This is a genomic window from Rhizobacter sp. OV335 (genome assembly GCF_900142965.1).
Classification (GTDB): Bacteria; Pseudomonadota; Gammaproteobacteria; order Burkholderiales; family Burkholderiaceae_C; genus Rhizobacter.
Genome location: NZ_FRCQ01000009.1, coordinates 168,307 through 213,985 on the forward strand (window position 1 = coordinate 168,307; position 45,679 = coordinate 213,985).

Genomic DNA, 45,679 nt, shown 5'->3' on the forward strand with positions numbered 1-45,679 from the left:
CGTCGGCGTGGTAGATGCGCAGCAGGCCTTCGTCGCGCCGCTCCAGCGTCGTGCGCTCGATCATCGCGAGCGTGCGCAGCGTGGTGTGTTCGCGCAGGTGCAGCCGCTCGATCGGCCGGCCGCTGGCGTCCGACAGCGCCTTCACGACGGCACTTGCCCAGACGCCGGTCGGGTCGTGCAGCGCGATGTGGCGGGTGGCGGTTTCCAGGTCGGCGCGGGTGGCGGCGAAGTGCTCGCGGATCGCCTGGGCCGACGAGCCGGTGACGACCAGGTCGCGCAGGTGGCGGTCGACCATCTGCCCCTGGTCGTTCACCTCGGTGGCGATGCTCTCCATGATCGAGGTGGCGGCGAAACCTGGCTTGCGATCCCCGGGTTGATCGCCGCGCAGGTCTCCGAACAGCGATGACAACATGGGGTGCTCCCGGCAGTTGATGCCGTCCAGTCTAGGGGGAGGGGCGCATCCGGCCATCCCCAAATTGACTACCCCCTTGCGGGGGAAGGGGTTGCCCTAGCTGAAGAATCGGCTCGGCGGCGCGCCGACCGAGCGGCGCACCATCGCGCTGAAGGCGCTCGCGCTCGCGTAGCCCAGCTCGGCGGCGATCACGCCCATCGGCTGCTTGCGCGCCGCCATCGACAAGGCCTTGGCCAGCAGCACCTGCTGGCGCCATTGCACGAAGGTGGTGCCGAGTTCCTGGCGGAACAGCCGCGCGACGGTGCGCGGGCTGGCGCCGGTGTCGCGCGCCCAGCCGTCGAGCGTGGCATGGCGTGTCGGATCGTCGAGCACCGCCTCGCAGAGCGTGCGCAGCCGCTTGTCGGTGGGCAGGTCGACGCCCAGCCGCACCGGGCGTGCACGGCGCAGTTCGTCGAGGATCAGCGCGCTCAGCCGCTGCTCGCGCTGCAGCGTGTCGTGGTCGAGCGGCGGGCCGCCGTCGGGCAGCACGTTCATCTCGAGCACCAGCGCGCGCAGCAGCTCCGAGACCTCGAGCACCCGGCACTGCCGCCACGGCGCCTGCCCGGCCGGCGCAACGCCCGGGCCGCTGCGCCCGCGCGGCTGCAGCAGGTACAGCGTGCGCAGGTCGGCGTCTTCGACGACGCTGACGGCGTGCTCCATGCCGGCCGGGATCCACAGCGCACGCGACGGCGGCACGAGGTAGGTGCCGTGCTCCATCGTCAGCCGCACGACGCCGGTCGACGACAGCGCGACCTGCGCCCACGGGTGGTCGTGCGGCACGACCCGGGTGTCGGTGCTCAGGTGGTGCTTCTTCGCACGCAGCGGGCGCTGCGGCGTCGGCGTGTAGAGGTGCGGCGTCAGCGGGCCGATCGGTGGGGTAAGCATGGTTGGCAGGATCTCGACAAGGATTGACAGGCTATCGCAATCCGGCCGCGCCGTCACTGCCTACCATCGGGGCTCGATTTCACCTGCAGAACCCGCATGAACACCCTGGCCGCCCCGGCACCCGCATTGCGCAAGGACGCCACCGTCATCGGCCTCGTCGGCCTGGCGCACAGCATCAGTCACTTCAGCCAGCTGCTGCTGGCGCCGCTGTTCCCGTGGCTGAAGGATGCCTTCAACGTCGGCTATGCCGAGCTCGGGCTGCTGATGTCGATCTTCTTCGTCGTCTCGTGCATCACGCAGGCGTTGTCGGGCTTCGTGGTCGACCGCTTCGGGCCGCGGCCGATCCTGTTCGGCGGGCTGGCGCTGCTCGGGCTGGCGGCGTTCGGGTTCTCAATCAGCACCAGTTGGTGGATGCTGGCGGCGTTCTCGGTGCTGGCCGGCATCGGCAACGGGGTGTTCCACCCGGTCGATTTCACGCTGCTGAACCGCAAGGTGCACCCGTCGCGGCTCGGCCACGCCTTCAGCGTGCACGGCATCACCGGCAGCCTGGGCTGGGCGCTGGCCCCGGCCATGCTGGTGCCGCTGACGCTGGCGTACTCGTGGCGAGTGGCGCTGGCCTGTGCCGGCGTGCTGGCGTTCACGGTGCTGGTGGTGCTGTGGTTCAACCGCGAGAAGCTGGCGCTCGACACGGGGGTGCCGGCGAAGGCGTCTGCCGCGCAGCCGGGCGGCGGCAGCCTCGACTTCCTGCAGATCCCGGCGGTCTGGATGTGCTTCGCGTTCTTCTTTTTCTATGCAATGGCGCTGAGCGGCGTGCAGGCCTTCGCGCCCGAGGCGGCCCGCCTGCTGCATGACGTGCCGACGCAGCTGGCTGCGATCTGCCTGACGGTCTACATGGTGTGCAGTGCCGGCGGCATGGTGGTCGGCGGCTTCCTGGTGACCGACCCGGCGCGCTGCGAGCGCATTGTCGGGGCCGGCTTCGGCGTGGCCGCGGCGATCGCGCTGGTGCTCGGCTTCGCGGCGATCCCGGCGCTGGCGGTGCCGGTGCTGTTCGGTGCGATGGGGTTCGCGGCGGGCATCGCCGGGCCGTCGCGCGACCTGATCGTCAAGCGCTCGGCGCCCGACAACGCGACCGGCCGCGTCTACGGCGTCGTCTACTCGGGGCTGGACATCGGCCAGGCGATCGCGCCACTGCTGTTCGGCACGCTGATGGATTTGCACCGGCCGGCGCAGGTGTGGCTCGGGATCGCGGTGGTGCAGGGCGTGCTGATCGCCAGTGCGTTCAATGTGCGGCGGGTTCGCCGGACGGTACTGGTGGCGGCCTGAGCACCAACGCTGACCCGTCGCCAACGCTCGACATGATTGGCAAGATTTGACACCACCCGACCGGTGCGGCTCAGAATGGCCCGCCTGTCAGAGGCCGACCTGGGGTTGAAGCGCCCGAACGTCGTGTCAAGTCTCGGTCGATGTCGAGGAGCGTCATGCCAGAGGAGCCGCCAGCAGTCCTACAGATCGTCGAAGTTCTCGGGCCCAGTGACCAGGGCAGAACCATCCCCTTCAGATGTCGGGCTGAAGACGGGGCTCTCTACTATGTCAAGGGTCAGCAAACCGATCGAGCCAGCCTCTGGCGAGAGTGGATCGCAGCACACCTTGCCAGTGCATTGGGACTACCGTTGCCCCCGTTCAGCCTGGTGCAGATCGACGAAGCGCTGCTGGCAGAGCTGCCTCGATCGTGGCAATGCGTCGGCTGCCTGCCGGCCTTCGGATCGAGACATCACGATGCTTCGATCTGGTTCGAGGTGGCATTGCTGGATCAGGTCCCTCCCGCCCTGCAGCAACGGGTGCTGTGGTTCGACTGGTGGATCCGCAACATGGATCGCCTCGCGGCAAACACCAACCTGCTTTGGGATGCGAATCACAAGAAGCTCGTGATGATCGATCACAACCTGGCGTTTGATCGGGACTTCGACGCGGCCAAGTTCCTGGACCTTCACATCTTCGCGTCCCAGTGGCCCGTCATTGCCAACGACTTGTTTCTGCGAGACGCGTTGCGGCAGCAGATGAACGAGGTCATGCCTGTCGCACGATGGGCCTGCAATAATGCGCCTCCAGAGTGGAGTTGGGCGAACGCCGAGATGGACGTTCCGTCCAACTTCGATCCCGAGGATGCCTTGGCCACTTTGGCCCGATGTGCCACCCCTGAGCTATGGAGGACTGAATGACGAAGTTTGCGTGTCGCTACGCCGTTGTTCAATTCATGCCCTACAGCCAGACGGGTGAGTTTGCCAACATCGGCGTCGTGCTGGCCTGCCCGGTGACCGGGTATTTCGGGTTCTCGTTGCAGACTCGCAAGTACGCTCGCGTCACGGCCTTCTTCGATGACCTGCCACGAAACGTCTACCTGACGGCAGTTCAGGCCATCCAAGGGGAACTGAACCGGATTCGCACGCTGATCGAAGGCGCCTCAGGCCGGCAGCGGGCCGAGCACGTCCGAGAGGTCTTCGATGCATTGGTTCATCCGCGAGAGGCCATCATTCGGTTTGGCACGGCACGAGCCGTGCTTGCAAGCTCGCCTGAAGCGGAGCTGAAACGCTTGTTCGACGACTATGTCGATCACGCATTCGTCACGCCGGAGTACGCGGAACGGACGCTCACCAGGCAACTGACCGACTTGCTGGGCAGCCTGAATTTGCCGGAGCCGTTCCGTGAAGAGCGAATTGGCAACGATGAGGTTCATGCGCGATTCCCCTTCGTCCAGCGTCGGGGACAGGTGCTGCACAAGGTGATCAAGCCGTTCAATCTGGCGCAGGGTGAACCGAACAGCATCTACGATCACGGTGATTCGTGGGTGACCAAGGTCAAGCGCCTTCGAGAGAGGGATCTGTTGCCCCAGGACGTTCTGTTCGCGGTGGCGGGGCCTCCTGAAACCGACGTGAAGCGGTACCTGGCGTTCCAGGAAATCTGTTCGGAACTCACTCAGTTGGGCGTCGAACCGGTTGATGAAAGATCACGAGAGCAGATCGTTCAGTTCGCCTTGAACTGAGCATCAAATGGCGCTGCGGTGCCGCACGATGCAGGTGTCCAGCACCTCCCCGCCCGGCCGCTTCCACCAATCCTCGCTGGAGAAGATCTCCACCTCGCTGTAGCCCGCGTAGCCGGCGTCTTCGACCCAGCCGCGGATGCGCGGGATGTCGATCACGCCGTCGCCCATCATCGCGCGGTCGTTCAGCAGGTCGCGCGTCGGCACGCGCCAGTCGCACACATGAAAGGCCAGCAGCCGCTCGCGGCCGGCACGTTCGATCTGCGACTGCAGCTTCGGATCCCACCACACGTGGTACACGTCGAGCGCCACGCCGAGCGCGCCGCTGCGGCCGGGGTCGAGCGCATCGCACAGGTCCAGCGCCTGCTCCATCGTGTTGACGCAGGCGCGGTCGGCCGCGTACATCGGGTGCAGCGGCTCGATCGCGAGCGGCATGCCGGCGCGGCGCGAATGCTCCAGCGTCGCCGCGATGCCGTCGTGCACCTCGGCCCGCGCTGCGCCGAGGTCCTTGTGCGCGGCCTGGCCCGACAGCGCGCCCGGCAGCCCGCCCACCACCAGCACCAGGCAGCGCGCGTTCAGCGCCACGGCCTCGTCGACGGCGCGCCGGTTGTCGTCGAGCGCGCGCTGCCGACCCACGGCATCGGCCGCCGGGAACATGCCGCCGCGGCAATAGCCCGACAGCTCGATGCCGGTGTCGCGCACCAGCCCGGCGATCTTGTCGAGCCCGGCCGCGGCCACCTGGTCGCGCCACGGCGAGATCGCGCGAATGCCCCGGGTCGCGCACTCCAGCACGATGCGGTCGAGCGGCCATTGCGCCCGCACCGTCGCGGTGTTGATCGACAGCCAGCGGTGGTCGGCGCTGAAGTCCCTCATGTCAAGTCTCGTCAGGCGTCCACGCCATGCAGGCCCAGCAGATGCCGCATGCGCCGGGCCGCCAGCTCCGGCTGCTCGATCAGCCCGGCCTGGTCCGCCAGCCGCAGCAACTCGGCCAGGTGCGGCAGCGAACGCGTACTCTGCTGCCCGCCGACCATCGCGAAATGGTCCTGGTGCCCGTTGATCCACGCCATGAAGACCACGCCGGTCTTGTAGAAGCGCGTCGGCGCCTTGAAGATGTGGCGCGACAGCGGCACCGTCGGCGCGAGGATCGCGTGGAAGCGGCTGCGGTCGTTCAGCGCCAGCGCCGCCAGCGCCGCGCTCGCGGCCGGCGCGATCGCGTCGAAGATGCCGAGCAGCGCGTCGCTCTGCCGCTGCGACGGCGCGCTGCCGACCTCATCGCCGGCGATCAGCTCCGCGTAGTTGAAATCGTCGCCGGTGTACATGCGCACGCCGGGCGGCAGGCGGCGCCGCATCGCGATCTCGCGGTCCTTGTCGAGCAGCGAGATCTTGATGCCGTCGACCTGCGCCGGGTTCGCTTCGATCACTGCCAGCGCGGTGTCCATCGCGCGGTCCACGTCGGCGCTGCCCCAGTAGCCGGCCAGCGCCGGGTCGAACATGTCGCCCAGCCAGTGCAGGATCACCGGCTCGCGGGCCTGGCGCAGCAGGCGGCCGTAGGCGTGCAGGTAGTCGTCCGGGCCGCGCGCCACGCGGGCCAGCGCGCGGCTGGCCATCAGGATCAGCCGGCCGCCCAGCTTCTCGATCGCGGCCATCTGCTCCTCGTAGGCACGGATCACGTCGTCGACGTTGCGCGCCGCGTCGGGCGCGAGCTGGTCGGTGCCGCAACCGCTCGCGATGCGCGCGCCGGGCACGTCGCGTGCCGCATCGAGCGAGCGCGCGACCAGCTCGAGCGAGGTCGGCCAGTCCAGCCCCATGCCGCGCTGCGCGGTGTCCATCGCCTCGGCCACGCCCAGGCCCATGCGCCACAGGCGCTGGCGACAGGCGATGGTGCGGTCCCAGTCGATCGCGCACTGCAGCCACGGGTCGATCGGCGCGAGCGGATCGGCCACCACGTGCGCCGCCGAGTACGCGATGCGGTTGAAGGCCGGCTCGGCCGGTGCGCGCCAGGCCTCGCGCGCCGACAGCGTGTAGCGCGCGAGGCGGCCGTCGGGTTGCGGCAGGTTCAGTGTCAGGCTCATCGCAGTCCCCCGCGTCGTCATCGTCAGAGCGCCAGCGCCGGCACGTCGACCCAGCGCCGTTCCTTCCAGCTTTTCAGCGCCGCCTCCACCAGCTGCACGCCCTTGGCCCCTTCGGGCAGCGTGAAGCGGTACGGCGCGTCCTCGGCCACGTGGCGCAGGAACTGCTCCCACTGCAGCTTGAAGCCGTTGTCGTAGGGCTGGGTGTCGGGCACCTCCTGCCACTGCTCGATGAACGGCATGGTCTGGCGCGTGTCGGGGTTCCACACCGGGCGCGGCGTGTTCACGCGCGCCTGGCTGCGGCAGTCGGTCAGACCGGCCACCGCCGAGCCGTGCGTGCCGTCGACGTGGAAGGTGACCAGGTCGTCGCGCCGCACGCGCGTCACCCACGAGCTGTTGACCTGTGCGATCACGCCGCCGGCCAGCTGGAAGGTCGCGTAGGCGGCATCGTCGGCGGTCGCGCGGTACGGCTTGCCGGCTTCGTCGAAGCGCTCCGGGATGTGCGTGGTGCCCAGGCACGACACGGCCTGCACCTCGCCGAACAGGTTGTCCAGCACGTAGCGCCAGTGGCAGACCATGTCGAGGATGATGCCGCCGCCGTCTTCCTGCCGGTAGTTCCACGACGGCCGCTGGATCGGCTGCAGGTCGCCCTCGAACACCCAGTAGCCGAACTCGATGCGCACCGACAGGATGCGGCCGAAGAAGCCGGCGCGCTTCAACATGTCGAGCTTGCGCAGCCCGGGCAGGAACAGCTTGTCCTGCACCGCGCCGTGCTTCACGCCGGCCTGCTGCGCGAGGCGGCACACCTCCAGCGCCTCCGAAAGGTTGGTCGCGATCGGCTTCTCGCAGTAGACGTGCTTGCCGGCGCGGATCGCCTGCGCCAGCAGCGTCGGGCGCATCTGCGTCGTGCCGGCATCGAAGAACACCGTGTCGTTGCGGTCGGCCATCGCGCTGTCGAGGTTGGTGCCCCAGCGCGCGATGCCGTGCGCCTTCGCGAGCGTCTCGATCTTGCCGGCGTCGCGGCCGATCAGCACCGGGTCGGGCATCAGCCGGTCGCCGTTGGCGAGCACCACACCGCCCTGGTTGCGGATCGCGACGATCGAGCGGATCAGGTGCTGGTTCATGCCCATGCGGCCGGTGACGCCGTGCATGATCAGACCGAGTCGTTGGGTGGCCATGGGGGTCCTTGCGTCAGACGAAAGTGGTCGCCTGCGACAGCGGCTGCATCGCCAACCAGTCCGGCGTGGCCGCGTGGGCGTAGCCGGGGCCGGCCAGCGAATGGAGATCGAGGCGGCCGCCGGCGATGCGCAGGCGGCCGTCGGCGTCGTACAGGTCGGGATGGGCCTGCACGAAGGCCTGGCGTTCGGCCGCTGGCGCGGCGCCGAAGCCGTCGGCGTAGTGGTGGCCGTTGCGCTCTGCATGCGCCAGGCCGAGCAGCGCGGCCAGCGCCAGGTCCTGCTGCACTGAGAGGCCGGCCTGGCAGGTCAGGTCCTCGGCCGACATGAACCACGCGGGCGGCTGGCCGTCGCGCTGCGCGGCCTGGTTCCAGCGTTCGCAGCGCGCGCGGTTGACCAGCGATTTGTAGAAGCCCTTGCAGCCCTTGCTCGACACGCCGTGCCAGCCGGCGTCGCGGCCGCGCACGAAGGCGTCCAGCGTGCCGTCGGCCTCGTCCATCAGCAAGGGGCAGGGGAGCGCCGGCAGTGCGCCGTCGAACGAGCGGTCGCGCGGCAGCGGCTGTTCGAGGTACAGCAGCGCATCGGGCCGCGCGGCGTACGCGGGCAGGGCGGCCAGCCGCGCGAACAGGTCGAGCAGCGCGGCGGTGTCGCCGTACTGCTCGTTGCCGTCCAGCGTGTAGCGGTGGCCGGGCGCATCGCGGCCGAGCACCGCCAGCACCTCGCCGAGGCGTTGCGCATCGGCTTGCGGATCGCCGCCGAGCTTGATCTTGAACACCCGGTGCCCGTAGCGCGCGATCACCGCCGGCAGGCTCACCGGCAGCGGGCCGGCGTCTTCGGGCAGCGCCTGCAGCGCATCGAGCATGCCGACGGTGTGACGGGCCTCGATGTGGGGCCGCGGCACCAGCGTTGGCAGCCAGCCGTTCCAGTCGAAGCCGCGCAGGTCGGGCAGCAACGCGCTCGGCTGCAGGCCGATCGCATTGCGCGCGACCGCATCGAACACCGACAGGCCGAGCGCCTGGCACAGCGCGTCGATCACCGCGCGGTCGACCACGGCCTGGCCGAAGGCGCTCGACAGCTCGGTCGCCCCGGCGTGGCGGCCGGCGTCGGCCAGCGCGGCCGCATGGCGCTGGAACAGCTCGAACGCGCTGGCCGATGCGTCGCCGGCATAGGCCTGCACCGTGCGTTCGACCGCGCCGGCCAGGTGCTCGACGTTCTGCGCATGCGAGAAGCCGGCGCGCTTGTCGAACCACTTCGGCACCATCAGTTCGGCCGCATGGCCCTGCCAGCTGCCGCGGCCGGCCACTTCGACGGTGACGCGCACGAAGAGCTGCGGGCAGCGGTACAGCGTGACCGCGCCGAAGCGGAACGGCAGGCGCAGCGCCACCGGCCGCACGCCGCAGTCGACCGCGCGCACGACCAGCAGGATGCCTTCAATGCGCATCGAGCGACCCCTGCGCGTAGAAGTGCGCGCGCAGCGTCTTCGCGTACGCGGCGAAGGCCTCGCTGCCCATCACGTCGAGCGAGCGCGGCCGCGGCAGCGCGATGTCGTACACCGCGGCGATGGCGCCCGGCCGCTCGGTCATCACGAACACCCTGTCGGACAGGAAGATCGCCTCCGGGATGCTGTGCGTGATCAGCAGCACCGTCTTGCCGGAGGCGCCCCAGATGCGCTGCAGCTCGAGGTTCATGCGCTCGCGCGTCATCGCGTCGAGCGCGCCGAAGGGCTCGTCCATCAGCAGCACCGGCGGGTCGTGCAGCAGCGCGCGCAGGATCGCCACGCGCTGCTGCATGCCGCCCGACAGCTGCCACGGGTACTTGTTCTCGAAGCCGCGCAGCCCGGCCATCTCGATCAGCTGCTGCGCGCGCTCGCGGGCCGCCGCCATCGGCAGGCCGCGGATCTCGGCCTGCAGCAGGATGTTGTCGATGACGCGCCGCCACGGCAGCAGCAGCGCGTTCTGGAACACGATGCCGACGTCGGTCTGCGGGCCGTGCACCGCGCGGCCGGACAGCGTCAACTCGCCGCCGCTGGCCGGCAGCAGCCCTGCCACCAGCTTCATCAACGTGCTCTTGCCGCAGCCCGACGGCCCGACCACCGAGACGAACTCGCCGGCGCGGATCGACAGGTCGAGCGGGCGCAGCGTCTCGACGTCGCCGTCCTGCGTGCGGTAGGTCTTGTGCAGCCCGCGCGCCTCGATCAGCACAGGCGCCGGCGCGGCCGACTCGACGGGTTTCAGCACGGCGCTCATCGGCCGCACATCACGGCAGGTAATCCAGCGAGACGAAGTCTTCCGGCTTGCCGCGGGTGGCCGGGTCCATGCCGCCGTACTGCACCAGCAGGTCCAGCGATTCGCCGACGTTCTTCATCGACACCCGCAGCGGCCGCAGCGCCCGCGTCTCGTCGGTGTGGTACAGCGCCGTCGTCAGCTTCAGGCCCGCGAGCATGGTGTCGCGCTGGCCCGACTTCGGGTTCGCCTTCAGCGTCGCGTCGACCGCGGCCTCGGGGTTCTTCTCGGCCTCTTCGAGCGCGCGCGTGGTGGCGCGCAGGAAGCGTTTCACCAGGTCGGACTTGGCGGACAGCGTGTCCTTGTGGGCGACGATGCCGGAGCTGATCAGGTTGACGCCGTAGTCGGCGAAGCGCACCACCTGCACCGGCTTCTTCGTCGCATCCTGCAGCTTGATGTTCTGGTCCATCACGTAGCCGAGCAGCAGGTCGGCCTGGCCGTTGATCACTGCGTTCAGCTTGGTCTGCGCATCGCCCGAGACGGTCTTGAACTGGCTTTCCTGCAGCCCGGTCTTCTTCAGGAACAGCGGCCAGATCTGGCTCATCGAATCGCCGGGCGTCATCGCGACGGTCTTGCCGGCGATGTCCTTCGCGGTCTTCACGCCCTTCTCGGAGAAGCCCATCACCGACATCGGGCTCACCTGCAGCGCGACGCCCACCGCCTTCACCGGCGCGCCCTTGGCCGCTGCCTTCACCATCGTCGGCACGTCGACGTAGCCGAAAGTGGCCGAACCCGCCGCCACCGCCTGGATCGACACCGCCGAGCCGCGGCCCTCCTGGATCTCCAGGTCGATGTTCTCGGCCTCGTAGAAGCCGCGCTCCTTGCCGATGAAGAAGGGCGCGTGCTCGCTGTACACGTACCAGTTCAGCAGCAGCACGACCTTGTCGCGCGATTGCGCAAGGGCCGGCAGCGCCAGCGTGGAGCCCAGGGCGGCCAGCGCGGCTGCGCGAGCCAGGGTGCGTCGTCTCATGCTCGTCTCCTTCGTTGTTCGGTTTCGTGTGCTCAATGCATCGGCTGCTGCCCGCCACGCTGCGACGCATGCCACGGCATCAGCCAGCGTTCGACCCCTTCGATCGCGAGGAACAGCAGCACGCCGACCAGCGACAGCAGCACCAGCGCGGCGAACATCAGCGGCAGGTCGAAGCTGCCGGTGGCCTTTTGCAGCACGTAGCCGATGCCGGAGTTCGAGCCGACGAACTCGCCGACCACCGCGCCCACCACCGCCAGCGTGACCGAGACCTTCAGGCCGCTGAAGATCGACGGCAGCGCGGTCGGCAGCCGGAACTTGATGAACACCTTCCACGGGCTCGCGCCCATCGAGCGGGCCAGGTCGATCACGTCGGCCTCGACCGACTTGAAGCCCTGCACCGTGGCCACCACCACCGGAAAGAAGCCGAGCAGGAAGGCCGCGATCACCTTGGGCACGATGCCGAAGCCGAACCACACGACGAAGAGCGGCGCGATCGCGACCTTCGGGATCGACTGCGAGAACACCAGCAGCGGGTACACGAAGCTCTCGACCAGGCGCGACGACGCGATCCACATCGCGATCGGCACGCCGAACAGCGCCGACAGCGCGAAGCCGGCCAGCGTGGCGTACAGCGTCGGCAGCGTCTCGCGCAGCAGCATCGGCCCCTCGGCCACCAACTGGTGGGCCACCGACCACGGCGTCGGGATCAGGTAGGGCGGTATGCGGAACACCCGCACCGCCAGGTCCCACAGCACCAGCAGCAGCACCAGCAGCCAGGCCGGGCGCAGCGCGGGAGACAGGAGCCAGCGTTTCATCGTGCGGTCCTTCTTCACCGTTTGGTGAATTACGTCGGTGCGGTGTCAGTCCCGCAGCACATAGCCCATCACCACCTCGGTGATGTGCGAGAGGCGCTCCGACAAGGCCTTGGGCGCCATCAGGTCGCGCCCGAAGATGGTCGACAGCGTGTGGTTGTTCGACAGGTAGAAGTACGCGAGGCCCGCGATCGAGATGTAGAGCTGCACCGCGTCGACGCCGCCGCGGAACACGCCGTCGCGGCGGCCGCGCTCGAGCACCTCGCCGAGCGTCTGCACCAGCGGCGAGTTCATCTCGAGGATGCGGCCGGACGCCTTCAGGTGGCGGGCGCGGTGCAGGTTCTCGCTGTTGAGCAGCGTCAGGAATTCCGGGTGCGCGAGGTAGTGCTCCCAGGTGAACGACACCAGCCGGCGCACCGCGTCGGGCGGGCTCAGGCGTTCGAGGTGCAGCTCGCGCTCGGCGTTGCGGATGTCGGCATAGGTCTGCTCGAGCACCGCGAGGAACAGCTCGTCCTTGCCGCCGAAGTAGTAGTAGATCAGCCGCTTGTTGACGCCGGCGCGCTCGGCGATGCCGTCGATGCGGGCGCCGCCCAGGCCGCGCTCGGCGAACTCGTGCATCGCGGCGCGCAGGATCTCCTGCTGCGTGCGCTCGGCGTCACGGGTGCGCAGCTCGACGACGTCGGGGGCGGCGTGGGCTGCGGCGGAGGCGGCGGTGGACGCGGGCGGCGACATGGCGCCCATAATTCAACGCATGGTGAATTATGGGCATCCGGTCGAACCCTACTTCGGCAGGCGCAGCCCCATCAGGCTGTCGATCGCCCCGCGGGTGATCGTGTTCGGCAAGGCCGGTACGATGGCCTTCAGCGACGCCGGGATGGCGCCCGGGTGGACCATCGCCACCTGCACCGCGCGCGATTGCTCGTCGAGCAGCACCAGGTAGTAGCGGTCGTCCACCGGGCGGCGCCACACCGGGCCGGCGCTGCCGCGGTTGTTGGCGTCGATCACGACCCCCTGCTTCATCACCGTCAGGCTGTTGGCGTCGAGCAGGTCGGCATCGGCCGCGAAGTGGTCCATCGTGCAGCCCTTGACGCCGCAGGTCGAGCCGCCCAGCGAGCCCACCTGGTACGAGCGGATGCCGGTGCTGATGATGTCGCGGTTGCCGTACTGCGTGCCCTGCGATTCGGAGACCACCTCGAGGATGTTGATCTGGCCGCAACCGTCGCCGAGCCCGGCGTTGCCGGGGGTGTTGCTGAAGCAGTGGCAGGGGCTGTAGCCCGACCAGCCGTCGCGGTACAGCTCCGACGGGGCGACCGCGAGCCACGGCGAATCCTCCGCCTTCTCGTCCTTGCCGTCGGTGACGCAGCTCAGCGGCTTCATCGACGCGTCGTCGGCGTAGGGCATGCCGGCCAGCATCACGACGAGCTTGGAGCCCTTCCAGCCGACGAAGTCGAGGTCGGAGCCCGGGCAATACGGGTCGCTGCCGGGGCCGCACTTGAACGGCTTCTCCTGTGAAGCGAAGACGGTGCAGCTGTTGCCGAGCTCGCTGGGCAGCACCTTCGAACCTTTCGGTCCGGAGAAGTGGAAGTTGTACGGCTTGTCGGGCGTGCGGCGGTCCCAGAACGAGCGGATCGCCCAGTTGCCGTCGTTGGCGTCCAGCGGCTGGTAGACGACCAGCTGCTTGATGCGCAGCGGGCCGTCGAGCACCAGCCCGAGCTCTTCGTTGAACGGGCTGATCTTGTCGCTGCTGACCTCGTGCTTCGTGCGGCAGCAGGATTCATCGCCCCACGGGAACTTGAGGACTTCCGACTGCACGTTGCAGCTCGCGCTGCCGGCCTGGGCCTCGGTGCGGCGGCCCCAGTAGCCCTTGGCGCCGATGTTCGTGAAGGTCAGCGTGCCGCCGAGCGTCGGCGTGCCGTTGTTGCTCGTCGGCGACGCGGTGTGGGCGGGGGCCTGGGTGTTGCCGAGGTCCGGCCAGGTGTTGGCGGACGGTGCGGGCGCCGGAGCGGGGCTCGGCGCCGGGGCCGGGCTGGGTGCGGGGCTCGGTGCAGGGGCCGGGCTCGGGGAGGGTGCAGGACTCGGCGCCGGGGCGGGACTCGGGGCGGGCGCAGGCGCGGGGGCCGGAGCCGGTGCAGCACCGGCGGGCGAGGGTGCGGCGCTGTCGCCGCCACCGCCGCTGCAGGCGGCCAGGGCAGCGGTCGCGAAGAGGGCGGCCAGCAGGGATGTCTTGTTCATGCGCGAGAAGGGGCAAGTTGCGGACCACGCCGGCACCTGTCGCGAGGGCCGTCCCTGCGGCCCGCCAGCCCGCGCGGGCGCTGCGTTCGCGCGACCCATCGGCGCGGCGCATGCGCACCATACGCCAACCCGCAGACTCCGATTGCGTCGCCCGCGGACAGTTCCTGTTCCTGGTTGCCGCGAATCGTCAGCGCTGCGCTGCGATTCACGCGGTGGCGGCGTCGAACCGGCCCGCGCACAAGGCACACTGGGCGCCTCATTCCAGCTGGCAGTGCCGCGCCGACATGACCGACTCCTCGTCCCATTCGCCACGCCCCCCGAGCACACCACGCCTGGCCGGCCACGTGCTGGTCGAAGCCCTGATCGCCCAAGGCATCGATACCGTCTTCGGCGTGCCCGGCGAGAGCTACCTCGCCGTGCTCGACGGCTTCCATGAACACCGCGACAGCATCCGCTTCATCGCCTGTCGGCAGGAGGGCGGTGCCGCCTTCATGGCCGAGGCCCAGGGCAAGCTGACCGGCCGCCCGGGCGTGTGCTTCGTGACGCGCGGCCCGGGCGCCACCAACGCCAGCATCGGGCTGCACACCGCCTTCCAGGACAGCACGCCGATGGTGCTGTTCATCGGCCAGGTGGCCAGCGACCAGCGCGACCGCGAGGCCTTCCAGGAACTCGACTACCGGCAGGTGTTCGGCCCCGGCACGCTCGGCTTCGCGAAGTGGGTCGGCGAGGTGCACGACCCGGCGCGGCTGCCCGAATACATCTCGCGCGCCTTCCACACCGCGCTGCAGGGGCGGCCCGGGCCGGTCGTGCTGGTGCTGCCGGAAGACATGCTGACCCAGGCCACCGACGCGCCGGTGCTGCCGCGCGCCGAGCCGGCCCACGCCTGGCCGGCACCGGGCGGCCTGCGCGACCTGCGCGCGCTGCTGATGGCCGCCGAGCGGCCGTTCGTGATCGCCGGTGGCAGCGGCTGGGACGCGGCCGCCTGCGCCGCGCTGCAGCGCTTCGCCGAGAACTGGAACCTGCCGGTCGGCTGCGCGTTCCGCTTCCAGGACCTGTTCGACAACCGGCACGCCAACTACGCCGGCGATGTCGGCATCGGCATCAATCCGGCGCTCGCGCGGCGCGTCGCCGAGGCCGACCTGGTGATCGCGATCGGCGCGCGGCTCGGCGAGATGACGACCGGCGGCTACACGCTGCTGAAGGCGCCGCGGCCGCTGCAGAAGCTGGTGCACATCCACGCCGGGCCGGAGGAGCTTGGCCGCGTCTATGCGGCCGACCTGCTGCTGCAGTCGTCGATGGCCGCTGCCGCGAAGGCGCTCGAAGCGCTGGCCGCGCCGACCCAACCGGCCTGGGGCGAGTGGACCGCCGCGGCGCATGCCGACTACGAAGCCAACCACGGCGCCGCCGCGGTGCAGCCGCTCGACATGGCCGAGGTCATCAAGACCATCCAGCGCCTGGCACCGGCCGACACCGTCTACACCAACGGCGCCGGCAACTACAGCGGCTGGCTGCACCGCTTCTGCCGCTACCACGGCCTGCAGCACGCCGGCCGCACGCAGCTCGCGCCGACCGCCGGTGCGATGGGCTACGGCGTGCCGGCCGCGGTGGCCGCGGCGCTGCTGTACCCCGAGCGCACCGTGGTCAACATCGCCGGCGATGGCGATTTCCTGATGACGGGCCAGGAGCTCGCGACCGCCACCGGCTACGGCGCGACGCGGCTGATCAGCGTCGTCGTCGACAACGGCACCTACGGGACGATCCGCATGCACCAGGAGCGCGAGTACCCCGGGCGGGTCAGCGGCAGCGACCTGTTCAACCCGGATTTCGCGGCGCTGGCCGAGGCCTTCGGCTGGCGCGCGGCGCGTGTCTCGGACACCGCGGGCTTCGAGCCGGCGTTCGCCGCCGCGCTGGCCAGCGGCCGCCCGACGCTGCTGCACCTGAAGCTCGATGCGAACGTCAGCACCAGCCGCAGCAGCCTGCAGGCGATCCGCGAGGCGGCGCAGAAGCGCCTCGGCCCGTCATGACAAGCCCGAGCGGCGCAGAGGGTGAAAGCGTCTGTCAGATGACTTGTTCAAGACAATGTCATACCCGCGGTGTCATACCAACGATATATTGCCGACGATGAACAAAGTGCTTCCCGTCAATCCCACGCCGGCACCGACGCCGGCAGAGCGCTGGGTGTGGCGGGCCTGCCTCGCGGTGTCGCTGGTGTGGCTGGCGGTGGCTTGGGCCGGCCAAGCGCGTTGGTGGCCGGGGGCGCTGCTGCTGGCCTTGAGCCTGCTGCCGCCGTTGCTGCGCTCGCAACGCCGGCAGGTCGCGATGCCGGGCTACGACACGCTGGACGTGAGTCCGTGGGGCCTGGTGCACCGCAGCGGCCTGCCCGACGATCCGCAAGAGCCGTCGACCCGGCGCCTGGCCTGGTCCGACATCCGGCAGGTCGACGTGCTGACCACCGAAGACGGCCCGCTCGGCGAGGACCTGTTCTTCGTGCTGATGACGCAGCCCGACAGCGACGTCGATGCGCTGGCCGTCTCGAACGCGCAGGCGGTGCCGACCAAGTTGCTCGATGCGATGGCGCAGAACCTCGGGCCGCTCGATCAGGCGCAGCTGCTGAACGCCGTCAGCACGCGCGAGTTGAAGCGCTTCACGCTGTGGCGGCGCTGATCCGAAACCCTAAGCCGGCCGCATCTGCTTCAGCCACGCGCCGGGCGACAACCCGGTCGCGCCCTTGAACCGCCGGGTGAAGTGGCTCTGGTCGGCAAAGCCCACGGCTGCGGCCACCTCCGCCAATGCCCGGCCTTGCAACAGCAGCTTGCGGGCCTTCGCGAGCCGGACCGCGTTCAGGTAGAGGTGCGGCGGCACGCCGAAGTGCTGGGCGAAGGCGCGGCTCAGGTAGACCCGCGACACGCCAGCCGCGGCCGCGAGTTCACCGATCGACAGGTCTCGATCGGCGTTCGCCCGGATGTGGTCCCTGACGCGCTGGAGCCGCTTCAGCCCTGCGTGCACCGGCGGCGGCGCGGTTCTGGGCGATTCGCCATGCTGCAGCAGGAGTTGCACGAAAGCCTCCATCAGCAGCACTTCGCCTCGCATCGATTCCTGCGGCTGGCCGGTCGCGAGGATCGCTCGGTGCAGCGTTGCGGCCGCCTGGGGGGCGTGGACGACCGGTTCGCGGAAGTGACGGCTGCCCTGGATCCCGGCGGCGCGCTGCAAGACGCCGGGCAGCACGTCCGCCTCCACGTACAGCATGCAATAGCCATAGCCGCCTGCCTGGCCAGGGAGGCCATCGTGGGCCTGGTCGGGGTTCAGCAGGATGACGTCGCCGGGCACGCTGGTCTGGGTCGTGCCCCGGCAGTTGAAGGTCTGCACGCCGCTGCCGGTCAGGCCGATGCCGTACTCCGGATGGCTGTGCCGTTCGAACGCGTGATCGGTGAAATGCGCTCGCATCAGCGTCACGCCCGCGGCGCCGGCCGGCCGGTACTGCACCCAGTCTGAAGCTGCCGGCGCGTCTGCCTGCATCTCGATGGCCCTTTGCGATTTACAACGGTACAAGACGTCGGCGGCACGCCTCGTCACAGTGGCAGCTTTCCAGCTTCCTGCCGCAGCTCATGCACATCCGACCCGCGAGTGTCGACGACATTCCCACCATCGAGGCGCTCTATCACGAGGCGATCAGGTTCCAACGCGAAGGCGGGCACCCGTCCTGGCAAGACCTGGACCTTGCCGTCGTCGAGAAGGACATCGCCGAGCGCTGCCAGTACGCGCTGGTGCTGGACGGCCAGGTGGCGGGCATCTTCAGCTTCTGTCCGCCATCGCTGATGGACAGCGAGATGTGGCAGGGGCTGGCGCCGGAATCGGCCCGCTACATCAACCGCATCATCGTCGGGCAGGCGTGGAAGGGCCGGCAGCTGTTCGCGCCCATGCTGGACTGGTGCGAACGCGAGGTGCATCGCCTGGGCCTTGGCGTGCTGCGACTGGACACCTGGGCACAGAGCACCGGACTGATCCGCCACTACGCCAGGTTCGGCTTCAGGCGGGTGGGGGAGCGCATCACCTCGACGAGCGACCGATTGCCACCGCAATATCGCGGCATTCACCTGGTGATCATGGAGAAGCCGATCGGCTAGCGGCTCTTCTTCCAGAGCAGCAACACCACCCCCGCGAGCACCACGCCCGCGGCCGTCCACTCGTAGTGCGTGACGGTCTCGCCGGCCACCGCGACGCCCAGCAGCATCGCGATCACCGGGTTCACGAAGGTGTAGCTCGACGCGAGCCCGGCGCTGGCCTTCGACAGCAGCACCATGTAGGCGTTGAACGCGATCAGCGAGCCGAACACCACCAGGTAGAACCAGGCGCCGACCGCCTTCGGCTCGGGCGGCCACTGCATCTGCTCGCCGGTGACGGCCGCCAGCAGCAACAGCACCACGCCGCCGCAGATCATCTCGCTGGCGAAGCCGGTCGCGCCGGGCGCGAGGGGCAGGCTGCGCTGGCTCAACACGCTGCCGATCGACCAAGTGACGCAGGCCGTCGCGATCGCGGCCAGCCCGACCGGCGAGGCCTGGAAGCCGGCGCCCTGCGTCAGCATCAGCACGCCGGCCAGGCCGACCGCGATGCCGAGCAGTTCGATGCGGCTCGGCACCACGCGCCACAGCAGGTTCAGGCCCGCGATCATCAGCGGCACCACCGCGATGAACGCGACCACCAGGCCCGAGCCCACCGTCTGCTCCGAGTAGGCGGTGCAGCCCATGCCGCCGCCCAGCATCAGCGCGCCGACGACCAGCGCATTGCGCCATTGCACGCGGTTCGGCCACGGTGCGCCGCGCCAGCGCATCCAGGCCATCAGCAGCACGCCGGCGAACAGGAAGCGCGAGCCCATCTGCAGGAAGGGCGGGAAGCTGACCAGCGCGAACTTGATCGCGAGGTAGGTGGAACCCCAGACCAGCCAGGTGGCGGCCAGGCACAGCAGGATCAGCGCCTGCGGGCCGCGATCGGGTTGCACGGCGGCGGTGGGTGATGAAGCGGACATGTGGGAACTCGATGCAGAAATCAGGTCGACATCGTACGAAGGCGTGCGGCGCATTGGAAGGCGAAACACAAGGTCGATCGATGCAACGCATGCTATGTTTGATGGACTTTCGGAGGGTTTGCCTTGAATGCTGAAATCGACGCCCATGACACGCGCATCCTGGCCGAACTGCAGGCCGATGCGCGGCTGACGATGGCCGAGCTGGGCCGCCGCGTGCACCTGAGCCAGCCGGCGGTGACCGAGCGGGTGCGCAAGCTCGAGGCGGCCGGCGTGATCACCGGCTACCGCGCGACGGTCAACCTCGGCAAGCTCGGCTATGGCATCCGCGCGATGGTGCGCGTGGGCCGCGCCGAGTACGCGCGGGTCGTGAAGCTGGTGCAGCAGAGCCCGGAGGTGGTCAGCGCCTACAACGTGACCGGCGAGGACAGCTGGCTGCTCGAGATCGCGGTGATCGACGTGCCCCACCTCGACGCCGTCGTCACGAAGTTCTGCTTGCTGACCGAAACCTCGACCGCGATCATCCTGAACACCCCGCGCGAGCACCAGACGATGCTGCCGCCGCGCCGCGAAGATGTGAAGCCGCCGATCAAGAAAGTGACCGCATGAGCACCGACCACGCGAACGATTTCGCCACCTGCGACCTGTGCGATGCGCACAAGAACGACACCGACGGCGCGTTTCGCGTGCTGCCGCCGGTGTTCCGCGACTTCGGCGGCCGGCCGAAGTTCAGCGGGCCGGTCAGCACGGTGAAGTGCTTCGAGGACAACTCGCTGGTGAAGGCGGCCGTCGATTCGCCGGGGCAGGGCCGCGTGCTGGTGGTCGATGGCGGCGGCTCGCTGCGGCGCGCGCTGGTTGGCGGCAACCTCGCGGCTGCTGCGGCGCGCAACGGCTGGGCCGGGCTGGTGGTCGATGGCTGCGTGCGCGACGTGGCGGAACTGGCGGCCTGCGATGTCGGCATCCGCGCGCTGGCGCTGATGCCGCTGCCGACCGAGAAGCGCAACGAAGGGCAGCGCGACGTGCCGGTGCAGGTGCAGGGCGTGTGGGTGCGGCCGGGCGAGTGGCTTTATGCGGATGCGGACGGGATCGTCGTGATGCCGGCGCCGTAGAACATGTCGCTGCGGCGAACATGTTCCTGAAACGTGTTAAAAAAACTCAATTAATTTAACACGTTGACGTGCCATCACCGGGTCAGCAGCCCGAACAGTGGTTCGTTGATGAAGTAAACCTCGCGGCCGATCTTCTGACCGCTCAGCACGCCAAGCCGCTCCAGTTCGCGCAGGTATTTGGCGCAGGTCTGCCGGGTGCCAAGGCCGGCACGCTCCAGGAACTGGATCTTGCAATACGGCTGGCGAAAGACCTGCTCGATCAGGTCCTTGCTGTAGACGCCGGGCGCTTCGCGTTGAACGCGCTCCCGCACGGACTCCATCAACGCGAGGATGTCGATGATCTGTTGCCGGGTTCGGAGCGAGGTCTGCTCGACCGCATCGAGCATGTACAGCACCCACTCGATCCAGGCACCTTCTTCCGTCACGCGGCGCAAGCCTTCGTAGTAGGCCGCCTTGTGATCGATGATGTGGCGAGACAGGTAGAGCACTGGCTGAGTGAGCAGCCCGCAGTCGACGAGGTAGAGGATGTTCAGGATGCGGCCGGTGCGCCCGTTGCCGTCGGGAAACGGGTGGATGGCTTCGAACTGATAGTGCATCAAGGCCATCTTCACCAGCGCGTCGAGCCCGTCTTCGGCGTGCATGAAGTTCTCGAGCTCTCGCAGCTTGTCGCGGATGACGCCATCGCCTTCCGGCGGGGTGTAGATCGTCTGGCCGCGGCCGTTCGCGATGCGCGTTCCGGGCGTGCGGCGGACGCTGAAGTCCGCCTGCTTGATGAGCTGTGCGATCTCGATGAACAGGCCGGTCGCCAGCGGCCGCGTGCCGATCTGCCGGAAGCCGTGGTTCAACGCCTGGCGGTAGCGCAGCACCTCCTTGGCCTCGGGGCTGGCAGGCAAGGACTCATCCGATGCCGCCTTGAACAGCTCGTCGTTCGTCGTCAGGATGTTCTCGATCTCGGACGAGGCTCGCGCTTCCTGCAGGATCAGGCTGTCGAGGAGCATCGCCTGATCGGGCATGCGCTCGGCCATGCCTTTCAGCTCGGCGAGCGCCCGGCTCGCGGTGATGGCCTTGCGCAGCACGGCCGTCGTTTCCAGCGCTGTCGCCGGAGGCAGCGGCGGCAGATCGTTGAAGGGCGTGTTGCGATCGAACATGCGTGGCGCTCCTGGAAGAGGCCGCTATTGCACCACTTGCACCAGTTCCAGCAACCGGTCCAATCCGCCCGCATTGATCGCCACCATCGCCTGCGCCCGCACCGCCGGCTTCGCGTGGTACGCCACCGACAGCCCGGCGACGCTCATCATCGGCAGGTCGTTCGCGCCGTCGCCCATCGCGATGGCCTGGCTCGGCGGGATGCCCAGTTGCGCGCAGGTCGCCAGCAGCATCCGCTTCTTCTCGTCGCCATCGCAGATGTCGCCCCACGGCTGGTCGACCATGCGGCCGGTCAGCGCACCATCGGCGACCTCCAGCACGTTCGAGCGCGTGAAGTCGATCTTCAGCCGGTCGCGCACGTGGTCGGTGAAGAAGGTGAAGCCGCCCGAGACCAGCAGCGTCTTCATCCCCACCGCCTGGCAGGCCTGCACCAGCGACGCGGCACCAGGGTTCAGCTGCAACCGCTGGTCGAGCACCTGCTGCATCGCGCTGACCGGCACGCCCTTCAGCAGCGCGACGCGCCGGCGCAGGCTGTCCTTGTAGTCGGCGATCTCGCCGCGCATCGCCGCTTCGGTGATCGCCGCGACCTCGGCCTTGCGGCCAGCCGCGTCGGCGATCTCGTCGACGCATTCGATGTTGATCAGCGTCGAATCCATGTCGAACGCGATCAGCTTGAAGTCCGCGAGCCGCAGCGGCGGCGTGAAGCGCTGGATGACGAGGCCGGGAGCGAATTCAGAAGTCATGGATTCAGGCAGTTTGCTTCGGGGTACCGAGCGAGCGCAGCACGTCGCGGATCAACTGCGCGCGGTCCTTCGGCTCGGGCGTCTGGCGCTCGATGCGCAGCTTGTCGTTGCCGGCCAGCTTGATGTGGCGGTTCTTCTGCACCAGCTCGATGATGCGCATCGAATCCACCGGCGGGTTGGGCCGGAAGCTGATCACCATCAGCGACGGCGCGGCATCGATCTTCATCACGCCATACGGCTTGGCCAGCACGCGCAGCCGGTGCACGTCGAACAGCGTCTGGCCCTGCGGCGGCAGCTTGCCGAAGCGGTCGGTGATCTCCTCGAGCATGGTGTCGATCTGCTCGGGCTTCTCGGCCGTGGCCAGGCGCTTGTACAGGCTGAGGCGGGTGTGCACGTCGCCGCAATAGGCATCGGGCAGCAGGGCAGGGGCGTGCAGGTTGATCTCGGTGGTGGCCGACAGCGGCGACAGCAGGTCGGGCTCGCGGCCGGCCTTCAGCGAGCGCACGGCTTCGCTCAGCATCTCGTTGTAGAGCTGGAAGCCGACCTCCATCATGTTGCCGCTCTGGTTGTCGCCCAGCACCTCGCCGGCGCCGCGGATCTCCAGGTCGTGCATCGCGAGGTAGAAGCCGGAGCCGAGCTCCTCCATGTTCTGGATCGCCTCCAGCCGCATCGCGGCCTGCTTGGTCAGCCCGTCGACCTCGGGCACCAGCAGGTAGGCATAGGCCTGGTGGTGCGAACGCCCGACGCGCCCGCGCAGCTGGTGCAGCTGCGCCAGGCCGAACTTGTCGGCGCGGCTGATCACGATGGTGTTCGCGCTCGGCACGTCGATGCCGGTCTCGATGATGGTGGAGCACAGCAGCACGTTGTGGCGCTGCGCGACGAAATCGCGCATCACGTGCTCCAGCTGCCGCTCCGGCATCTGGCCGTGCGCGACCGCGATGCGTGCCTCGGGCAGCAGCTCCTGCAGCTTCTCGCGCCGGTTCTCGATGGTGTCGACCTCGTTGTGCAGGAAGTACACCTGCCCGCCGCGCTTCAGCTCGCGCAGGATCGCCTCGCGGATGGTGCCGCTGCTCTCGTTGCGCACGAAGGTCTTGATCGCCAGGCGCCGCTGCGGCGCGGTCGCGATCACGCTCAGGTCGCGCAGGCCTTCGAGCGCCATGCCCAGGGTCCGCGGGATCGGCGTGGCCGTCAGCGTCAGCACGTCGACCTCGGCGCGCATCGCCTTGATCGCCTCCTTGTGGCGCACGCCGAAGCGGTGCTCCTCGTCGATCACCAGCAGCCCGAGGCGCTTGAACTTGACGCTCTGGCTGATCAGCTTGTGCGTGCCGATCACGATGTCGACGGTGCCGTCCTCGATGCCCTCGAGTGCCGCCTTCACCTCCTTCGGCGAACGGAAGCGCGACAGCTCGGCCACCTTCACCGGCCACTTGCCGAAGCGGTCCGAGATGTTCTGGAAATGCTGCTCGGCCAGCAGCGTGGTCGGCGCGAGGATCGCCACCTGCTTGCCGCCGGTGACGGCGACGAAGGCCGCGCGCAGCGCCACCTCGGTCTTGCCGAAGCCGACGTCGCCGCACACCAGCCGGTCCATCGGCTTCGGGCTCACCATGTCCTGGATCACCGCGTGGATCGCCGCCTTCTGGTCGGGCGTCTCCTCGAAGCCGAAGCTCGCGGCAAAGGCCTCGTAGTCGTGCGGCGAGAAGCGGAACGCGAAGCCCTCGCGCGCGGCGCGGCGGGCGTACAGGTTCAGCAGCTCGGCAGCAGTGTCGCGCACCTGCTCGGCTGCGCGGCGCTTGGCCTTGTCCCACTGGCCGGAGCCCAGGCGGTGCAGCGGCGCCTCTTCGGCGCTGACGCCGGTGTAGCGGCTGATCAGGTGCAGCTGCGCGACCGGCACGTACAGCGTGGCCTTGTCGGCGTATTCGAGGTGCAGGAACTCGCTCGGGCCCTCGCCCAGGTCGATGCTCATCAGCCCCACGTAGCGGCCGATGCCGTGGTTCACGTGCACCACCGGGTCGCCGACCTTCAGCTCCGACAGGTCCTTGATCAGCGCGTTGACGTCGCTGACCTGCTCCTGCTTGCGCTTGCGCCGGCCGGTCGGCGAGGTCGCGAACAGCTCGGTCTCGGTGATGAACTGGATCGCGCGGCCGAGCTCGGTGTCGTGCCAGAAGAAGCCCTCGGCCAGCGGCGCGACCGCGATCGCGAAGCGCTCGTCGCCCTGCTCGAACTCGGTGAGGCTCGCGACCGACGGCGGCTCGATCCGGCTGTCGCGCAGCAGTTCGAGCAGGCTCTCGCGCCGGCCCTCGCTCTCGGCGACGATCAGCACGCGGTGGGCCGTGGTGCCGACGTGCAGCTGCAGCTTCTTCAGCGGCTCGGGCGCGCCGCGGTCGACGCTCAGGTCGGGCAGCGGGCGCGCCCAGTCGGTCTCTTCCTTGCCGCGCACCGACAGCACCGGGTGCGCATTGGCGATCGCGAAGAAGTCTTCGGTGCGCAGGAAGATGTCTTCCGGCGGCAGGATCGGCCGCTCCTTGTCGTGCTGCAGGAAGCGGTGGCGCTCGCGGGTGTCGACCCAGAAGCGCTTCAGCGCGTCGTCGACCTCGCCGTGCAGCGCGATCGCGGCCTGTTCGCCGAAGTAGTCGAAGATGGTCGCGACGCCGTCGAAGAACAGCGGCAGGTAGTACTCGATGCCGGCGGTCGCGATGCCGCTGCCGATGTCCTTGTACAGGCGCACCTTGGTCGGGTCGCCGTCCATCTTCTCGCGCCAGCGGGCGCGGAATGCGGTGCGCGAGTCCTCGTCCATCGGGAACTCGCGGCCCGGCAGCAGCCGCACCTCGGGCACCGGGAACAGGCTGCGCTGGCTGTCGGGGTCGAAGGTGCGGATGCTGTCGACCTCGTCGCCGAACAGGTCGACGCGGTAGGGCACCAGCGAGCCCATCGGGAACAGGTCGATCAGCCCGCCGCGCACCGCGTACTCGCCGGGCGACACCACCTGGCTCACGTGGGTGTAGCCGGCCAGCGTGAGCTGGGCTTTCAATGCCGCCTCGTTGAGTTTTTCCTTCTGCTTGAAATTGAAGGTGTAGGCCGCGAGGAAACTCGGCGGCGCGAGGCGCACCAGCGCGGTCGAGGCCGGCAGCAGCACCACGTCGACCTCGCCGCGCTGGATGCGCCACAGCGTGGCCAGCCGCTCGGAGATCAGGTCCTGGTGCGGCGAGAAGGTGTCGTAGGGGAGGGTTTCCCAGTCGGGGAACACCGCGATGCGCAGCTCGGGCGCGAAGAACGCGAGCTCGCCTTCGAGCCGCTGCGTGTCGGCCGGCTCGGCGCTGACGATCGCGGTGAGCTGCTTCTGGGCCGTGCGCGCCTGCGCGAAGCGGGCCAGCAGCAGGGCATCGGCCGAGCCGATCGGGCGGGGCAGCGTGAAGCGTTTTCCGGGAGACAGGCTGGGAAGGTGCATGGACACAATCGCGCGACAAAATCAAATCGCCCCGCGCGGTGTGACGGCGGGGCGATAGGGCGGGGCCGATTATAGAATTCGCCACCTTTTCGCGCCCCATGCCGACTTCATCTCCCTCCCGACTGTTCGCCCTCGTGCCTTGCGCCGGTGTCGGCGAGCGCGCCGCGGCGAACGGGCCGAAGCAGTACGCGGCACTGGCCGGCGCGAGCGTGGTCTCGCACACGCTGGCGGCGCTGGCGCAGGTGACGCGGCTCGCCAACGTGCTGGTGGTGCTGAACCCCACCGACACCGCGTTCGAATCGCATGCGCCGGCGTTCACCGGCTGGGCCGCGCGGGTCGGCGGCGAGACCCGCGCGCAGACGGTGGCCAACGGCCTCGCCGAGCTGCTGGCGCGCGGCGCTCATGCCGACGACTGGGTGCTGGTGCACGACGCCGCGCGCTGCCTGGTGCGTCCCGAGTGGATCGACCGGCTGATCGACGTGTGCCTGCACGATGCGGTCGGCGGGTTGCTCGCGCTGCCGCTGGCCGACACGCTGAAGCACGAGGTGCAGGGCCGCAGCGAAGCCACGCTGGAGCGCCGCCACAAGTGGCAGGCGCAGACGCCGCAGATGTTCCGCGTCGGCCGGCTGCGCGACGCGCTGGCGCAGGCCGGTGACCAGGTCACCGATGAAGCGAGCGCGATCGAGGCGCAGGGCCGCTCGCCGCTGCTGGTGCGCGGCGCGCTCGAGAACCTGAAGATCACCTACCCGGACGACTTCGCGTTGGCCGAACGACTGCTGAGGACGCGCTGATGAACCCGAACCGCAACAAGCCGCCGGAGATGCGCGTCGGCGAAGGCTGGGACACGCACCAGCTGGTGGCCGACCGCAAGCTGGTGCTGGGCGGCGTCGAGATTCCGCACACGCACGGGCTGCTCGGCCATTCCGATGCCGATGCGCTGTGCCATGCGATGACCGATGCGCTGTTCGGCGCCGCCGCGCTCGGCGACATCGGCAAGCATTTCCCCGACACCGACCCGCAGTTCCACGGCGCCGATTCGCTCGCGCTGCTGGCCGAGGCGGCGCGCCGCGTGCGCCTGGCCGGCTGGGAGATCGCCAACGTCGACAGCACCATCGTCGCGCAGCAGCCGAAGATGGCGCCGCACATCCTGACGATGCGCCAGCGCGTGGCCGGCGCGTTGGGCCTCGACGTCGACCGCGTCAACGTGAAGGCCAAGACGGCCGAAAAGATGGGCCCGGTCGGCCGCCTCGAAGCCATCGAGGCGCGCGCCGTCTGCCTGCTGATCAAGCCCTGAGCGAAGAAGCCTCCCGGCGTCGCCAGCACACCCACGCGAGCCCGCACACCATCATCAGCACGACGGCCGGCTCCGGTACCGGCGTCACCAGGAACGCCCGGCTGCCGAGCGTCGTGACGACGAACTGCCCGCGGTCGTTGATTTCGCTCGCGTACAGGAAGAGGTCGTTGAACGACGGGTCGGCATTGACGAACCTCAGGTCGTTGACGTCGACCGGGTCGCTGCCGTTCGGGCCGGTGATGAAGGCGTGGGAGAAGAGGTAGGGCGAGAAGCTGTAACTGCCCGCCACCTGGCCCAGGTTGTTGATCGCGCGGCCCCCCGCATAGAACTCCTCCCGACCCTGCCCCTGGAACGTGACCAACTGCTCCACGTTGATCCTCTTCACGGCACCGTTTGCTTCGCTGAGGAAGACACCGCCGTCCGGGCCATAGAACCTTGCGGCGCCGCTCAGCACCTGGCCGCGGTCGTTGATGTCCGCAACGCCCGAGATCGTGTCGATGTTGTCGTAGTCGTAGCCGGGAACCTTCACCTCGGTCAGCGCCTGGTTGCTCGCATCGGCCAGCGCACCGCGCGAGCGCACCGGCTCCGTCGGGTCGCCGCGCACGCGGTTCTCTGCATTGACCGCCACCGTGCCGGCGGCATTGATGCCGTTGGCCGTCGAGGTCGCGCCGCCCAGCGTGCCGATCGGCTGGATGGCACCGGCGCCCGGCTTGGTGACGAATCCGCGCTGCAGCCCGTCGGCGTTGATGAAGCTGCCGGTGACCTGGCCGCCGGCATTGATCTTCGACGCCGTGCTGTTGCCGGCCGACCCGAGGCTGCGCGGCGTGGCGCCGGGGCCTTGCATCACGAAGGCGCGGGTGTCGTCCGGTGCGTCGCCGTTGTCGGCGTTGATCGACGAGGTGCCGACGACCCAGCCCTGGTCGTTGATGGCGGTCGCCCTGTTCCAGCTGCCGCCCAGCGTCGGGATGCTGGTCAGGCCGACGCCGTTGGCGCCGGTCACGAAGGCCATGTAGGTGTCGTCGGACGACCAGCCGTTGTTGCCGCGCGCATAGGCATAGCCGACCACCTGGCCGCTGTTGTTCAGGCCGGTGGCGACCATGCCGATCCAGTCCCCGCCGAAGCCGCCGAGGTCGGTCAGCAGGTACTCGCCGGCCTGCGCGAGCGGGGCGGTGGCCAGCAGGGCGCCGGAGGTGCCCAGCGCCGCCAGCAGGCGGACCAGGTGTTGCTTGAGGGTGTGCTTCATGGGTTCTCCCTTGGTTGGCATTGCTTTCGCCGAACAACCAGCAGGCCAAGGCCCGCCAGCAGCATCAGTGCTGTCGCCGGTTCGGGCACCGGCGAGATCAGGTAGACGTGGCCGTCCCCCGAATTGGCGAGGATCTGCCCGGCATCGTTGATCAGCAGTGCCGCGTCGTAGCTCCAGTACAGCGCCGACCCGGGGGGATCAGGGGAGAACGGGCCGTAGTCGACCAGCGTTGCGCCGCTGCCGTCGGGTCCGGTGACGAACAAGCCCTCCGCGAAGATGCCCTGGTGGTAGCGGCCGACCACCTGGCCCGCGGCATTGATTCCGCCGGGCCAGACGTCCACGGACACCGGAAACTCGCCGCCCGCGGGGGGCAGCGGCACCCGCAGCGTGCGGCTGCTGCCATCGGCTTCGGCGATGAATCCGGTGGGATCGCGAAAGCCGGGCGCCGCCAGCCCCACGACCTGTCCGCGGTCGTTGATGTCCAGGCCCCGGCTGAATTCGCCCGGCGAGGGGCCGGGGATCTCGCGCATGTCGGCGCCGTTGGGTCCGGTGATGAAGGTGCGCCCCGTGCCGTCCATGCCGTTGGAAGCGCTGCTCATGCCGGTGACCTGCCCGGATGCATTGACGGCGGTCGGAATGCTGGTCGCGGTGCCGCCCTGGTACAGGCTGCCGAGTTCATGCAGGTTGCCGGCCTGCGCATCGGTGATGAAGCCGCGTTGAATGCCCGCTGCGGTCGTGCTGGTGCCCACCACCTGGCCGCTGGCGTTGATGGCGGTTGCGCTGCTGGAACTGCCGCCGAGCGTGCCGAGCTCGCGTGCCGATGTGCCGTTCGGGCCGACCACGAAGGCACGCTCGGTGCCGCTGGCCGTCAACGACGTGCCGACCACCCAGCCCGCGTCGTTGATGCCGGTGGCCCGGTTCCACGAACCGCCGAGCGTCGGAAGGGCGCTCAGGCCGATGCCGTTGGCACCGCTGATCCAGGCGGTCTGGCCCGTCTCGCTCCACGACCCGTCCGTCGCCTGGGTGAGGTGGGTTTGAAAGCCCACCACCTGTCCGCTGTTGTTGAAGCCGGTGGCCTGCATCAGGTTCCACTCGCCCGGCCCTGGCGGAGGCCCCAGCGCCCCCAGGTCGAACAGCGTGTACGGGGCGGCGCTCGCCACCGCAGGCGCGCCGGCCAGGCACGCAGTGGCGCACAGCGCGGCGAAGAAGCGCGTGAGTGTCTTGCCCATGGTCGCTCCCTGCCGTCAGGCGTTGATGCTCGTGCGGCGGCGCCACGCGAGCCAGCACAGGCCGCACACCATCATCAGCAGCGCCGCCGGCTCGGGCACCGGCGTCACCAGGTAGGCGTGGCCGTTGGTGCCGTTGGTGATGAACTGGCCCGAATCGTTGATGCCGGTCGCGTTGAAGAACAGCCAGTCACGCGCGCCGGCCGCGAGGTTCGTGAAGCTCAGCGTGTTGACGTCGACCAGCCCCAGGCCGTTGGCGCCGCTGATGAACGCGTGGCTCACCATGTTGACGGTGAAGTAGTAGCTGCCGGCGACCTGGCCGACGGCGTTCAGGCCATAGGCGTCGCTCTCCAGCCGCCACGCACCCGCCATCTCGAACGAGCCCATGTCGTAGAGGTTCAGCACCCGGCCGACGCCATCCCGGCCGGCGATGAAGGCACGCCCGCCATCGCCGATGAACGCCGCCGAGTTGCCGACCATCGTGCCCTGCTCGTTGATCGCGCGGGCCACCGAGTTGGTGTCGGGGCCCGTCATGTCGTAGCCGGCCACCGCGATCGGCATCATCACGTCGCCGCCATGGCCGGTCATGAAGGCGCGCTGGCGTGGCGTGTCGGGGGTGGCGTAGGTGCGGTACTCGGCACCGCCGACCACGCGGCCTTCCTGGTTGACGCCGTAGGCGGTGGAGTTCGCGCCGCCCAGCGTGCCGATGTCGTGCATCGCGCCGCCGTTCGCATCGGTCAGGTAGGCCCGCTGCGTGTTGCCGTGGGCGGTGTACGCGCCGACGACGCGGCCATCGGCGCTGATGCCGTTCGCGGTGCTCGGGCCCGCCAGCGTGCCGAGGCTGCGCGGTGCACTGCCGTTGCCTTCGTAGACGAAGCCGCGGCTGTCGCCGCCCGGCGTCGAGGTGGTGGTGGCCGAGGTGCCGACGACCCAGCCACTGTCGTTGATGCCGGTCGCCTTGCTCCAGCTGCCGCCGAGCGTCGGAATGGCTGTCATGCCGTGACCGTCGGCGCCGGTGACGAAGGCCTGGTAGGTGTCGGTTTGTGGCGTGCCGATGTAGCCGTCGTACGCATAGCCGACGACCTGGCCGCTGGCATTGATGCCGGTGGCGTAGACGCTGCCAAAGCCGTTGCCGAGCAGGCCGAGGTCGGTCAGGCTGTACTCGGTGGCCTGCGCCGGCGCGCCGCTGCCGAACAGGCAGGCGCTGCAGCCCAGCGCCGCGAGGACACGTGCGATGCGAGTCTTCATGTGCGTTTCCCCTGGTGGTTGTGACGTCCGCAATTTGTACGGCGGCCGTGTGTCAAACCATGTCGCATTCCCGCACACCCGCGAGCCGGGCAGGGGCATGGCGCGGGCATCCGTCGGATGGCCCGCGACCCGGGGTTCAGAAGGCCAGCACGTCGATCGTCGGCGGCACGCGGAAGCGGATTGGCAGCTTGTCGATGCCGACGCCGGGGGTCACGTAGACGCGGGCGTTCTTCAGCTCGTACAGCCCCTGGCGGAAACCGCCATCGGTGGCATGCGCCAGCAGGTGCTTCGTGAAGACCGGGATGTCGATCTGCCCGCCGTGCGTGTGGCCGGCCAGCAGCAGCGCGGCCTCGTCAGGCTCGAGGTCGAACACCGTGTCGGGGTTGTGCGTCAGCACCACGCGGTGCGCGCGGTCGACGCCCCAGGGCTGGCGGCGCGACGTGGCGAGGTCGCGCTCGGCCGAGCCGGCGCTGCGGTCGCCGAGGCCCTGCAGTTCGCAGCGGCCGAGCGGTACGCGCTTGCCGTCGATCGCTTCCACATGTGCTGCCGCGAGCGCCTGCTGCAGCTCGTCGGCCAGCGGCGGGCCGGGGCGCTGCTCGTCGTGGTTGCCGAGCACCGACAAGGTGCGGTGGCGCAGCCCGGCCAGCGGCGCGAAGGTGCTGCGCAGATCGTGGCCCGGCTCGAAGGTCCAGTCGCCGGCCACCAGCACCGCGTCGACCTGCAGCGTGTTCAGGCGGTCGACGAGGCGCTGCAACTCGGCCTCGCGCACGAACAGGCCGACGTGCAGGTCCGAGATCAGCGCGACACGCACGCCGCAACTCGTGCCGAGCGTGGTCTCGCGCACCTGCAGCCAGTTCGGCTCGATGAAGCGGGCCCAGGTGAAGCAGGCGCACAGTGCGAGGGCGACGAGGCCGGCCACCGTCGCCGCCGGCTTGCGGCGCCGGGCAGTACGCCAGGTCTCGCGGGCGAGCAGCAGCAGCGTCGGCCACAGCAGCCACGAGCACCAGTAGATCGCGAGCTTGGCGATGACGCGGTGCCGGTCTTCCTCTTCGTACCACGCGCCCTGGAAATCGCGGGCGACCAGCGCGCCGAGCAGCACGACGATGGCGATGGCCAGCAGTGCGCGCCACCCGCGGCTGCCGGCGCGGGCGATCGGGCCGTCGAACCTCATGGGGCGCGCTTCAGCCTGACGTGGGCGACGAGGCCGCCGTCGGACGCATTCGACAGCTCGAAGTTGCCGCCCATGCGCTGCACCGCCTTCTCGACGATGGCCAGGCCGAGGCCGGCGCCGGTGGCGGCGGTGCGGGCGGCATCGCCGCGGAAGAACGGGGTGGTGAGCTGCTTCAGCTTGTCGTGCGAGACGCCGGGGCCGTGGTCGCGAACGCTCAGGATCACCCACGGGCCGGTGCGCGCATAGCTGACGTGCACGCGGGCGATGCCGGAGTCGGCGGAGCGGCCGTAGCGGCGGGCATTCTCGAACAGGTTCTGGAACACGCGGCCGAGCTCGATCTCGTCGGCCATCACCTTGGTGTCGATCGCCACCCGCGACACGATGCGGATCTGGCTCGGGTCGCGGAAGCCCTGCATCTCGCGCTCGACCAGGCTGCTCACGTGCACCGGCACCAGCTTGGTCTCGCCGGGGCGGGCATAGTCCATGAACTTGTCGATGATGGCGTCGAGCTGGTCGATGTCGAGCGCCATGTTGCGCTTGGCTTCTTCGTCGTGCACGCTCATCTCGGCCTCGAGCCGCAGCCGTGCGAGCGGAGTGCGCAGGTCGTGCGAGATGCCGGCGAGCATCACCGCGCGGTCTTCCTCGACCTTGGCCAGCTCGCGGGCCATGCGGTTGAAACCCATGTTGACCTGGCGGATCTCGCTGGTCAGCGTGTTCTCGTCGAGCTGCGATTCATATTCGCCGTCGCGGATGCGGCTGGCGGCAAACGACAGGTCGCGCAGCGGCTGGTTGATGAGCCGCGCGATCGCGGCCGAACCGACCACCGTGGCGAGCAGCGCGATGCTGACCCACAGCAGCCAGGTGCTGCCGGCCAGCGGGCGCACGCGGGTCGGGTCGGCCTGCAGCCAGTACGGATCCTTCTCGATCGAGAAGCCGACCCACAGCCCACCATTGCCGTTGACCGCGGTCGCGACGATGGTGTCGGGGCCGAGGCGGGTGCGCAGCTCCTGGCCGATGGCGCGCGAGAAGCGATCGACCTCGAAGGCCTCCCACTTGTCGCCGGGCTCGCGCGGCAGCACGCGCACGGCCTCCTGGTCGGACATGGTCTTGACCAGCGTCACGCGGTTGATGCCGTCGGCATAGCGCAGCGCGGCGCGCGACAGGTTCACGAGGCTCGCGATCTGCTGCGCGGCTTGCACCGCGCGGGGCTCGAACTCGAGCGCGCGGAAGGTCTGCACCCACGCGAAGATGCCGCCGGTCAGCAGCACGGCCAGCAGGAAGAAGGTGCGCCAGAAAAGGCTCAGCGCGACGGCGTTTCTGGCCATGGTGTTGTTGTTGTTCTTTGCGCGCCCGGAGCGGCTGGGGGCATGCCGGGGGGGCTCATGCCGGAGCGGTCGGCGCTGGCGCGCCGACTCCACTGCGAAGATCGGCTTCGGGGGTGCATCGCCAAACTCCCGCCGCTCGCTTCGCTCGCTGTGGTCAAACAGTGGCGATGGGTCAGTCTACGAAGCGCGCTGCGCGCGCCACCCCCGAAGCCGATCTTCTCCGTCGCCCCAGAAATCGCCCCCCCGGCATACCCCCAGCCGCCCCGGGCGAACCGGTTGTGTTCGACGAAGAGAGGTGCGCGCTGCACGAGCACGATCCAGCGGACGCCGTGGATCCGGCTCTGCCGGTCCATCAGCGGCGCCCCCTTCGAGGGGGAGGCGCGAAGCGCCTCGGGGGTGGGTGTCATTCAGGCCGTGCCGTCCGGGACGAAGACGTAGCCGACACCCCACACCGTCTGGATGTAGCGCGGCTGGGCAGGGTCGGGTTCGATCATCTTGCGCAGGCGAGAGATCTGGACGTCGAGGCTGCGGTCGAAGGGTTCGAACTCGCGGCCGCGGGCCAGCTGGGCCAGCTTGTCGCGCGACAGCGGCTGGCGCGGGTGGCGCACCAGCGCCTTCAGCATCGAGAACTCGCCGGTCGTCAGTGCGATCTGCTCGCCGTCCTTCGACAGGCGGCGCAGCGCCAAGTCGAATTCGAACGGGCCGAAGGTGACCGTCTGCGCATCCTTGGCCGGGGCGCCCGGGGCTTCCATCGCCGGGCGGCGGCGCAGCACCGCATGGATGCGGGCCAGCAGTTCGCGCGGGTTGAAGGGCTTCGGCAGGTAGTCGTCGGCACCGACCTCCAGGCCGACGATGCGGTCGACGTCCTCGACCTTGGCCGTCAGCATGATGATCGGCGTCACGTCGCTCGCGGCACGCAGCCGGCGGCAGATCGACAACCCGTCTTCGCCCGGCAACATCAGGTCCAGCACGATCAGGTCGACCGTCTCGCGCGTCAGCACGCGGTTCAGGGCCTTCGCGTCTTCCGCCAGCAGGACTTCGAAGCCTTCCTGGGTCAGATAACGGCGCAGCAGGTCGCGGATCCGGGCATCGTCATCGACCACGACAATGCGGTCGGGACGGGCAGTGGCAGTGGGCGTCATCGACGGCTCCGTTGATTTGTAACAGCCGAGATTGTGCGCAGGTTCGGTCGAGGATTTCGAGCGCCAGGACCATCTGTTACAAATCTTGCGACACGTCTTTTCGGGTTTGGCAAGTGAAGGTTTGTGAAGGTCGGCAAGAGTTGTCGGCGAAGCTGGTGGCCGGTTCGTTGGGGGCCGACTGGAGACACGCATGACGCTGAACGAAAGCGATGCCCGCCATCTGCTGACCCGCACCGGCTTCGCGCCGTCGCCGCAGCAGCTCGCGCCCTGGATCGGCCTGAGCGCCGAGGCCGCCGTCGATCGGCTGATCGATGCGGCGCGCGCCGCCCGCTTCATGCACCCGCCGCCGGCCTTCACCGGCGAGGCCATCCGCACGCCGCTCGGCCAGTTGCCCGACGAGGACGCCCGCAAGGCCGCGCGGCAGCAGGCGCGCCGCGACACGCTCGAGCTCGCGGCCTGGTGGCTGCAGGAGATGCGCGACACGTCGGCGCCGCTGGCCGAGCGCATGGCGCTGTTCTGGCACAACCACTTCGCGACCTCGGTCCAGAAGGTGCAGAACCCGCAAGGCATGTTCATCCAGCAGCAGCTGTTTCGCACGCACGCACTCGGCTCGTTCGCTGACATGCTGCACGGCGTCGCGCGCGATCCGGCGATGCTGATCTACCTCGACGGCGCGGCCAACAAGGCGCAGGCGCCGAACGAGAACTTCGCGCGCGAGGTGATGGAGCTGTTCACGCTCGGCGAAGGGCAGTATCGCGAGCAGGACATCAAGGAGGCCGCGCGCGCTTTCTCGGGCTGGACCGTCGACCGCGCCGACTGGAGCGCCCGGCTGCGCCCGCGCCTGCACGACGGCGGCAGCAAGACGCTGCTCGGACGCAGCGCCGCCTTCGACACCGACGGCGCGCTCGACCAGATGCTCGCGCAGCCAGCCGCGGCGCGCTTCATCGCCGGCAAGCTGTGGCGCGAGTTCGTCTCGCCGGTGCCGGACGCGGCGGCGCTCGAGCGCGTCGCGTCCCGGCTGCGCGACAGCGGCTGGCGCATCGACGCGGCGCTGCGCGAGCTGTTGCTGAGCGATGCGTTCTGGGCCCCGGCCGCGCGCGCCGCGCTGATCAAGTCGCCGGTGGAACTGACGGTCGGCACGCTGCGCCAGTTCGAGGTGCAGCTCGATTCGATGCTGCCGATCGCACGCGCCAGCGCCAAGCTCGGGCAGAGCCTGTTCGTGCCGCCCAACGTGAAGGGCTGGCCGGGCTACACCGACTGGATCGACAGCACGACGCTGCTCGAGCGCAAGCGCTTCACCGAACGGCTGTTCCGCGGCGTCGAGATGGGGGCGGGCGGGCTGCGCTTCGATGCGGACGCGTGGCTGTCGCCGCTCGGTGCGCACGCCGATCGCGAGCCGGATGCCGCGACGAAGGCGCGCATCGAGTTCGCGGTGCTCGCCGCGCCGCCGGTTAATCCGCTGCCGGCCGGCACGGTCGGGCTGTCGATGCTGCGGGCGCTGAGCCTGGACCCTGCGTTTCAACTGAAGTGACCCGGAGGCCGCGATGCATTCCACCCGCCGAGAATTCATGCGCCTGTCGGGCGCCGCCGTCGCCTGCAGCGGCCTCGCGCTGCCGGGCATCCCCGGCGCTGCCTGGGCCCAGGGCAGCAGCGGCCTGCTGCAGCCCGCCGCATCAGCGGCCAACCGCGTGCTGGTGCTGGTCGAACTGAAGGGCGGCAACGACGGCCTGAACACCGTCGTGCCGTATGCCGACCCGGCCTATGCGGCGCTGCGGCCGACGCTCGCGCTGCCGGCCGCCGACGTGCTGCGGCTCGATGGCGCGCTCGGGCTGCACCCGTCGCTCGCGCCGCTGATGCCGCTGTGGGAGAAGCACGAGCTGGCGCTGCTGCTCGGCCTCGGCTACCCGCAGCCCAACCTGTCGCACTTCCGCTCGATCGAGATCTGGGACACCGCATCGGCCGCGCGCGAGTACCTCGACGAAGGCTGGGTCGCGCGCGCCTTCGACGCCGGGCTGCGCGAGCGCGGCCGCTTCACCGCCGAAGGCGTCGCGGTCGGCACCGCAGGGCTCGGTGCGCTGAGCGGCGCGCGCGCGGTGTCGCTGACCAGCGCCGAGGCCTTCGTCAACGAATCGCGGCTTGCGCGGCCGGCGGCGCTGCAGGGCAATGCCGCGCTGGCGCATGTGCTGAAGGTCGAGGCCGGCGTGCTGCAGGCGGCCGAGGGCCTGCGCAACCCCGATGCGCCGGCACTGCGCACCGAGTTTCCGGCGCACGGCTTCGGCCAGGCGGTGCGCGCCTGCTGCGCGATCGTCGCCGGCCAGAAGGGGCGCGGCGGCGTGCCGGTGTTCCACCTGACGCACGGCAGCTTCGACACGCACCGCGGCCAGCTGCCCACGCATGCCGCGTTGCTGAAGCAGCTGGCCGAGGGCCTGGCCGCGTTGCGCGAGGGCCTGGTCGAGGCCGGTGCATGGGACCGCACGCTGGTGTTGACGTATTCGGAATTCGGCCGCCGCGCGCGCCAGAACCAGAGCGGCGGTACCGACCACGGCACCGCCGCGCCGCACTTCGCGCTGGGCGGTGCGGTGCGCGGCGGCGTGATCGGCCGCTTGCCCGACCTGCAGCGGCTGGACGAGAGCCAGAACCTCGTCCACACGGCCGATTTCCGCCAGGTCTATGCGACCATCGCGCAGCGCTGGTGGGGTGTCGACCCGCAGGCGGTGCTGAACGGGCGCTTCGATGCGCTGCCGTTCATCGCGGCCTGATGACCGACAACGACACGCCGACGGCGCGCCACTCACAAGGAGGATCCATGACGATTCAATCGAAGCTCTCGCCCCTGGCCGCGGTCGCGGCCTTTGCCGCCGCGCTGGCGGCCGAACCCGCGCTCGCCAACGAGCCGCCGCTGCAGAACGTGGTGAGCCTGTCGGCCAGCGCCACCGTCGAGGTCAACAAGGACTTGTTGAACGTGACGCTCAGCACCACCCGCGAGGGCACCGATGCCGGCACCGTGCAGGCGCAGCTGAAGCAGGCGCTCGACGCCGCGCTGGCCGAGGCCAAGCGCGTCGCGAAGCCGGGCGACATCGAGGTGCACACCGGCAACTTCTCGCTGTTCCCGCGCTACAGCCAGAAGGGCGGCATCAACGGCTGGCAGGGCACCGCCGAGCTGGTGGTCGAGGGCAAGGACATCCCCGGCATCGCCGCGCTGACCGCGAAGATCAGCACGCTGACGATCGCCCGCGTCGGCAGCAACCTGTCGCGCGAGCAACGCGAGAAGGTCGAGGCCGATGTCGCCGCGCAGGCCATCGCCCGCTACCGCGCGAAGGCGGCCGAGTACGCGAAGCAGTTCGGCTTCAGCAGCTACGTGCTGCGCGAGGTCAACATCGGCAGCAACGAGCCGGTGATGTACGCCGCCGCGCCGATGGCCCGCATGAAGACGATGGGCGCGGCCGACGAGTCGCTGCCGGTCGAGCTGGGCAAGGGCAGCGTGACGGTCAGCGTCAATGGGTCGGTGCAGATGACGAAGTGATGCCCTGGTGGCTGGCGACGCTCACTGCGCCGTCCAGCCGCCGTCGACCGCCCAGGCCACGCCGCGCACGTTGTCGGCAGCGGCCGAGCACAGGAACACCGCCAGCTCGCCCAGCTGCTGCGGCGTGACGAACTGCAGCGACGGCTGCTTCTCGCCCAGCAGCTCGCGCGAGGCCTGCTCCACCGCAATGCCTTCGCGCGCGGCCCGGTCGTCGATCTGCTTCTGCACCAGCGGCGTCAGCACCCAGCCCGGGCAGATCGCGTTCGACGTGATGCCGGTCTGCGCGGTCTCCAGCGCGATCGACTTGGTGAAGCCGACGATGCCGTGCTTGGCCGCCACGTAGGCCGACTTCTGCGCCGACGCCACCAACCCGTGCGCCGACGCGATGTTGATGATGCGGCCCCAGTTGCGCGCCCGCATGCCGGGGACTGCCAGCCGCGTGGTGTGGAAGGCCGAGCTGAGGTTGATCGCGATGATCGCGTCCCACTTGGCGGCGGGAAACTCCTCGACCGCGGCCACGTGCTGGATGCCGGCGTTGTTGACCAGGATGTCGACGCCACCGAACTCGGACTGCGCGTAGGTCATCATCGCCTCGATCTCGGCCGGTTTGCTCATGTCGGCCCCGTGGTAGCCGGCCTTCACGCCGAGCGCGGCCACCTCGGCGCGCGCCGCCTCGAATTCGCCGAAGCCGTTGAGCACCACGTTGGCGCCCTGGCGCGCCAGGCACAGCGCGATGCCGTGGCCGATGCCGCTGGTGGAGCCGGTGACGAGGGCGGTTTTTCCTTTGAGCACGGTGGAGACCTCCAGGTTGATACAGTCCATTATCGAAGAGGAAGCCCGGCCCATGCATGAACCCCGCCTGAACCACGTGCAATGCCTCGACACCCGCGGCCTGCATCGCATGGCCTGGTGGGAGTGGGGCGATGCCGGCAACCCGCGCGTGCTGGTCTGCGTGCACGGCCTGTCGCGCCAGGGCCGCGATTTCGACACCTTCGCGCAGGCGATGCAGGGCGACTACCGCGTGGTGTGCCCCGATGTCGTCGGGCGCGGCGAATCCGACCGCCTCGCCGACCCGATGGGCTACCAGATCCCCGCCTACGTGGCCGACATGGTCACGCTGCTCGCGCGCTTGAACGCCGGCACGGTGCACTGGGTCGGCACCTCGATGGGCGGGCTGATCGGGCTGGGCCTCGCGGCGCTGAAGAATTCGCCGGTGTCGAAGCTGGTGCTCAACGACGTCGGCCCGAGCATCGAGCCGGCCGCGCTGGCGCGCATCGGCACCTACCTCGGCCTGCCGGCGCGCTGGCGCAGCCTGGAAGAAGCCGCTGACGCGCTGTGGAGCATCTCGCAGGGCTTCGGGCCGCACACCCGCGAGCAGTGGCTGGCGCTGACGCGGCCGATGCTGCGCGCCGACACCGATGGCTTCGTGCCGCACTACGACCCACAGATCGCGCTGCCGTTCCGCGCGATCACGCCCGAGGCGGCGCGCGCCGGAGAGGCTGTCCTGTGGGGCATGTACGACGCCATCGCGTGCCCGACGCTGCTGCTGCGCGGCGCCGATTCCGACCTGCTGACCCGCGCCACTGCGCAGGCGATGACGCAACGCGGCCCGCGCGCGCTGCTGCGCGAATTCGACGGCGTCGGCCATGCGCCGATGCTGACCTCGCCCGATCAGATCGCGGCCGTCCGGGAGTTTCTGCTGGCGTGAAGACCGGACTGCTCGACACCCACCAGGACGCCGCCCCGATCGTCCAACTGGCCGCCGATACGCCAGGCGAGACGGGCCGCGACAGCGAGGCCGCGCAGCTCGCGCGCGCACGCGCCTTCGCCGAGCCGCTGCTCGACGGACAGCTGCTCGACACCGGAGAAGACGCGCTGGTGCATGCCGACGGCGTCGCCGCGATCCTGCAGGGCATCGGCGCCGCGCCGTCGATGCGCGCCGCCGCCTACCTGGTCTATGCCAGCGATTTCCTCAGCAAGCCGGAAGAGGTCGTCAGCAAGGCCTTCGGCGCGTCGTACGCGAGCCTGGTGCTGCACACCCGCAAGCTGGTGCAGATCCAGCGCGCCGCGCGCGAGGCCCGGGTGCATGCCGAGCAGCGCGCCGAGCAGACCGAGCGGGTGCGCAAGATGCTGCTCGCGTTCTCGCGCGATCTGCGCGTCGTGCTGCTGCGGCTGGCCTCGCGGCTGCAGACGCTGCGGCACTTCGCGAGCAGCAAGCAGCCGTGCCCGGTGGTGCTGGCGCGCGAGTCGCTGCAGGTGTTCGCGCCGCTCGCCAACCGGCTGGGCATCTGGCAGATCAAGTGGGAGATGGAAGACCTGTCGTTCCGTTTCCTGGAGCCGGTGCAGTACAAGAACGTCGCACGCCTGCTCGACGAGAAGCGCGTCGAGCGCGAGCACGGCGTCGAGGCCTTCCGCTGCCGGCTCGGCGACGCGCTGGCCGCCGCCGGGCTGCGTGCCGAGGTGCAGGGCCGGCCCAAGCACCTGTACAGCATCTGGAAAAAGATGCGCGGCAAGGGCCTCGACATCGACCGCGTGTTCGACGTGCGCGCGATGCGCGTGATCGTCGCCGACGTGCCCGACTGCTATGCGGTGCTGAGCCGGGTGCACGAGCTGTGGCCGCCGGTGCCGGGCGAGTTCGACGACTACATCGCGCGGCCCAAGGTCAACGGCTATCAGTCGCTGCACACCGTGGTGCAGGACGAGCAGGGGCGGGCGGTCGAGGTGCAGATCCGCACGCGGGCGATGCACGAGCACGCGGAGCACGGCGTCGCCGCGCACTGGGCCTACAAGGAGGCCGGCACCAAGGGCTATGCCGGTGTCAGCGCGAGCGGCGATTTCGACGCGCAGGTGGCCGAGGCGCGCAAGGCAGTGCTGCGGCAGCTGCTGGCGTGGGAGCGCGAGTTCATCGAGCGCGACGACGAAGGCGGCACCGAGCAGCGCAGCGAGCGCGTGGCGCCCGGCGCGGTGTTCGACGACCGCATCTACGTCTTCACGCCCGATGCCGCGGTGATCGAGCTGCCGGCCGGCGCGACGCCGATCGACTTCGCGTACACCGTGCACACCGACCTCGGCCACCGCTGCCGCGGCGCCAAGGTCGACGGCACGATGGTGCCGCTGAACACCCGGCTGCAAAGCGGCCAGACCGTCGAGGTGACGACGATCAAGGAGGGCGGGCCGTCGCTCGACTGGCTGAACGACAACCTGGGCTACCTGCAGAGCTCGCGCTCGAAGGCCAAGGTGCGGGCCTGGTTCAACGCGCTGGCGCTGCGCGACACCATCGCGCGCGGCCGCGAGGCGGTCGAGAAGCTGCTGCAGCGCGAGGGCAAGACCTCGATGAAGCTCGACGACCTGGCGGCCCAGCTCGGCTTCCGCCATGCCGAGGCGCTGTTCGAGGTGGTTGGCAAGGACGAGTTCTCGCTGCGCAACATCGAGGCGCTGCTGCGCCCGCCGGAACCGCAGCCCGACCCCGATGCGGTGATCACGCAGCGCCTGACGCGCCCCGAGGGCGAGGCGCCGAAGGGCGGCGTGCTGGTGGTGGGGGTCGAATCGCTGCTGACCAGCCTGTCGCGCTGCTGCCGGCCGGCGCCGCCGGACCCGATCGGCGGCTACGTGACGCGCGGGCGCGGCGTGGCCATCCACCGTGCCGATTGCAGCAACTTCCGGCAGATGGCCGCGCGTAGCCCCGAGCGCGTGATCTCGGTCGCCTGGGGTGATCGGCGCGGCGACAAGCCTGCGCTGTACCCGGTCGACGTGCTGGTCGAGGCGGCCGACCGGCAGGGCCTGCTGCGCGACATCTCCGAGGTGTTCGCGAAGGAGAAGATGAACGTGACCGGCGTCAACACGCAGTCGGTGAAGGACGTGCGCGGCGGCACCGCGTGGATGACCTTCACCGTCGAGGTCGCCGATTCGGCGCGGCTGAACCAGGTGCTGGCCGCGGTGGACCGCATCGGCGGCGTGCGAAGTGCACGCCGGAAATGAGCCGGGCCGTGAAGAAAATTTCGGCCTTGACCAGATCCCGAAAAAAGGGATGCTATAGTCATGGACTCGGGCGATTAGCTCAGTGGTAGAGCGCCTCTTTGACGTGGAGGATGTCGGGAGTTCGACCCTCTCATCGCCCACCAAAACGTCTGGAAACCAGGGCCTGTTCCGAAAGGGACAGGCCCTTTTTCTATGCTCCAGGAGATCCTCGATGGAGATGACCCCGCGCCGCCGCGAGCTGATCGAAGCGCACGTCGCCGACACCCGCGCGCAGATGACCGAGCTGGCGTTCGAGCTGAACGACCTGGTGCGCTTCGCGCTGTCGGCCGCCAAGCCCAAGGGCAACAAGCTCTACTACCCGATGGACCCGGTGAACGAGGGCATCCGCAACTGGAAAGACCTGCAGCGCAAGCTCGCGAAGCTCACGGCGCGCGTCGACCAGGGTGTCGCACGGCTGGGCGTGCAGCCCTTCGATCCGGAGGCGCCGGCGCAGGGCGATGTCGAATCCTCGCAAGCTGGATCGTCGTAGCCTGGAGGGACGGCGCATTCGCTTCCTGACCCCGAGCGGCGAGGGCGTGATCTCGGAGATCGCCGAGAACCGACCGAACGAGTTCATTTCGATCCGACATCTCGGCTACATCGCCGACGGGGTTGAAGACACCGGCAGCGAAGCCATCCGCGCCTGGGCGCCAGCGTACGAGAACTACACCTTCACGGCCACGCCGCAGGGAACGAGGCTCACGGTGGACCAGGACATGACGGACGAATTCGAGAGCATGGTGGAAACCTGGCCGAAGGCACTGGGAGCACTGAAGGCGCTGTGCGAGAAGCGCGTTCGGTGACGGTAAACCTCTGGCTCCATCAGCCTGAACGGTCTTTCGGTTGAACGAGGTGTTCTTCCGCTCGTTGCCGGTCGCGTGAGTTCATGCGCCGGCACTGAAGGGCGGCAATCGACCCCTTGCCGTCGTTCGACGCCTCGTTTTCAAAGCCGCAAAGCTGCCAGCCGCCGCCAGATCCTCCTGATGGCAAGGTTAGGTCTCCCGCGGGTCAAGCGCCTTGAACGGGGCAAAGTGCCAGAGGATGAACGCTATGCCGAGACCGATGAGAGAGCCCAGGCCCCACATGACCTTCGCGGTGCGGAAAACAGGCGCCTGCGACTCTTGGGAGGCGACTATTTTTCCGTCAAACTCAGCGGCGACGATCCAACGCCCACCCAAGAGGCCGACATCTTGCAGCCACACACGAAGTAGCGCGCCCTTACGCGGAATGGGCAACTCGCAGAGCTTTGGCGCCTCAATGCACTGCACCCGGACTTCACCAAAGGCAGGGGTTTGTAGAAAGAGGTAATCCACGCCCTTTAATCTTGATCGAGTAGCGAGGGCGGTCGTCTCTACTGCTTTGGAGAGTTGTAGGCGTGAGGGCAAGAGCAGCCAACTGGCGGCGAAAAAAATGGCTGCCGGTACTGCGATCCAACGGGCAATTGTGAAGCGAAGATCCGTCATGAAGTCTTACGTTTGGCTCAAGAGGCTGAGCGCGTGCGAGTCGCCCCGCAGACGGAATTTATCTGCATTTCCGATTGCGCGGACGTCTGGTCGGCGGCGGCCAGTGTTGACACCTGCCGCCCTTCGCCCGGGCCCGAAAACTCCTGCTCCGCCACGCTGCTTGTTGCATCGTAGCCTCTCACAGCGTTACCCGGGAACAAACGCTGCCGAAGGACGGCTTGTGGCCGGCTTCAGCCGTTCGCCCGCTCGAGCTGGCAGGCGCTGGCCGACCTTGAGCTGTCGTACGCGAGGCTGAGGTCGACGACCACAAGCCGGACGATCGCACGCCTGCGTGAAGCCTGGAGCCAGAATCGTCTATCCCTGACAGGCGACTGGTATCGACGGTTGGCTGACCTCGTTCGATGTAGGTAGCAATGGGGGCACGGTATCGGGCGCACTAAGCCTGAACCCCTTTTGCTGGCAAGCGGCAATGCATTGATGCAATCGCTGCGTGTCTTCAGGCGAAAGTTTTCCCCGATGGACCGCACAACCGGCTACTTGCTTCGTTTCGTCTTTGACGAGCAAATAGCTGTTCCATTCGCCGCAGCCTCCGACCGCATTCACTGCGAACATGAGCACTGCAGCCCGCGCGAACCGTGACATTCTTTTGGGAACATGCTGTGTGTTCAACTGAGACTCCCACGAGGCACAACGCTTTTTTTGGATTGACCGGACTGCGCCGGTGAGGTGCTTGACCCGAGCGCTTCAGCGTGCCCATAGAGGCGACTCTTCTGAGTTTCCGAAACGAGGACCTGATTCACAAAGCTCCCGCTTGAATGGTTTCGCCGCAAGCATCCTGCCCGAAAGCCGTCAGTCACGACCGGCTGGTCATGGCCGACTGTTGCCGGTCGGCCGCGGTGCCTGTTCGCCTGTAGGCGACCCGTTGCGGTCGTTCAAGCCCTTCGATTCGACTCGGCGAAGCCGCCGTTGAGCAGCTCATTCGCCTTTCAAAGCGAAGGACGCACGAGTTGCCGCGACGCTTGCTCGCAGATCACGCAGCATCGGAAGGACCGCCACGAAGTTGCGAACCAGATCGCGTTCGCTCATCACCGGCAGAGGAAACCTGATCTGATAAACACCCCATCTGGTCGCAGACGCGCTGGATATCTCGCGGACCTCCGGCCCTGAGGACTCCCATGCGATGCCAGCTTGCCAGCCGTCAGGATCGACGACGAAGAGGTCGCCATTGACCTTGGGCCACGGGCCAGGCCATGGGACGCCAACATAGCCAAGCGCCCAGCCGTCAAGCAGCGATCCTTCGATCAGCTTGGCTGCGTCGTATGCATCTTCAATGTGTCGAGTGGACAACATATGCCTGCGGCGACTAGCCGAATCCTCGAAGTCTGTCGTGGTCAAACCATTTCGGACACGTCAATGAGTTGGGTGGGTTGAATCTCAGTGAGTGTGTTCGGCGTGTCGCTCATGCTCGACAGGCGAGCGATAGCCGAGTGTGGAATGCAGCCTGACGGGGTTGTAGAAGCAGGCGATGTAGTCGGCGACATCGATCATCGCTTCGGCGTGATTGGCGTAGTCGCGCTGCCAGACGCGTTCCATTTTCAGGTTCAGGAAGAAGCGCTCCATCACGGCGTTGTCCCAGCAGTTGCCCTTGCGGCTCATGCTGGCAACCAGGCCGTTGCTTGCGATCAGGGCGGCATGCTCGCTGCTCGCGTACTGGCTGCCGCGATCGGAATGCACGATCAAGCCAGCAGCGGGCCGACGGCTGACGATCGCCATGTTCAGCGCCTGGCACACCAGCTGTGCCGGCATGCTCGGCGCCATGGCCCAGCCAACGACCCTGCGCGAATACAGATCAAGCACCGCGGCGAGATACAGCCAGCCGCTGCGTGTGCGGATGTAGGTGATGTCCGAGACCCACGCCCGGTTCGGCGCCGCGGGACGGAACTGTCGATCCAGCACGTTGGCCGCCACCGGCAAGCCATGCCGGCTGTCGGTGGTGTGAACGAACTTGCGTCGCCAACGCGGTTGCAATGCATGGCTGCGCATCAACGTCCTGGCTCTGTGGCGGCCCACGTTCAGGCCCTGCGCCCGCAACGCCGCGCTCATGCGCCGGCTGCCGTAGCTGCGTCCACTGGCCTCGAACACTGCCTTGGCATGCGCGGCCTGGGCACACGTGCGCGGCCCGCGCTGGCGCCTGGCGTAGTACCCCGAGCGGCTCACATCCAGCACTCGGCACAACTGCTTGATCGAGGCCTTCCCCGCCCACTGCGTGATCAGCGCGTGAATCACTTCAGTCCCCGGGCAAAGAAGGCCGACACTTTTTTTAGCAGGTCGTTGTCCGACTTCAGTTGCCGGTTCTCTGCTTCGAGCTGGCGAATGCGTTGCTGCTCCGCCGTCAGCGGCTTGCCCGCACCGGGGCGCCCCGCCGCTTCCTCGTCGAACTGCTCGAGCCAGCGGCGCACGCCGCTGTCCGTCAGGTTCATGTCGCGGCACACTTGCCCGACGCTCAAACCTTGGTCTCGCACCATGCGAACCACTTGCAGCTTGAACGCCGCATCAAATGCCCGACGGGCTCTCTTCTTCTCGGTCATGCTCTTCTCGTCCTCTGCGGGAAAATCTCCCATCGAGGTGTCCATCAGAATTGGACCACGTCA

At 68.9% G+C, this 45,679-nt stretch carries 43 protein-coding genes and 1 tRNA gene (1 of these 44 cut by a window edge); 18 read left to right on the forward strand and 26 right to left on the reverse strand.

Annotated elements, in window-relative coordinates; genetic code table 11:
* On the reverse strand, nt 1–412 hold the 5' portion of the coding sequence (locus tag BUE42_RS31585; RefSeq protein WP_083614087.1) for a roadblock/LC7 domain-containing protein. The gene continues 854 nt to the left of window position 1, outside the view; 412 of the gene's 1,266 nt are visible here — the first part of the coding sequence; its start codon is at nt 410–412; its stop codon lies off the left edge, out of view.
* Nucleotides 413–508: 96 nt separating this feature from the next.
* A complete protein-coding gene (locus BUE42_RS12140) occupies nt 509–1,336 on the reverse strand; it encodes an AraC family transcriptional regulator (RefSeq protein ID WP_083614088.1) in 828 nt (275 codons plus the stop codon).
* Between the two features lie 96 nt (nt 1,337–1,432).
* Here BUE42_RS12140 and BUE42_RS12145 point away from each other — a divergent pair, with 96 nt between their 5' ends.
* From BUE42_RS12145 to BUE42_RS12155, 3 genes are all read left to right on the forward strand, one after another.
* Entirely contained in the window at nt 1,433–2,659 is a 1,227-nt protein-coding gene (locus tag BUE42_RS12145; protein ID WP_073465355.1) for an MFS transporter, read from the forward strand.
* Between the two features lie 155 nt (nt 2,660–2,814).
* Entirely contained in the window at nt 2,815–3,555 is a 741-nt protein-coding gene (locus tag BUE42_RS12150; protein ID WP_073465407.1) for a HipA family kinase, read from the forward strand.
* Nucleotides 3,552–4,376 (forward strand): DUF3037 domain-containing protein, encoded by an 825-nt coding sequence (locus BUE42_RS12155; RefSeq protein WP_073465356.1) that lies wholly within the window; start codon nt 3,552–3,554, stop codon nt 4,374–4,376. The genes BUE42_RS12150 and BUE42_RS12155 overlap by 4 nt, the downstream gene beginning before the upstream one ends.
* A gap of 3 nt (nt 4,377–4,379) precedes the next feature.
* Here BUE42_RS12155 and BUE42_RS12160 read toward each other — a convergent pair whose 3' ends face one another.
* From BUE42_RS12160 to BUE42_RS12200, 9 genes are read right to left on the reverse strand one after another with little or no spacing between them, the layout of a single operon-like run.
* A complete protein-coding gene (locus BUE42_RS12160) occupies nt 4,380–5,246 on the reverse strand; it encodes a sugar phosphate isomerase/epimerase family protein (RefSeq protein ID WP_073465357.1) in 867 nt (288 codons plus the stop codon).
* Nucleotides 5,247–5,257: 11 nt separating this feature from the next.
* A complete protein-coding gene (locus tag BUE42_RS12165) occupies nt 5,258–6,445 on the reverse strand; it encodes a dihydrodipicolinate synthase family protein (RefSeq protein ID WP_073465358.1) in 1,188 nt (395 codons plus the stop codon).
* A gap of 23 nt (nt 6,446–6,468) precedes the next feature.
* Complete coding sequence (locus BUE42_RS12170; protein ID WP_073465359.1) at nt 6,469–7,620, reverse strand: Gfo/Idh/MocA family protein; 1,152 nt, start codon at nt 7,618–7,620, stop codon at nt 6,469–6,471.
* 13 nt (nt 7,621–7,633) lie between these two features.
* The gene (locus BUE42_RS12175; protein WP_073465360.1) at nt 7,634–9,058 is read right to left on the reverse strand and encodes an enolase-like domain-containing protein; all 1,425 of its coding nucleotides are present in this window, start codon (nt 9,056–9,058) and stop codon (nt 7,634–7,636) included.
* Nucleotides 9,048–9,863: an ABC transporter ATP-binding protein gene (locus BUE42_RS12180; RefSeq protein WP_073465361.1), complete on the reverse strand. Its 816-nt coding sequence runs from the start codon at nt 9,861–9,863 to the stop codon at nt 9,048–9,050. The genes BUE42_RS12175 and BUE42_RS12180 overlap by 11 nt, the downstream gene beginning before the upstream one ends.
* A 10-nt stretch (nt 9,864–9,873) precedes the next feature.
* The gene (locus tag BUE42_RS12185) at nt 9,874–10,869 is read right to left on the reverse strand and encodes an ABC transporter substrate-binding protein (RefSeq protein WP_073465362.1); all 996 of its coding nucleotides are present in this window, start codon (nt 10,867–10,869) and stop codon (nt 9,874–9,876) included.
* Between the two features lie 32 nt (nt 10,870–10,901).
* Nucleotides 10,902–11,684 carry an ABC transporter permease gene (locus BUE42_RS12190; RefSeq protein ID WP_073465408.1) on the reverse strand — a complete coding sequence of 261 codons (783 nt, stop codon included), beginning with the start codon at nt 11,682–11,684 and terminating at the stop codon, nt 10,902–10,904.
* A gap of 45 nt (nt 11,685–11,729) precedes the next feature.
* Entirely contained in the window at nt 11,730–12,413 is a 684-nt protein-coding gene (locus BUE42_RS12195; protein ID WP_073465409.1) for a TetR/AcrR family transcriptional regulator, read from the reverse strand.
* Between the two features lie 48 nt (nt 12,414–12,461).
* On the reverse strand, nt 12,462–13,913 hold the full coding sequence (locus tag BUE42_RS12200; protein WP_200798949.1) for a DUF2403 domain-containing lipoprotein: 1,452 nt from the start codon (nt 13,911–13,913) through the stop codon (nt 12,462–12,464).
* Between the two features lie 284 nt (nt 13,914–14,197).
* On the opposite strand from BUE42_RS12200, the gene BUE42_RS12210 reads away from it, so the two are divergent.
* Together BUE42_RS12210 and BUE42_RS12215 are read left to right on the forward strand one after the other, a co-directional pair.
* Nucleotides 14,198–15,937, forward strand: a complete 1,740-nt coding sequence (locus BUE42_RS12210; RefSeq protein ID WP_073465363.1) for a thiamine pyrophosphate-binding protein — start codon at nt 14,198–14,200, stop codon at nt 15,935–15,937.
* 97 nt (nt 15,938–16,034) lie between these two features.
* Nucleotides 16,035–16,577 (forward strand): hypothetical protein, encoded by a 543-nt coding sequence (locus tag BUE42_RS12215; protein ID WP_073465364.1) that lies wholly within the window; start codon nt 16,035–16,037, stop codon nt 16,575–16,577.
* A 9-nt stretch (nt 16,578–16,586) separates the two neighbouring features.
* Here BUE42_RS12215 and BUE42_RS12220 read toward each other — a convergent pair whose 3' ends face one another.
* A complete protein-coding gene (locus BUE42_RS12220; RefSeq protein ID WP_073465365.1) occupies nt 16,587–17,429 on the reverse strand; it encodes an AraC family transcriptional regulator in 843 nt (280 codons plus the stop codon).
* An 89-nt stretch (nt 17,430–17,518) separates the two neighbouring features.
* On the opposite strand from BUE42_RS12220, the gene BUE42_RS12225 reads away from it, so the two are divergent.
* Complete coding sequence (locus tag BUE42_RS12225; RefSeq protein ID WP_073465366.1) at nt 17,519–18,037, forward strand: GNAT family N-acetyltransferase; 519 nt, start codon at nt 17,519–17,521, stop codon at nt 18,035–18,037.
* Here BUE42_RS12225 and yedA read toward each other — a convergent pair.
* Nucleotides 18,034–18,936: a drug/metabolite exporter YedA gene (yedA, locus tag BUE42_RS12230; RefSeq protein ID WP_073465411.1), complete on the reverse strand. Its 903-nt coding sequence runs from the start codon at nt 18,934–18,936 to the stop codon at nt 18,034–18,036. The genes BUE42_RS12225 and yedA overlap by 4 nt on opposite strands.
* 123 nt (nt 18,937–19,059) lie before the next feature.
* Here yedA and BUE42_RS12235 point away from each other — a divergent pair, with 123 nt between their 5' ends.
* Nucleotides 19,060–19,542 (forward strand): Lrp/AsnC family transcriptional regulator, encoded by a 483-nt coding sequence (locus BUE42_RS12235; protein ID WP_073465367.1) that lies wholly within the window; start codon nt 19,060–19,062, stop codon nt 19,540–19,542.
* Complete coding sequence (gene rraA, locus BUE42_RS12240; protein ID WP_073465368.1) at nt 19,539–20,042, forward strand: ribonuclease E activity regulator RraA; 504 nt, start codon at nt 19,539–19,541, stop codon at nt 20,040–20,042. Before BUE42_RS12235 ends, rraA begins: the two co-directional genes overlap by 4 nt.
* A 74-nt stretch (nt 20,043–20,116) precedes the next feature.
* Here the strand turns inward: rraA and BUE42_RS12245 are convergent, their stop codons facing one another.
* Genes BUE42_RS12245 through mfd form a run of 3 tightly spaced genes read right to left on the reverse strand, consistent with a single transcriptional unit; the run spans nt 20,117 to nt 25,376 of the window.
* Nucleotides 20,117–21,190 (reverse strand): Fic family protein, encoded by a 1,074-nt coding sequence (locus tag BUE42_RS12245; RefSeq protein ID WP_073465369.1) that lies wholly within the window; start codon nt 21,188–21,190, stop codon nt 20,117–20,119.
* Nucleotides 21,191–21,214: 24 nt separating this feature from the next.
* Nucleotides 21,215–21,931 (reverse strand): phosphoserine phosphatase SerB, encoded by a 717-nt coding sequence (gene serB, locus BUE42_RS12250; RefSeq protein WP_073465370.1) that lies wholly within the window; start codon nt 21,929–21,931, stop codon nt 21,215–21,217.
* A 4-nt stretch (nt 21,932–21,935) separates the two neighbouring features.
* Nucleotides 21,936–25,376, reverse strand: a complete 3,441-nt coding sequence (mfd, locus tag BUE42_RS12255) for a transcription-repair coupling factor (protein WP_073465371.1) — start codon at nt 25,374–25,376, stop codon at nt 21,936–21,938.
* A 98-nt stretch (nt 25,377–25,474) separates the two neighbouring features.
* On the opposite strand from mfd, the gene ispD reads away from it, so the two are divergent.
* Nucleotides 25,475–26,167, forward strand: coding sequence for a 2-C-methyl-D-erythritol 4-phosphate cytidylyltransferase (ispD, locus tag BUE42_RS12260; RefSeq protein WP_073465372.1), 693 nt, complete (start codon nt 25,475–25,477; stop codon nt 26,165–26,167).
* Nucleotides 26,167–26,670 (forward strand): 2-C-methyl-D-erythritol 2,4-cyclodiphosphate synthase, encoded by a 504-nt coding sequence (gene ispF / locus BUE42_RS12265; RefSeq protein WP_235002289.1) that lies wholly within the window; start codon nt 26,167–26,169, stop codon nt 26,668–26,670. Before ispD ends, ispF begins: the two co-directional genes overlap by 1 nt.
* Here ispF and BUE42_RS12270 read toward each other — a convergent pair.
* The 6 genes from BUE42_RS12270 to ompR all read right to left on the reverse strand — a co-directional run bounded on the left by BUE42_RS12270 (nt 26,660) and on the right by ompR (nt 34,025).
* The gene (locus BUE42_RS12270; RefSeq protein WP_073465373.1) at nt 26,660–27,913 is read right to left on the reverse strand and encodes a hypothetical protein; all 1,254 of its coding nucleotides are present in this window, start codon (nt 27,911–27,913) and stop codon (nt 26,660–26,662) included. The genes ispF and BUE42_RS12270 overlap by 11 nt on opposite strands.
* Nucleotides 27,910–29,142 carry an HAF repeat/PEP-CTERM domain-containing protein gene (locus BUE42_RS12275; RefSeq protein WP_073465374.1) on the reverse strand — a complete coding sequence of 411 codons (1,233 nt, stop codon included), beginning with the start codon at nt 29,140–29,142 and terminating at the stop codon, nt 27,910–27,912. Before BUE42_RS12275 ends, BUE42_RS12270 begins: the two co-directional genes overlap by 4 nt.
* 15 nt (nt 29,143–29,157) lie before the next feature.
* On the reverse strand, nt 29,158–30,387 hold the full coding sequence (locus BUE42_RS12280; protein ID WP_073465375.1) for an HAF repeat-containing protein: 1,230 nt from the start codon (nt 30,385–30,387) through the stop codon (nt 29,158–29,160).
* A gap of 136 nt (nt 30,388–30,523) precedes the next feature.
* Nucleotides 30,524–31,558 carry a metallophosphoesterase gene (locus tag BUE42_RS12285; RefSeq protein ID WP_073465376.1) on the reverse strand — a complete coding sequence of 345 codons (1,035 nt, stop codon included), beginning with the start codon at nt 31,556–31,558 and terminating at the stop codon, nt 30,524–30,526.
* Nucleotides 31,555–32,883, reverse strand: coding sequence for an ATP-binding protein (locus tag BUE42_RS12290; RefSeq protein ID WP_073465377.1), 1,329 nt, complete (start codon nt 32,881–32,883; stop codon nt 31,555–31,557). Before BUE42_RS12290 ends, BUE42_RS12285 begins: the two co-directional genes overlap by 4 nt.
* Nucleotides 32,884–33,290: 407 nt before the next feature.
* A complete protein-coding gene (gene ompR, locus BUE42_RS12295) occupies nt 33,291–34,025 on the reverse strand; it encodes an osmolarity response regulator transcription factor OmpR (RefSeq protein ID WP_073465378.1) in 735 nt (244 codons plus the stop codon).
* A 190-nt stretch (nt 34,026–34,215) separates the two neighbouring features.
* Here ompR and BUE42_RS12300 point away from each other — a divergent pair, with 190 nt between their 5' ends.
* Genes BUE42_RS12300 through BUE42_RS12310 form a run of 3 tightly spaced genes read left to right on the forward strand, consistent with a single transcriptional unit; the run spans nt 34,216 to nt 37,548 of the window.
* Complete coding sequence (locus BUE42_RS12300; protein WP_073465379.1) at nt 34,216–35,556, forward strand: DUF1800 domain-containing protein; 1,341 nt, start codon at nt 34,216–34,218, stop codon at nt 35,554–35,556.
* A gap of 13 nt (nt 35,557–35,569) precedes the next feature.
* Nucleotides 35,570–36,784 (forward strand): DUF1501 domain-containing protein, encoded by a 1,215-nt coding sequence (locus BUE42_RS12305; protein WP_073465380.1) that lies wholly within the window; start codon nt 35,570–35,572, stop codon nt 36,782–36,784.
* 47 nt (nt 36,785–36,831) lie between these two features.
* Entirely contained in the window at nt 36,832–37,548 is a 717-nt protein-coding gene (locus tag BUE42_RS12310) for an SIMPL domain-containing protein (RefSeq protein ID WP_073465413.1), read from the forward strand.
* Between the two features lie 21 nt (nt 37,549–37,569).
* On the opposite strand, the gene BUE42_RS12315 is transcribed toward BUE42_RS12310, so the two are convergent.
* Nucleotides 37,570–38,370 (reverse strand): 3-hydroxybutyrate dehydrogenase, encoded by an 801-nt coding sequence (locus BUE42_RS12315; RefSeq protein ID WP_200798950.1) that lies wholly within the window; start codon nt 38,368–38,370, stop codon nt 37,570–37,572.
* Nucleotides 38,371–38,392: 22 nt separating this feature from the next.
* Here BUE42_RS12315 and BUE42_RS12320 point away from each other — a divergent pair, with 22 nt between their 5' ends.
* The 5 genes from BUE42_RS12320 (at nt 38,393) to BUE42_RS12340 (ending at nt 42,368) form a co-directional block, all read left to right on the forward strand.
* On the forward strand, nt 38,393–39,256 hold the full coding sequence (locus tag BUE42_RS12320; RefSeq protein ID WP_073465381.1) for an alpha/beta fold hydrolase: 864 nt from the start codon (nt 38,393–38,395) through the stop codon (nt 39,254–39,256).
* Nucleotides 39,253–41,526: a RelA/SpoT family protein gene (locus BUE42_RS12325; protein WP_073465382.1), complete on the forward strand. Its 2,274-nt coding sequence runs from the start codon at nt 39,253–39,255 to the stop codon at nt 41,524–41,526. Before BUE42_RS12320 ends, BUE42_RS12325 begins: the two co-directional genes overlap by 4 nt.
* A 68-nt stretch (nt 41,527–41,594) precedes the next feature.
* A tRNA-Val gene (locus BUE42_RS12330) sits at nt 41,595–41,669 on the forward strand.
* A gap of 68 nt (nt 41,670–41,737) precedes the next feature.
* Nucleotides 41,738–42,055, forward strand: coding sequence for a hypothetical protein (locus BUE42_RS12335; protein WP_073465383.1), 318 nt, complete (start codon nt 41,738–41,740; stop codon nt 42,053–42,055).
* A complete protein-coding gene (locus tag BUE42_RS12340; protein WP_143171454.1) occupies nt 42,024–42,368 on the forward strand; it encodes an SRPBCC family protein in 345 nt (114 codons plus the stop codon). The genes BUE42_RS12335 and BUE42_RS12340 overlap by 32 nt, the downstream gene beginning before the upstream one ends.
* 189 nt (nt 42,369–42,557) lie before the next feature.
* Here BUE42_RS12340 and BUE42_RS12345 read toward each other — a convergent pair whose 3' ends face one another.
* From BUE42_RS12345 to BUE42_RS12350, 3 genes are all read right to left on the reverse strand, one after another.
* Nucleotides 42,558–43,028 carry a hypothetical protein gene (locus BUE42_RS12345; protein ID WP_143171455.1) on the reverse strand — a complete coding sequence of 157 codons (471 nt, stop codon included), beginning with the start codon at nt 43,026–43,028 and terminating at the stop codon, nt 42,558–42,560.
* A 975-nt stretch (nt 43,029–44,003) separates the two neighbouring features.
* Entirely contained in the window at nt 44,004–44,375 is a 372-nt protein-coding gene (locus tag BUE42_RS32160; RefSeq protein ID WP_143171456.1) for a hypothetical protein, read from the reverse strand.
* A gap of 87 nt (nt 44,376–44,462) precedes the next feature.
* Nucleotides 44,463–45,616 (reverse strand): IS3 family transposase gene (locus tag BUE42_RS12350; RefSeq protein WP_143171462.1). Its coding sequence is split into 2 segments (ribosomal slippage): nt 44,463–45,352 and nt 45,352–45,616, totalling 1,155 coding nucleotides; the frame shifts between segments, so codons are not numbered across the junction.
* Nucleotides 45,617–45,679: the final 63 nt, after the last annotated feature.

Coding starts and splice junctions, on each gene's coding strand:
- BUE42_RS12140 (WP_083614088.1), bottom strand. CDS start 1,336: ATGCTTACCCCACCGATCGGCCCGCTGACGCCGCACCTCTACACGCCG.
- BUE42_RS12145 (WP_073465355.1), top strand. CDS start 1,433: ATGAACACCCTGGCCGCCCCGGCACCCGCATTGCGCAAGGACGCCACC.
- BUE42_RS12150 (WP_073465407.1), top strand. CDS start 2,815: ATGCCAGAGGAGCCGCCAGCAGTCCTACAGATCGTCGAAGTTCTCGGG.
- BUE42_RS12155 (WP_073465356.1), top strand. CDS start 3,552: ATGACGAAGTTTGCGTGTCGCTACGCCGTTGTTCAATTCATGCCCTAC.
- BUE42_RS12160 (WP_073465357.1), bottom strand. CDS start 5,246: ATGAGGGACTTCAGCGCCGACCACCGCTGGCTGTCGATCAACACCGCG.
- BUE42_RS12165 (WP_073465358.1), bottom strand. CDS start 6,445: ATGAGCCTGACACTGAACCTGCCGCAACCCGACGGCCGCCTCGCGCGC.
- BUE42_RS12170 (WP_073465359.1), bottom strand. CDS start 7,620: ATGGCCACCCAACGACTCGGTCTGATCATGCACGGCGTCACCGGCCGC.
- BUE42_RS12175 (WP_073465360.1), bottom strand. CDS start 9,058: ATGCGCATTGAAGGCATCCTGCTGGTCGTGCGCGCGGTCGACTGCGGC.
- BUE42_RS12180 (WP_073465361.1), bottom strand. CDS start 9,863: ATGAGCGCCGTGCTGAAACCCGTCGAGTCGGCCGCGCCGGCGCCTGTG.
- BUE42_RS12185 (WP_073465362.1), bottom strand. CDS start 10,869: ATGAGACGACGCACCCTGGCTCGCGCAGCCGCGCTGGCCGCCCTGGGC.
- BUE42_RS12190 (WP_073465408.1), bottom strand. CDS start 11,684: ATGAAACGCTGGCTCCTGTCTCCCGCGCTGCGCCCGGCCTGGCTGCTG.
- BUE42_RS12195 (WP_073465409.1), bottom strand. CDS start 12,413: ATGTCGCCGCCCGCGTCCACCGCCGCCTCCGCCGCAGCCCACGCCGCC.
- BUE42_RS12200 (WP_200798949.1), bottom strand. CDS start 13,913: ATGAACAAGACATCCCTGCTGGCCGCCCTCTTCGCGACCGCTGCCCTG.
- BUE42_RS12210 (WP_073465363.1), top strand. CDS start 14,198: ATGACCGACTCCTCGTCCCATTCGCCACGCCCCCCGAGCACACCACGC.
- BUE42_RS12215 (WP_073465364.1), top strand. CDS start 16,035: ATGAACAAAGTGCTTCCCGTCAATCCCACGCCGGCACCGACGCCGGCA.
- BUE42_RS12220 (WP_073465365.1), bottom strand. CDS start 17,429: ATGCAGGCAGACGCGCCGGCAGCTTCAGACTGGGTGCAGTACCGGCCG.
- BUE42_RS12225 (WP_073465366.1), top strand. CDS start 17,519: ATGCACATCCGACCCGCGAGTGTCGACGACATTCCCACCATCGAGGCG.
- yedA (WP_073465411.1), bottom strand. CDS start 18,936: ATGTCCGCTTCATCACCCACCGCCGCCGTGCAACCCGATCGCGGCCCG.
- rraA (WP_073465368.1), top strand. CDS start 19,539: ATGAGCACCGACCACGCGAACGATTTCGCCACCTGCGACCTGTGCGAT.
- BUE42_RS12245 (WP_073465369.1), bottom strand. CDS start 21,190: ATGTTCGATCGCAACACGCCCTTCAACGATCTGCCGCCGCTGCCTCCG.
- serB (WP_073465370.1), bottom strand. CDS start 21,931: ATGACTTCTGAATTCGCTCCCGGCCTCGTCATCCAGCGCTTCACGCCG.
- mfd (WP_073465371.1), bottom strand. CDS start 25,376: ATGCACCTTCCCAGCCTGTCTCCCGGAAAACGCTTCACGCTGCCCCGC.
- ispD (WP_073465372.1), top strand. CDS start 25,475: ATGCCGACTTCATCTCCCTCCCGACTGTTCGCCCTCGTGCCTTGCGCC.
- ispF (WP_235002289.1), top strand. CDS start 26,167: ATGAACCCGAACCGCAACAAGCCGCCGGAGATGCGCGTCGGCGAAGGC.
- BUE42_RS12270 (WP_073465373.1), bottom strand. CDS start 27,913: ATGAAGCACACCCTCAAGCAACACCTGGTCCGCCTGCTGGCGGCGCTG.
- BUE42_RS12275 (WP_073465374.1), bottom strand. CDS start 29,142: ATGGGCAAGACACTCACGCGCTTCTTCGCCGCGCTGTGCGCCACTGCG.
- BUE42_RS12280 (WP_073465375.1), bottom strand. CDS start 30,387: ATGAAGACTCGCATCGCACGTGTCCTCGCGGCGCTGGGCTGCAGCGCC.
- BUE42_RS12285 (WP_073465376.1), bottom strand. CDS start 31,558: ATGAGGTTCGACGGCCCGATCGCCCGCGCCGGCAGCCGCGGGTGGCGC.
- BUE42_RS12290 (WP_073465377.1), bottom strand. CDS start 32,883: ATGGCCAGAAACGCCGTCGCGCTGAGCCTTTTCTGGCGCACCTTCTTC.
- ompR (WP_073465378.1), bottom strand. CDS start 34,025: ATGACGCCCACTGCCACTGCCCGTCCCGACCGCATTGTCGTGGTCGAT.
- BUE42_RS12300 (WP_073465379.1), top strand. CDS start 34,216: ATGACGCTGAACGAAAGCGATGCCCGCCATCTGCTGACCCGCACCGGC.
- BUE42_RS12305 (WP_073465380.1), top strand. CDS start 35,570: ATGCATTCCACCCGCCGAGAATTCATGCGCCTGTCGGGCGCCGCCGTC.
- BUE42_RS12310 (WP_073465413.1), top strand. CDS start 36,832: ATGACGATTCAATCGAAGCTCTCGCCCCTGGCCGCGGTCGCGGCCTTT.
- BUE42_RS12315 (WP_200798950.1), bottom strand. CDS start 38,370: ATGGACTGTATCAACCTGGAGGTCTCCACCGTGCTCAAAGGAAAAACC.
- BUE42_RS12320 (WP_073465381.1), top strand. CDS start 38,393: ATGCATGAACCCCGCCTGAACCACGTGCAATGCCTCGACACCCGCGGC.
- BUE42_RS12335 (WP_073465383.1), top strand. CDS start 41,738: ATGGAGATGACCCCGCGCCGCCGCGAGCTGATCGAAGCGCACGTCGCC.
- BUE42_RS12340 (WP_143171454.1), top strand. CDS start 42,024: ATGTCGAATCCTCGCAAGCTGGATCGTCGTAGCCTGGAGGGACGGCGC.
- BUE42_RS12345 (WP_143171455.1), bottom strand. CDS start 43,028: ATGACGGATCTTCGCTTCACAATTGCCCGTTGGATCGCAGTACCGGCA.